The 57,671-nt window shown below is 67.1% G+C and carries 47 protein-coding genes (2 of these 47 running past the window's edge); 27 read left to right on the top strand and 20 right to left on the bottom strand.

Annotated elements, in window-relative coordinates:
* The 7 genes from BSY239_RS01245 to BSY239_RS01215 all read right to left on the bottom strand — a co-directional run.
* On the bottom strand, nt 1–591 hold the beginning of the coding sequence (locus BSY239_RS01245; RefSeq protein WP_069045234.1) for a hybrid sensor histidine kinase/response regulator. 618 nt of this gene lie to the left of the window's left edge; 591 of the gene's 1,209 nt are visible here — the first part of the coding sequence; the start codon lies at nt 589–591; its stop codon lies beyond the left edge, outside the window.
* Entirely contained in the window at nt 588–1,913 is a 1,326-nt protein-coding gene (locus tag BSY239_RS01240; RefSeq protein ID WP_069045233.1) for a sensor histidine kinase, read from the bottom strand. Before BSY239_RS01240 ends, BSY239_RS01245 begins: the two co-directional genes overlap by 4 nt.
* A gap of 14 nt (nt 1,914–1,927) precedes the next feature.
* Nucleotides 1,928–3,334: a class I SAM-dependent methyltransferase gene (locus BSY239_RS01235; protein ID WP_069045232.1), complete on the bottom strand. Its 1,407-nt coding sequence runs from the start codon at nt 3,332–3,334 to the stop codon at nt 1,928–1,930.
* A 114-nt stretch (nt 3,335–3,448) separates the two neighbouring features.
* The gene (htpG, locus tag BSY239_RS01230; protein WP_069045231.1) at nt 3,449–5,311 is read right to left on the bottom strand and encodes a molecular chaperone HtpG; all 1,863 of its coding nucleotides are present in this window, start codon (nt 5,309–5,311) and stop codon (nt 3,449–3,451) included.
* A 100-nt stretch (nt 5,312–5,411) separates the two neighbouring features.
* Nucleotides 5,412–6,683 carry an esterase/lipase family protein gene (locus tag BSY239_RS01225; RefSeq protein ID WP_069045230.1) on the bottom strand — a complete coding sequence of 424 codons (1,272 nt, stop codon included), beginning with the start codon at nt 6,681–6,683 and terminating at the stop codon, nt 5,412–5,414.
* Between the two features lie 144 nt (nt 6,684–6,827).
* Entirely contained in the window at nt 6,828–8,021 is a 1,194-nt protein-coding gene (locus tag BSY239_RS21880; protein ID WP_083239744.1) for a pseudouridine synthase, read from the bottom strand.
* A gap of 98 nt (nt 8,022–8,119) precedes the next feature.
* Nucleotides 8,120–8,854 carry a Crp/Fnr family transcriptional regulator gene (locus BSY239_RS01215; protein ID WP_069045229.1) on the bottom strand — a complete coding sequence of 245 codons (735 nt, stop codon included), beginning with the start codon at nt 8,852–8,854 and terminating at the stop codon, nt 8,120–8,122.
* Between the two features lie 171 nt (nt 8,855–9,025).
* On the opposite strand from BSY239_RS01215, the gene BSY239_RS01210 reads away from it, so the two are divergent.
* The 9 genes from BSY239_RS01210 to BSY239_RS01170 all read left to right on the top strand — a co-directional run bounded on the left by BSY239_RS01210 (nt 9,026) and on the right by BSY239_RS01170 (nt 19,905).
* The gene (locus BSY239_RS01210) at nt 9,026–10,972 is read left to right on the top strand and encodes an AMP-dependent synthetase/ligase (RefSeq protein ID WP_069045228.1); all 1,947 of its coding nucleotides are present in this window, start codon (nt 9,026–9,028) and stop codon (nt 10,970–10,972) included.
* A gap of 17 nt (nt 10,973–10,989) precedes the next feature.
* Nucleotides 10,990–11,784: an ABC transporter ATP-binding protein gene (locus tag BSY239_RS01205; RefSeq protein ID WP_069045227.1), complete on the top strand. Its 795-nt coding sequence runs from the start codon at nt 10,990–10,992 to the stop codon at nt 11,782–11,784.
* A 12-nt stretch (nt 11,785–11,796) separates the two neighbouring features.
* Complete coding sequence (locus tag BSY239_RS01200; RefSeq protein ID WP_069045226.1) at nt 11,797–12,726, top strand: branched-chain amino acid ABC transporter permease; 930 nt, start codon at nt 11,797–11,799, stop codon at nt 12,724–12,726.
* 73 nt (nt 12,727–12,799) lie between these two features.
* Nucleotides 12,800–13,876, top strand: a complete 1,077-nt coding sequence (locus BSY239_RS01195; protein WP_069045225.1) for a branched-chain amino acid ABC transporter permease — start codon at nt 12,800–12,802, stop codon at nt 13,874–13,876.
* An 88-nt stretch (nt 13,877–13,964) separates the two neighbouring features.
* Entirely contained in the window at nt 13,965–15,302 is a 1,338-nt protein-coding gene (locus BSY239_RS01190; RefSeq protein ID WP_069045224.1) for an ABC transporter substrate-binding protein, read from the top strand.
* Between the two features lie 163 nt (nt 15,303–15,465).
* Nucleotides 15,466–16,275, top strand: coding sequence for an ABC transporter ATP-binding protein (locus BSY239_RS01185; RefSeq protein ID WP_069048696.1), 810 nt, complete (start codon nt 15,466–15,468; stop codon nt 16,273–16,275).
* A 118-nt stretch (nt 16,276–16,393) separates the two neighbouring features.
* A complete protein-coding gene (locus BSY239_RS01180) occupies nt 16,394–17,653 on the top strand; it encodes a phenylacetate--CoA ligase family protein (protein WP_069045223.1) in 1,260 nt (419 codons plus the stop codon).
* A 148-nt stretch (nt 17,654–17,801) separates the two neighbouring features.
* Nucleotides 17,802–18,785, top strand: a complete 984-nt coding sequence (locus tag BSY239_RS01175) for a tripartite tricarboxylate transporter substrate-binding protein (RefSeq protein ID WP_069045222.1) — start codon at nt 17,802–17,804, stop codon at nt 18,783–18,785.
* A 127-nt stretch (nt 18,786–18,912) separates the two neighbouring features.
* Nucleotides 18,913–19,905 (top strand): Bug family tripartite tricarboxylate transporter substrate binding protein, encoded by a 993-nt coding sequence (locus BSY239_RS01170; RefSeq protein ID WP_083239743.1) that lies wholly within the window; start codon nt 18,913–18,915, stop codon nt 19,903–19,905.
* Between the two features lie 218 nt (nt 19,906–20,123).
* Here the strand turns inward: BSY239_RS01170 and BSY239_RS01165 are convergent, their stop codons facing one another.
* Nucleotides 20,124–20,450: a DUF1840 domain-containing protein gene (locus tag BSY239_RS01165; protein WP_069045220.1), complete on the bottom strand. Its 327-nt coding sequence runs from the start codon at nt 20,448–20,450 to the stop codon at nt 20,124–20,126.
* A 118-nt stretch (nt 20,451–20,568) separates the two neighbouring features.
* Here BSY239_RS01165 and BSY239_RS01160 point away from each other — a divergent pair, with 118 nt between their 5' ends.
* From BSY239_RS01160 to BSY239_RS01135, 6 genes are all read left to right on the top strand, one after another.
* Nucleotides 20,569–22,989 carry a bifunctional salicylyl-CoA 5-hydroxylase/oxidoreductase gene (locus tag BSY239_RS01160; protein WP_069045219.1) on the top strand — a complete coding sequence of 807 codons (2,421 nt, stop codon included), beginning with the start codon at nt 20,569–20,571 and terminating at the stop codon, nt 22,987–22,989.
* A 110-nt stretch (nt 22,990–23,099) separates the two neighbouring features.
* Nucleotides 23,100–23,579: a MarR family winged helix-turn-helix transcriptional regulator gene (locus tag BSY239_RS01155; protein ID WP_069048695.1), complete on the top strand. Its 480-nt coding sequence runs from the start codon at nt 23,100–23,102 to the stop codon at nt 23,577–23,579.
* On the top strand, nt 23,576–24,430 hold the full coding sequence (locus BSY239_RS01150) for an enoyl-CoA hydratase family protein (RefSeq protein ID WP_069045218.1): 855 nt from the start codon (nt 23,576–23,578) through the stop codon (nt 24,428–24,430). Before BSY239_RS01155 ends, BSY239_RS01150 begins: the two co-directional genes overlap by 4 nt.
* A gap of 88 nt (nt 24,431–24,518) precedes the next feature.
* On the top strand, nt 24,519–25,715 hold the full coding sequence (locus tag BSY239_RS01145; protein WP_156775389.1) for an acyl-CoA dehydrogenase family protein: 1,197 nt from the start codon (nt 24,519–24,521) through the stop codon (nt 25,713–25,715).
* Nucleotides 25,716–25,726: 11 nt separating this feature from the next.
* A complete protein-coding gene (locus BSY239_RS01140; RefSeq protein ID WP_083240140.1) occupies nt 25,727–27,382 on the top strand; it encodes an AMP-binding protein in 1,656 nt (551 codons plus the stop codon).
* A 158-nt stretch (nt 27,383–27,540) separates the two neighbouring features.
* The gene (locus tag BSY239_RS01135; RefSeq protein WP_069045216.1) at nt 27,541–27,933 is read left to right on the top strand and encodes a RidA family protein; all 393 of its coding nucleotides are present in this window, start codon (nt 27,541–27,543) and stop codon (nt 27,931–27,933) included.
* A gap of 78 nt (nt 27,934–28,011) precedes the next feature.
* On the opposite strand, the gene BSY239_RS01130 is transcribed toward BSY239_RS01135, so the two are convergent.
* Nucleotides 28,012–28,704, bottom strand: coding sequence for an Npun_F0296 family exosortase-dependent surface protein (locus tag BSY239_RS01130; protein ID WP_069045215.1), 693 nt, complete (start codon nt 28,702–28,704; stop codon nt 28,012–28,014).
* A 338-nt stretch (nt 28,705–29,042) separates the two neighbouring features.
* On the opposite strand from BSY239_RS01130, the gene BSY239_RS01125 reads away from it, so the two are divergent.
* The 3 genes from BSY239_RS01125 to BSY239_RS01115 all read left to right on the top strand — a co-directional run bounded on the left by BSY239_RS01125 (nt 29,043) and on the right by BSY239_RS01115 (nt 32,866).
* On the top strand, nt 29,043–30,320 hold the full coding sequence (locus BSY239_RS01125) for a PQQ-dependent sugar dehydrogenase (protein ID WP_069045214.1): 1,278 nt from the start codon (nt 29,043–29,045) through the stop codon (nt 30,318–30,320).
* A 95-nt stretch (nt 30,321–30,415) separates the two neighbouring features.
* On the top strand, nt 30,416–30,730 hold the full coding sequence (locus BSY239_RS01120; protein WP_069045213.1) for a c-type cytochrome: 315 nt from the start codon (nt 30,416–30,418) through the stop codon (nt 30,728–30,730).
* A 21-nt stretch (nt 30,731–30,751) separates the two neighbouring features.
* Nucleotides 30,752–32,866 (top strand): TonB-dependent receptor family protein, encoded by a 2,115-nt coding sequence (locus tag BSY239_RS01115; RefSeq protein ID WP_069045212.1) that lies wholly within the window; start codon nt 30,752–30,754, stop codon nt 32,864–32,866.
* A 12-nt stretch (nt 32,867–32,878) separates the two neighbouring features.
* On the opposite strand, the gene BSY239_RS01110 is transcribed toward BSY239_RS01115, so the two are convergent.
* The 4 genes from BSY239_RS01110 to BSY239_RS01095 all read right to left on the bottom strand — a co-directional run bounded on the left by BSY239_RS01110 (nt 32,879) and on the right by BSY239_RS01095 (nt 38,119).
* Nucleotides 32,879–34,084, bottom strand: coding sequence for a sensor histidine kinase (locus BSY239_RS01110; protein ID WP_069045211.1), 1,206 nt, complete (start codon nt 34,082–34,084; stop codon nt 32,879–32,881).
* 159 nt (nt 34,085–34,243) lie between these two features.
* Entirely contained in the window at nt 34,244–34,822 is a 579-nt protein-coding gene (locus tag BSY239_RS01105) for a GAF domain-containing protein (protein WP_069045210.1), read from the bottom strand.
* A gap of 67 nt (nt 34,823–34,889) precedes the next feature.
* The gene (locus tag BSY239_RS01100) at nt 34,890–35,531 is read right to left on the bottom strand and encodes a response regulator (protein WP_069045209.1); all 642 of its coding nucleotides are present in this window, start codon (nt 35,529–35,531) and stop codon (nt 34,890–34,892) included.
* Entirely contained in the window at nt 35,528–38,119 is a 2,592-nt protein-coding gene (locus tag BSY239_RS01095; RefSeq protein ID WP_069045208.1) for a sensor histidine kinase, read from the bottom strand. Before BSY239_RS01095 ends, BSY239_RS01100 begins: the two co-directional genes overlap by 4 nt.
* Nucleotides 38,120–38,300: 181 nt before the next feature.
* Here BSY239_RS01095 and BSY239_RS01090 point away from each other — a divergent pair, with 181 nt between their 5' ends.
* Genes BSY239_RS01090 through BSY239_RS01075 form a run of 4 tightly spaced genes read left to right on the top strand, consistent with a single transcriptional unit; the run spans nt 38,301 to nt 42,309 of the window.
* Nucleotides 38,301–38,834: a Csu type fimbrial protein gene (locus BSY239_RS01090; RefSeq protein WP_083239740.1), complete on the top strand. Its 534-nt coding sequence runs from the start codon at nt 38,301–38,303 to the stop codon at nt 38,832–38,834.
* Between the two features lie 7 nt (nt 38,835–38,841).
* Nucleotides 38,842–39,549, top strand: coding sequence for a fimbrial biogenesis chaperone (locus BSY239_RS01085; protein WP_083239739.1), 708 nt, complete (start codon nt 38,842–38,844; stop codon nt 39,547–39,549).
* The gene (locus BSY239_RS01080) at nt 39,503–41,827 is read left to right on the top strand and encodes a fimbria/pilus outer membrane usher protein (RefSeq protein ID WP_069045205.1); all 2,325 of its coding nucleotides are present in this window, start codon (nt 39,503–39,505) and stop codon (nt 41,825–41,827) included. The genes BSY239_RS01085 and BSY239_RS01080 overlap by 47 nt, the downstream gene beginning before the upstream one ends.
* Entirely contained in the window at nt 41,827–42,309 is a 483-nt protein-coding gene (locus BSY239_RS01075; protein WP_069045204.1) for a Csu type fimbrial protein, read from the top strand. Before BSY239_RS01080 ends, BSY239_RS01075 begins: the two co-directional genes overlap by 1 nt.
* A gap of 1 nt (nt 42,310) precedes the next feature.
* Here BSY239_RS01075 and BSY239_RS01070 read toward each other — a convergent pair whose 3' ends face one another.
* The gene (locus BSY239_RS01070) at nt 42,311–42,727 is read right to left on the bottom strand and encodes a hypothetical protein (protein WP_069045203.1); all 417 of its coding nucleotides are present in this window, start codon (nt 42,725–42,727) and stop codon (nt 42,311–42,313) included.
* 226 nt (nt 42,728–42,953) lie between these two features.
* On the opposite strand from BSY239_RS01070, the gene BSY239_RS01065 reads away from it, so the two are divergent.
* A complete protein-coding gene (locus tag BSY239_RS01065) occupies nt 42,954–43,148 on the top strand; it encodes a hypothetical protein (RefSeq protein WP_069045202.1) in 195 nt (64 codons plus the stop codon).
* 76 nt (nt 43,149–43,224) lie between these two features.
* On the opposite strand, the gene BSY239_RS01060 is transcribed toward BSY239_RS01065, so the two are convergent.
* The gene (locus tag BSY239_RS01060; RefSeq protein ID WP_069045201.1) at nt 43,225–44,376 is read right to left on the bottom strand and encodes an ABC transporter substrate-binding protein; all 1,152 of its coding nucleotides are present in this window, start codon (nt 44,374–44,376) and stop codon (nt 43,225–43,227) included.
* A 225-nt stretch (nt 44,377–44,601) separates the two neighbouring features.
* Here BSY239_RS01060 and BSY239_RS01055 point away from each other — a divergent pair, with 225 nt between their 5' ends.
* Together BSY239_RS01055 and BSY239_RS01050 are read left to right on the top strand one after the other, a co-directional pair.
* The gene (locus BSY239_RS01055; protein ID WP_069045200.1) at nt 44,602–45,519 is read left to right on the top strand and encodes a toll/interleukin-1 receptor domain-containing protein; all 918 of its coding nucleotides are present in this window, start codon (nt 44,602–44,604) and stop codon (nt 45,517–45,519) included.
* Nucleotides 45,516–46,604 carry an aspartyl protease family protein gene (locus tag BSY239_RS01050; protein ID WP_083239736.1) on the top strand — a complete coding sequence of 363 codons (1,089 nt, stop codon included), beginning with the start codon at nt 45,516–45,518 and terminating at the stop codon, nt 46,602–46,604. The genes BSY239_RS01055 and BSY239_RS01050 overlap by 4 nt, the downstream gene beginning before the upstream one ends.
* Nucleotide 46,605: 1 nt before the next feature.
* On the opposite strand, the gene BSY239_RS01045 is transcribed toward BSY239_RS01050, so the two are convergent.
* Both BSY239_RS01045 and BSY239_RS01040 read right to left on the bottom strand, forming a co-directional pair.
* Entirely contained in the window at nt 46,606–47,367 is a 762-nt protein-coding gene (locus tag BSY239_RS01045) for a hypothetical protein (protein WP_156775388.1), read from the bottom strand.
* A gap of 108 nt (nt 47,368–47,475) precedes the next feature.
* Complete coding sequence (locus BSY239_RS01040) at nt 47,476–49,194, bottom strand: AMP-binding protein (protein ID WP_069048693.1); 1,719 nt, start codon at nt 49,192–49,194, stop codon at nt 47,476–47,478.
* Nucleotides 49,195–49,353: 159 nt separating this feature from the next.
* Here BSY239_RS01040 and BSY239_RS01035 point away from each other — a divergent pair, with 159 nt between their 5' ends.
* Both BSY239_RS01035 and BSY239_RS01030 read left to right on the top strand, forming a co-directional pair.
* The gene (locus BSY239_RS01035) at nt 49,354–49,842 is read left to right on the top strand and encodes a DUF1810 domain-containing protein (RefSeq protein WP_069045197.1); all 489 of its coding nucleotides are present in this window, start codon (nt 49,354–49,356) and stop codon (nt 49,840–49,842) included.
* A gap of 91 nt (nt 49,843–49,933) precedes the next feature.
* Complete coding sequence (locus BSY239_RS01030; protein WP_069045196.1) at nt 49,934–51,478, top strand: methyl-accepting chemotaxis protein; 1,545 nt, start codon at nt 49,934–49,936, stop codon at nt 51,476–51,478.
* Here BSY239_RS01030 and BSY239_RS01025 read toward each other — a convergent pair.
* The 3 genes from BSY239_RS01025 to BSY239_RS01015 all read right to left on the bottom strand — a co-directional run.
* Nucleotides 51,462–51,878: a hypothetical protein gene (locus BSY239_RS01025; RefSeq protein ID WP_069045195.1), complete on the bottom strand. Its 417-nt coding sequence runs from the start codon at nt 51,876–51,878 to the stop codon at nt 51,462–51,464. The two genes, BSY239_RS01030 and BSY239_RS01025, sit on opposite strands and share 17 nt — an antisense overlap.
* A 228-nt stretch (nt 51,879–52,106) precedes the next feature.
* On the bottom strand, nt 52,107–53,810 hold the full coding sequence (locus BSY239_RS01020) for an AMP-binding protein (protein ID WP_069045194.1): 1,704 nt from the start codon (nt 53,808–53,810) through the stop codon (nt 52,107–52,109).
* 124 nt (nt 53,811–53,934) lie between these two features.
* Nucleotides 53,935–57,671, bottom strand: partial view of a response regulator gene (locus BSY239_RS01015; RefSeq protein WP_069045193.1) — the 3' portion only. It continues 1,927 nt past the right edge of the window; 3,737 of the gene's 5,664 nt are visible here — the last part of the coding sequence; its start codon lies off the right edge, out of view; it ends in the stop codon at nt 53,935–53,937.

The raw sequence follows: 57,671 nt of genomic DNA, 5'->3' as shown, positions 1-57,671 counted from the left end.
CTGGGCGATGTAGGCCATGCCGCCGCTGGCCTCGGGCTGGTCGCGGTGGTTCTCGCGCATCGCCGAGAGGTAACCGCGCACGGTGGCCAGGGGTGAGGTGACCTCGTGCGCCAGAAAGCCCAGCGTTTCGCGCAGGGCCGACTCGCGCCGTGCGATCAGCGACTGCTCGCGCGTGCGGCGCACGCTCGACGCCAACGCCTCGCGCAGCGCCTGGCGGGTGAGCGCGTCGTCCAGCGGCTTCTCCAGGATCTTCTCCACCTGGCCCTGGTTGACGGCCGACATGGCCACGTCCTTGTCGGCGTAGGCCGACACCAGCAGCCGCGCCACATGGGGATAGAGCCGCCGCACCTCGCCCAGCAAGGCAACGCCGTCGCGCGCCGGCATGGCGTAGTCGGTGAGCAGCACCGCCACTTCGTGACCACGCTCGCTCAGCAGGGCGAGCGCCTCGTCCACGCTGGCGGCGGTCAACACGGTGAACTCATTGCCGTAGAGGCGGGCAAACCATTTGCAGGCCTGAGGCTCGTCATCGACCATCAGGACGGCATGCGGGCCCCACAGGCCCCGCGCTGCACCGGTGTCGTCAGCGTTCATGCGGGCCTCGGCAAATCAAAGGTGAATTCGGTCCAGGCGCCCAGCTCGCTCTCCACCACCAGCGTGCCGCCGTGGCGCTGCACGATGCCGTAGCTCACGCTCAGGCCCAGCCCGAGGCCGGCACCCACATCGCGCGTGGTGAAGAAGGGCTCGAACACGCGCCCGAGGTTCTCGGGTGCGATGCCGGTGCCGTTGTCGCGCACCGACAAAAACAAACGCTGCTCACGCGCCACCACGGTCACGGCGATGCGCGGCTGTTCACGCTTGGCAGCCTGCAGGGCGTGGGCGGCGTTGCTCAGCAGGTTGATCAGCACACCGATGATGGCGGGCTCGTCGCCCAGCACGTGCGTGTCCTGCGGCAACTCCACCGGCACGTCGATGCCGTTGAGCTCGTAGCCGGCCAGCCGCAAGGCCGAGCGCAGCGCATTGCCCAGCAAAAAAGGGCGCTGCGCGTCCTGACCGGGCTTTTGATACGCGAAAGTCTTGAGGTCGGAGACGATGTTCTGGATGCGCTGCATGCCCTCGCGCGCATCACCCAGGCTCTCCTTGAGCATGGCGTCGCCCTCCACCCCCGGGCAGGTCAGGCCCATGTCGATCGCCATCAGGCTGTAGTTCACCGGGTTGTTGAGCTCGTGCAGCAGCCCGGCCGACAAGGTGCCGATGGCGGCCATCTTCTCGCGCTGGATCAGCTGGCCTTTGACCTCGGCCAGCGCGGCATTCGTCCTTACCAGCGCTTCGTTTTTTTCCGCCACCTGCCGCTGCAGCGCGAACATGTTGTAGCGACCGCGTTCGTTGAAGTAGGTGCAGAACGAACTGATGGTGGCCGAGAACAGGATGAAGAGCGATACGCCCGCGAAGCGGTTGAAATCCTGCAGCCCCAAGGGGTGGGAGTAGCAGGCAAGGGCGTACAACGCGTAGGTGAACAGGCCAAAGGCCAGGCTCTCGATGAATGCGATGGGAAGGATGATGCCGGTCGCATACAGGGCCAGGTGCAAGCCGACGAAGTAGATCGAACTCACGCCATCGGTGACCCAGATCATCCAGGCAATCATGACCTGCGGCAGTGAGAGCCACACCAGGGTGAGCGGACGCACCCAGCCCAGCCCCTTGCTGGAGTGCAGCAACGCAAGGATGGCCAGCGTCAGGACGGCAACCACGAAGCGCGCGGGCGCCAAGGTGGAGAAGGCTTCAGGATACAGCGTGTAGTCCAGCCCCAGGCCCATCAACACCAGCACGATGGAGACGATCGCACCGGCCTTGCTGTAGGACAGCCGGAACTCGCTGAGCTCCTGGTGATAGGGAGAAAGTGCGGATGGACTCATCGGCAAGTGAGCGCTCAAGCCGGCCCCGGCACGCAGAACTCCGCAAAGACATTGACGCCCGTGGCGTCCGTGAACAGCCGGGTATCCTCGCGGGGCTGCGGCAGCACAGCCTCAAGGCCAGCTTCATCGCGGTAAATGAGATGCCACTCCAGAAGGTGTTCCATCACGTTCTTTTGAGGGTTGGACGAATGCACGTTGGTGACCATCACCAGACCGCCCGGCCGGGTGCGCGCCACAAAATACTCGAGCAGCCGCGAGCAAACCTTGTCGGAGAGGTAGTCGAAGAGTCCGGCGCAATACACGAAGTCGAAGACGCCCTCATCCAGACCGTCTTCGCGCTTGGACGCTCGCTTGAGCAACTGGTGCACAGACTCCTGCACGTACTCGACCTCCACCTTTTTGCCCCCCTGCTTGGCTGCGCGTTCAATGCAGGAACGCGTGTACTCCAGCGTGGGCTCACTGAAATCCAGAAGGGTGAAGGAAAGGCTCTCCGCGTTGGGATCCGAGGCGATGAAGCGCTGGATTTCAACCGCCGGACCACACGCGACGTTGAGCACCCGCGCCTTGCGGCCCGCCTCCTTGGCCTGAGCGGCCACGCGACCGAGGTATTCCACCAAGATGTCGATGCGGTTGCGGTGCGCCTGCGCAACCGCCGCCTTCAAGAAAAAGGCGTTGATGATCTGGAAGTAGGTGCTGTTGCCCTGGCGTGGATCGGCCAGGATCTGGTTCACCATCTCGTAGTCGCCCGCGTAGCCGAGCGGTTTTGCGAAGGTGCGGTACACGAAGGGCGCGCGCAACAGCAGCGGGTGCAACGCCGTCTGAGCAAAGTTGCGGTGTGCAACTGCATCTTCCTCCGGGATTCGTGAACCCTCCTCCTCCAGCCACACGAAATACTCCGCGCCCTTCTTCATGATCGGCTCGGCAAGCTCGTCGAAGACATCAGATCTCAGTCGGCCATCGGCCTCGCGGGGCAAAACAGACGACATGTCTGCCTGATCCGCCCAGCGCGCGGTCTCGGCCAGAAAAGCACGGAACTCGCTGATGGTGACCTGGTAGCTTTGCTTGACCTTGAAGCGCGATTCCCAGTCGGCAACGAAGCGCATGGCTTCGTCGTGCACCTTGCTGACGTCACCGCGGATCGCGTTGAGGTCCGACCACTCGTCAATGAGGGCCACCGACACCACCGCCATCAGACCGGTGTTGAGCAGGCTCACCACCACCGCCTTGCCCTTGTAGAGGTTGCTGTCGCCCGAGCGGATGGTCAGCTCCCCGAGCACCTCGCTGACCTGCACGATCGAGTACGGGTTGTAGATCTCCATCACCAGAGAGCGGCGCTGCAGGCTGGTCAGGGTCCCGCGGGCGCTCTCGCCCTGGCTGTTGCGGAAGGTGACGACGTGATCGAATGGGCGCTGAAGGTACACGGTAGGACCGGTTGACTGTGTTGAGGATCGGTTGCGATGCACCGATCCATGGAAAAACCCCCCGGGGCACAGTGTAGTCACCCGCCCCAGGGCTTCAGCACCGCAGTCAGGCGATCACAACAGCAGCGAATTCACACGCTTGACATACGCCGCTGGATCGTCCGGCAATCCGCCCTCGGCCAGCAGGGCCTGGTCGAACAGGATGTGGGCCAGATCGTCGAAGTGTTCGCTGCTCTCCAGCTTCTTCACCAGCGCGTGTTCGGCGTTCACCTCCAGGATGGGTTTCACATCGGGCGCAGGCTGGCCGGCCTGCTTGAGCATGCGGGCCAGCTGGGTGGAGAGGTCGCCGTCTTCGACCACGAGGCAGGCCGGAGAATCCACCAGGCGCGAGGTCACGCGCACGTCCTTGGCCTTGTCCTTCAGGCTGTCCTTCAGGCGTTCCAGCACCGGCTTGAACACTTCGGCCGCGGCCTCAGCGGCCTTCTTTTCGTCTTCGTCCTGCAGCGCCCCCAGGTCGACCGCCCCCTTGGCCACGCTTTGCAGCGGCGTGCCGTCGAACTCGGTGAGGAAACTCAGCGCCCACTCGTCCACCCGGTCGGTCATCAAGAGCACCTCGATGCCCTTCTTGCGGAACACCTCGAGCTGCGGGCTGTTCTTTGCAGCGGCCAGGCTGTCGGCGGTGATGAAGTAGATCGTGGCCTGACCTTCCTTCATGCGGGCCTTGTAGTCGGCGAGCGAGGTCAGATCACTCCCTGCGGTGCTGGCAAAACGCAGCAGCTTGGCCAGCTTGTCGCGGTTGGCAAAGTCCTCGCCCAGGCCTTCCTTGAGCACCGCGCCGAACTCGGCGTAGAAGCCGGCGTACTTCTCCACGTCCTTGCTCATGTCGTCGAGCATGGCCAGCACGCGGCGCGTGTTGCCTTCGCGGATCGCCTTCACGTCGCGGCTTTCCTGCAGCAGTTCGCGGCTCACGTTGAGCGGCAGGTCGGCCGAATCGACCACGCCCTTGACCCAGCGCAGGTAGGCCGGCATGAGTGCTTCGGCCTCGTCCATGATGAAGACGCGCTTCACATACAGCTTGATGCCGGCCTTGCGGTCGCGGTTCCACAAGTCTTGCGGTGCCTTGGCCGGAATGAAAAGCAGCTGCGTGTACTCGGTGCTGCCCTCCACGCGGTTGTGGCTCCAGGCCAGCGGGGCCTGGGTGTCGTAGCTCAGGTTCTTGTAGAACTCGGCGTACTGCTCGTCGCTGATGTCCTTCTTGCTGCGCGCCCACAGCGCGTTGGCCGAGTTCACGGCTTCCCACTCGTCGAGCTTCACCTGCTCGCCCTTCTCGGCGTCCCACTCTTCCTTCTGCATCAGGATGGGCAGGCTGATGTGGTCGGAGTACTTGCCGATGATGGACTTGAGCTTCCAGCGGTCGAGGTAGTCGCCGGCGTCTTCGCGCAGGTGCAGGATGACGCTGGTGCCGCGCGCCGCGCGCTCGATGGTCTCGACTTCAAAGTCGCCGGTGCCGCCGCTGACCCAGCGCACGCCCTCGGCCGCCGGCAGGCCCGCGCGGCGGCTCTCCACGGTGATCTTGTCGGCCACGATGAAGCCCGAGTAGAAGCCCACGCCGAACTGGCCGATGAGCTGGGCGTCCTGCTTCTGGTCGCCACTGAGGTGGCTCATGAAATCCTTGGTGCCGCTCTTCGCGATGGTGCCCAGGTGGTCGATGGCCTCCTGCGCGCTCATGCCGATGCCGTTGTCGGTGATGGTGATGGTGCGGGCCTCGGTGTCGAAAGCCACGCGCACGTCGAGGTTGGGCGCGTCCTCGAACAAGGCGGCGTTGTTCAGGCCTTCAAACCGCAGCTTGTCGCAAGCGTCCGATGCGTTGGACACCAGCTCGCGCAAAAAGATGTCGGGGTTGGAATACAGCGAATGGGTGACCAGGTGCAGCAGCTGCGCCACTTCGGCCTGGAACGACAGGGTTTGTTTGCTCATGGGATTTCGTTGAGAAGAAAGAGGGGGACGCCCTGGAAGGGCCGGCGCGAGGCGGAATTATGGGCGGCCGCGGCGATTTCAAGCGGGCCGGGTGTGGACCTCAGTCGACTTCCACCACCGATGGCGCCAACCATTGCACCAGCTGCTGCGCCACCACCGCGCTGGACAGCAGCTCCAGGTGGCCGGTGCGGTAGACCGTGCACTGGCTGTCTTTGGCAAACACCAGCTTTCGCGCGGCCTCATCGTGCTGGCCCAGCGCGCTGCGCAGGGGCACCAGGCCGTCACCCGTGAGGCGGTCGGCCAGCAGGCCGCGCTGGGGTGCGAGCGTGGCGGCCACGGCGAAGCAGGCCACACCTTCGGGCAGTGGCAGCGGCACGCGGTGGTCATGGGGGGAATCGAACCGGCCCCGTCCCTGCCAGTCGTCGTCCAGCACATGGCCGTGGCGCAGGTCGGTGATGCCGGCACTGCGCAGCATGCCCAGGCGCGTGAACGGCAGGGTGAAGGGCGAGGCGGAGAGCAACACGTCCACCCCGTGGCCAGCACGCTCCAGTGGCGCCCCGTGGTGCGGCGTGCCGAGAAACACCAGGTGCTTGAGTTGCGCAGGCCAGTGGTGGCCCATCTGCCGGCCGTAGAACACGGCGGCGCGCGCCAGCAACCCGCCCATGCTGTGGCCGAGCACGGTGATGGATTCAAGCGCCGGCCACTGGGCGACCAGGCGCTCGAGCTGGCCGGCGAGTTCGCGGCCGTTGATGGACGTGTGCAGGCCGCTGTTGTACCGAGCGTAGACAGGTGTGCAGCCGATCGCCTGGGCCAGGAATGCACCGTGGTCGTGGCCGTTGCGATGCCACTGCGTGTCGTTCATGCACAGGCCGTGCACCAGCAGCAGCAGGTGGGGCGAGGTGCCGGCCAGCCGCTCGCGCAATTGCATCGGGCGGTCCATGGGCAAGGCCTGCCCGGCCAGGCGCAGTTCCATGCGCTGGGCCAGCGGGTTGTTCTGTGCGAGCAGGCGGTCACCCATCACGCCGTTGAGTGCGGCCAGCACAGCTTCGCGCCCGGGCGAGGGCTCGGGGTGGGTCGAGGGATCGTCCAGCAGCGGCAGCAGGGTCGCGAGTGCTCCATCCAGCCCGTGGCCGACCAGTTCGGTGACGCCGCGGATGCCGCGGTAGATCTGCCCGGTGAGGCCACCGGTGCGGTCGTTTTCCGTGCCCGCCGACAGGCCCAGCTTGCGTCGCACCGACTGGTGCACGCCCTCGGCAATGCCGATGACCCCGGTGGTGGCCTGCGTGGCGAGCCGCACCGCAGCCTGCAGGTCGCTGGGCCGCAGGTGGCGCAACACGGCCTGACGGGTGGTGGAGGGTTTGGCTCGGGTCATGGGCCATTGTGGCCCTCAGGGCTTTGCTTTTGTGTGTCGGGGATTGGCGTGCCCGGGTTTCACTCGGCTATTTGTGCGAGGCCGGACGGAGCGGGTGCGCGTTCTCCGACCCGGCTCGCGCAGGTCGCAAAGCGAATCAACGACTCAAAAAGCTTCGTCTGCCCGCAAATACCGCCATTGCCCCACCGGCAGATTGCCCAGCACCACCTGCCCGATGCGCACGCGCTTCAGACCCACCACGTGCAGGCCCACCTGCTCGCACATGCGGCGGATCTGGCGCTTCTTGCCTTCCACCAGCACGAAGCGCAGCTGCTCGGGGTTTTGCCACTCCACCTGCGCGGGTTTCAAGGGCTGGTCGTCCAGGCTCAGGCCGTGGCGCAGCCGGGCCAACTGGTGCGGCGGAAAAATGGCCTGCACGTTCTCGGCGATCACGCCCGCACCCATGGGGCCGTTGGGCGCGAACTGCACGCGCACCAGGTATTCCTTCTCCACGCCGCTGCTCTCGCCGATCAGCGTGCGCGCCACGCGGCCGTCTTGCGTGAGCACGAGCAGGCCGGTGGAGTCGATGTCGAGCCGGCCGGCCGGGGCCAGGCCGCGCGTGTGTTCGGGCGCGAAGCGGCGGCCATCCGCCGGCGTCTTGGCGTCGCCGCGCCACTGGCTCGGCGCGCCGATCAGCGTGGCCGCTGCCTCGTGGCCGTCTTCGGGCTGGCCGCTCACATAGCCCACCGGTTTGTTCAGCAGGATGGTGACCTGCCCGGCCTGCTGGTGGCGCGCCTGCGGCAACACGTCCACCTGCGCGTCGGGTGCCACCGGCATGCCCATCACGGCGGGTTCGCCGTTGACCAGCACCCAGCCGCGCGCGATCCATTCATCGGCCTCGCGGCGCGAGCACAGGCCCAGGTCGGCCATGCGTTTGTTGAGGCGAATTTCACCGCGCACGTTGCCGACGCGGGCCAGGTCGGGCCGGTGCGGCTGGGGGCGTGGTGCCGGAGCGGGACCGCGCTGGGGACGGTCGGTGGCTCCAAGACGGTCGTCGGCGCGACGCGGCGCGGGGCGTTCGCTCCAGCCTCGGTCGTCGCCACGCGGGCCAGCGCCAGGGCCCGTGCGTGGACGGTCTGCGTTGTAGCGCGGACGCTCGCCCTCTGGGCCGCCACGCGGGGCGCCGTAGGGCTTGACCGGTTCACGCGGCGGCTTGGGTGCCGAGGCCGACACGCTCTTCGCGCGGGCCGGACCGGGTGGGCGCACCGGCGCGCGGCGCGGCGCAAACGGATCGGCGGGTTTTTTCTGTGCTGCGCCCGGGGTGAGCTTGAGCGTGCGGGCGGGTTTGTCGGTGGTCATGGGTCGATCATCCCAGATGGGCCGCTGCGCCGGGCCGCCCCCAAGCAAGGCCAGCCCCCGCGGGGGGCAGCGACCCGCGCAGCGGTGGAGCGTGGGGGTCACGATTCATCGAGTTGCCCGGATCTCAGGGCGGCTAGGTCCAGCACACGCAAACCGCCGTATTCCACGCGGATCCAGCCCTTGGCCGCCAGCGTGGTGAGTGCCTCGTTGGTTCGCTGGCGCGACAGGCCGACGAGGTAGGCCAGCTCCTGCTGGGTGATGCGCAGCACGCCGGCCACGTTGGGCGAGAGCAGCGGGTGGAACAGCGCGGCCAGGTTGCGCGCCACGCGCAGGTCGGGACTGCCCAGGCGGTCGATCTCGCGCGCGGCGATGAACTGCCCCAGGCGCTCGTTGAGCTGGTGCATCACAAACCGGTTGAAACCGATCGAGTGGTCGAGCAACCAGTCAAACGTCTCCACAGGCAGGCCGGCCACGCGGCTCTTGCGCAGCGCCTGGATGTTGTAGCGGTACTGCTCGTGTTTGAGCACCGTGCCCTCGCCAAACCAGCCTCCCGGCGCCACGCCGGTGAAGGTGACCACCGGGCCTTGCGAGTCGTCGTTGCTCATCTTGAGCAGGCCGTCCACCAGACCGAACCAGTAGGTCACGGGCCGGCCAAAGCGGCAGATGGTGTCCCCCGCATCGGCCTCGCCCACCACCAGCGCGTCCACCGCGCGCTGACGCTCGATGGGCGTGAGGCGTTGCAGCCAGGGAATTTCGGCCAGTTCTGCCTCGGTGGGCGGGCGGGCGCGGGTGCGCAGGTCGTTGCCGGAGCGGTGGGGGGTGAAGAGGCTCATGGCGGTCTGAAAGGCGCAAACCCGTACGGGAAAGTCCTAGGAGGGATGACCCGCAATTGTCGTCGCACCGACAACATGACGTCAAACGAAGTCCTACGATCCGCTTCATCGGTGGGTGTCCTTGGCGGGACATCCCAACGTCGGCAGACCAGACCGGCCCAGGAGACACACATGCAAACGACATTCCCCCAGCTCTTGCTGGACCACGCCCAGCGCCGCCCCGACGCGCCGGCGATGCGCGAGAAGGAATACGGCATCTGGCAGACCACGAGCTGGAGCAGCATGGCCCGGCTGGTCGAAGCGCTGGCCTGCGGCCTGCACCAGGCCGGCCTGACGCGCGGTGAACACATGGTGGTGATCGGCGCCAACCGGCCCCGGCTCTACGCCACCATGCTGGCCGCGCAGTCGCTGGGGGCGATCCCGATCCCGCTCTACCAGGACGCGGTGGGCGGTGAGTGCGTCTTCCCGATCAACAACGCCGACGTGCGTTTCTGCGTGGTCGAAGACCAGGAGCAGGTCGACAAGATGCTGGAGATCCGCGAGCAGTGCCCGCAGCTCTCGCACATCTACTACGACGACCCGCGCGGCCTGCGCAACTACGACCAGCCCGGCCTGGGTGGTGTGGAGGAACTCATCGCCGCCGGCCAGGCGCATTCCAAGGCCCATCCACAGCTGTTCCGCGAGCAGGTGGCCGCCTGCCGCCCCGATGACGTGGCCGCGATGTTCTTCACCAGCGGCACCACCGGCAACCCCAAGGGCGTCGTTCACACCCACAACACCCTGATCAACCGGGCCGACGTGGGAGCGCGCTTCGACAAGCTCACCCCCGCCGACGAGGTGCTGGCCTACATGCCGCCGGCCTGGATCGGCCAGAACATCTTTTCTTACGCGCAATGGCTGGTGGCCGGCTACGTGGTGAACTGTCCGGAGTCCGGCGCCACCGTGACCATCGACCTGAAGGAAGTCGGCCCCACCTACTACTTCGCACCACCGCGCGTGTTCGAAGGCCTGCTCACCAGCGTGATGATCCGCATGGAAGACGCCGGCGCCATCAAGCGCGGCATGTTCCGTTACTTCATGGACGTGGCCCAGCGCGTGGGCCCCACCCGCATGGACGGCAAGTCCATCGGGCTGGTGGATTCCATCAAGTACCAGCTGGGCGACTGGCTGGTCTACGGCCCGCTGCGCAACAACTTGGGGCTGAGCCGCGTGCGCGTGGCCTACACCGCCGGTGAAGCCATCGGACCCGACCTCTTCAGCTTCTACCGCTCCATCGGCATCAACCTCAAGCAGCTCTACGGCTCCACCGAAACCGCCGTGTTCGTCTGCCTGCAGCCCGACCACGAGGCGCGGGCCGACACCGTGGGCGTGCCCTGCGAGGGCGTGGAGATCAAGCTCAGCGAGTCGGGCGAGATCCTGGTGAAGTCGCCCGGCCTCCTCAAGGGCTACTACAAGAACCCGACCGCCACCGCCGAGGTGCTCACGGCCGACGGCTGGTACCACACCAGCGACGCCGGCTTCATCGACGCATCCGGCCACCTCAAGATCATCGACCGCGTGAAAGATGTGGGCCGCCTCATGGGCGGTGTGCACGATGGCGCCATGTTCGCGCCCAAGTATGTGGAGAACAAGCTGAAGTTCTTCAGCTACATCAAGGAAGCCGTGGCCCTGGGCGACAAGCGCGACCGGGTGTGCGTGATGCTCAACATCGACTTCGAGGCCGTGGGCAACTGGGCCGAGCGGCGCAACCTCTCGTACGCCGGCTACACCGACCTCGCGCAAAAACCCGAGGTGTACGAACTCATCCGCGACTGCGTGGAAAAGGTCAATGCCGACCTGAGCCGCGACGAGCTGCTCGCGGGCAGCCAGATCAGCCGCTTCCTGGTGCTGCACAAGGAACTGGACGCCGACGACGGTGAGCTCACCCGCACGAACAAGGTGCGCCGCGGCTTCATCAGCGAGCGCTACGCCGCGCTGGTGGACGCCCTCTACAGCGGCAAGACCGAGCAGTACATCGAAACCCAGGTGAAGTTCGAAGACGGGCGCAGCGGCTCGGTCAACGCCACCTTGAAGCTGGGTGACGCCAAGACCTTTGCCCCGGTGAAAGCCGCAGCCTGAAGCACCAAGACCATCCCATGAGCAAGAAAATCGGCGACGTCATCCTCGACGTGCACAACATCAGCCTGCGCTTTGGCGGCGTCAAGGCACTCACCGACATCAGCTTCAACGTGCGCGAGCACGAGGTGCGCGCCATCATCGGCCCCAACGGCGCGGGCAAGAGCTCCATGCTCAACTGCATCAACGGCGTGTACCAGCCACAAGAGGGTTCGATCAGCTTTCGCGGCCAGACCTTCAAGCACATGAACAGCCGCCAGGTGGCCGAGATGGGCATCGCGCGCACCTTCCAGAACCTCGCGCTCTTCAAGGGCATGAGCGTGATCGACAACATCATGACCGGGCGCAACCTGCGCATCAAAAGCAACCTGCTCGCGCAGGCGTTTCGCAATCCGTTCGGCATCGGCGGCGCGCAAAAAGAAGAAGAGCAGCACCGCGAGTTCGTCGAACACATCATCGACTTCCTGGAGATCCAGGCCTTCCGCAAGACGCCCGTGGGCACCTTGCCCTACGGCCTGCAAAAGCGCGTGGACCTGGGCCGGGCTCTCGCCATGGAGCCGCAGGTGCTGCTGCTGGACGAACCCATGGCCGGCATGAACGTGGAGGAGAAGCAGGACATGAGCCGCTTCATCCTCGATGTGAACGACGAGTTCGGCACCACCATCGTGCTGATCGAGCACGACATGGGCGTGGTGATGGACATCTCCGACCGCGTGGTGGTGCTCGACTACGGCAAGAAGATCGGCGACGGCACGCCCGAAGAAGTCCGCAACAACGAGGAGGTGATCAGCGCCTACCTTGGAACCAGCCACTGAGCGAGAAACACCATGGCATTTTTCCTTGAAGCTCTTCTCGGCGGCCTGATGGCCGGCATGCTGTATTCATTGGTGGCGCTGGGCTTCGTGCTCATCTACAAGGCCTCGGGCGTCTTCAACTTCGCGCAGGGCGCCATGGTGCTGTTCGCGGCGCTGGCCATGGCGCGTTTCTCGGGCTGGGTGCCGGGCTGGCTGGGTATCGAGGACAAATTTCTGGGCAACCTGATCGCCTTCCTCATGGCCGGTGCGCTCATGTTCGTGCTGGCCTGGCTGATCGAGCGCCTGGTGCTGCGCCACCTGGTCAACCAGGAAGGCGTGACGCTACTGATGGCCACGCTGGGCATCACCTACTTCCTCGACGGACTGGGCCAGACCATCTTCGGCTCCAACATCTACCAGATCGACGTGGGCATGCCCAAGGACCCGATCTTCCTGTTCGAAGGGATCTTTGAAGGCGGCGTGCTGGTCAACCTGGAGGACGTGTACGCGGCCTGCGTGGCGGCCTTGCTGGTGGCCGTGCTCTCGCTGTTCTTCCAGAAGACCTCCACCGGGCGTGCGCTGCGCGCCGTGGCCGACGACCACCAGGCCGCGCAGTCGATCGGCATTCCGCTCAACCGCATCTGGGTCATCGTCTGGTTCGTGGCCGGCATCACCGCGCTGGTGGCCGGGATCATCTGGGGCTCCAAGCTGGGCGTGCAGTTCTCGCTCACCACCGTGGCCCTGCGCGCTCTGCCCGTGATCATCCTGGGCGGCCTCACTTCGGTGCCCGGCGCCATCATCGGCGGCCTGATCATCGGCGTGGGCGAGAAGCTCTCCGAGGTCTACCTCGGCCCTTATGTGGGCGGGGGCATCGAGATCTGGTTTGCGTATGTGCTCGCGCTGGTGTTCCTGCTGTTCCGGCCGCAAGGCTTGTTCGGCGAAAAAATCATCGACCGCGTCTGAGTCCGAATTCCTTGTGGGTCAGATCACGATTTGCGCAGCCAATGTTCTCTGACCCCAACTGAGTGAAAACACCATGTTCTATCGTGAAAACGGTCAATTCAAGACCTCCTACCGCGCCGACCAGCAGATCTTCCCGATCGCGCAGGACCGCTGGGTCATCCTCGCCTTCATCGCATTCGCCTTCATCGGCGTGCCGATGCTGGTCGATGAGTACATGTTCCGCGCCATCCTCATCCCCTTCCTGATCCTGGCGCTGGCCGCGCTGGGCGTGAACATCCTGGTGGGTTACTGCGGGCAGATCAGCCTCGGCTCGGGCGCCTTCATGGCCGTGGGCGCCTACATGGCCTACAACACCTACGTGCGCATCGAGGGCATGCCACTGATCATCGCCCTGCTCTCGGGGGGCTTCTTCGCCACGCTGGTGGGCATGTTCTTCGGCATTCCCAGCCTGCGTGTGAAGGGTCTCTATCTGGCGGTGGCCACGCTGGCTGCGCAGTTCTTCTGCGACTGGGCGTTCCTGCGCATCGGCTGGTTCACCAACAACACCGCCTCGGGCTCGGTCTCGGTGTCCAACCTCTCGGTGCTCGGCTGGACCATCAACACCCCGATGGAGAAGTACCTCTTCTGCCTGGGCTTTCTGGTGGTGTTTGCGCTGCTGGCCAAGAACCTGGTGCGCTCGGCCATCGGCCGCGAGTGGATGGCCATCCGCGACATGGACGTGGCCGCCGCCGTGATCGGCATCCGCCCCATGTACGCCAAGCTCAGCGCGTTTGCGGTCAGCAGTTTCATCATCGGTGTGGCCGGTGGCCTGTGGGGCTTTGTGCACCTCGGCTCGTGGGAGCCTGCGGCCTTCTCCATCGACCGCAGTTTCCAGCTGCTGTTCATGGTGATCATCGGCGGCATGGGTTCGATCATGGGCAGCTTCTTCGGCGCGGCCTTCATCGTCGTGCTGCCCATCTTCCTGAACCAGTTCCTGCCCGCGGTGGGCTCGCTCGTCGGTGTGGAGATCTCCACCGCCGCCGTCTCGCACACCGAGTTCATGGTTTTCGGCGCGCTCATCGTCTGGTTCCTGATCGTGGAACCCCACGGTCTGGCCAAGCTCTGGAGCATTGCCAAACAGAAGTTGCGGCTCTGGCCCTTTCCGCACTGAGTTCGGAACGGCGTGGGCCGTCCGACATCCAAGGGTCATGGTGTGTTTTGTGTTGATCGGTGTTTGATTCTTACTAGGAGACAACGAAATGAAGCTGCGAAATCTGGTTCTGTCCGTGTCCATCGCGTGCGCCGGCGTGTCCGCCGCGCTGGTGGCGCCCTCTGCCATGGCGCAAGCCAATGAACAGTTCTTCCCCGTGCTGGTCTACCGCACGGGCGCCTACGCGCCCAACGGTGTGCCGTTCGCCAACGGCTACGTGGACTACCTCAAGCTGGTCAACGAGCGTGGCGGCATCAACGGCGTGAAGGTGTCGTTTGAAGAGTGTGAAACCGGCTACGCCACCGACCGCGGCGTGGAGTGCTACGAACGCCTCAAGGGCAAGAACGGTGGTGCCACGGTGTTCCAGCCGCTGTCCACCGGCATCACCTTCGCGCTCACCGAAAAGGCCCCGGGCGACAAAATCCCGCTGATCACCGCCGGTTACGGCCGCAGCGAGTCCGCCGACGGCGGTGTGTTCAAGTGGAACTTCCCGCTCTCGGGCACCTACTGGGTGGCCGCCGATACGCTGATCCAGCACATCGCCAAAAAAGAGGGCGGTCTGGACAAGCTCAAGGGCAAGAAGATCGCGCTGGTCTACCACGACAGCCCGTTCGGCAAAGAGCCCATCCCGCTGCTGCAGGAGCGCGCCGCCATGCACGGTTTCTCGCTGAGCCTGCTGCCCGTGACGCACCCCGGCGTGGAACAGAAAGCCACCTGGCTGCAGATCCGTCGCGACCGTCCGGACTACGTGCTGAACTGGGGCTGGGGCGTGATGAACTCCACCGCACTGAAGGAAGCGCAAGCCACCGGCTACCCGCGCGAAAAGATGTACGGCGTGTGGTGGGCGGGTGCCGAGCCGGACGTGAAAGACGTCGGCGCGGGCGCCAAGGGCTACAACGCCATCATGATGCAGCACGGTGCCGAGCCCAACGCGGCCGTGGCCAAGGAAATCCTGAGCAAGGTGCACGGCAAGGGCCAGGGCACCGGACCGAAGGAAGAAGTCGGCCAGGTGCTCTACATGCGCGGTCTGCAGGCGGCCATGCTGGCGGTTGAAGGCGTGCGCGCTGCGCAGGACCGCTACGGCAAGGGCAAGGTCATGACGGGTGAACAGGCCCGCTGGGGTTACGAGAACCTGAACCTGACCCAGGCCAAGCTCGACGCGCTGGGCTTCAAGGGTGTGATGCGCCCGATCTCCACCAGCTGCCAGGACCACATGGGTGCGTCATGGGCCCGCGTGCACACCTGGAACGGCAGCAATTTCGAGTGGACCTCCGACTGGCTGCAGGGCGATGAGCAGATCATCCGCCCGATGGTCAAGGCCGCTGCGGACAAGTACGCCGCCGAGAAAAAGCTGACCCGGCGCACCGGCGCCGACTGCCAGAGTTAAGAAGCACCCCCGCCGCGCTGCGCGCGACCCCCTCAAGGGGGCGACACCTGGGGCCGGCAAAGCCGGACCCGCGGTGTCCCACGGTTGAGAGACCGTGGCGCTCGCGGCGCCATTTGAAAGACCGGCGTGCCGTGTCTTTCAAATGGCTCCCAAGGAACACACCATGACGACTCCCACCAACGTCCTCAACGTCAACGGCATCGAGGTCATCTACAACCACGTGATCCTCGTGCTCAAGGGCGTCTCGCTCAATGTGCCCGAGGGCAAGATCGCCGCCGTGCTCGGAGGCAACGGCGCGGGCAAGACCACCACCCTGCGCGCCATCTCCAACCTGTTGAAGGCGGAGCGTGGCGAAGTCACCAAGGGCAGCATCGAGCTGCGCGGCGAACGCATCGAGAACCTCAGCACCTCCGACCTCGTGCAGCGCGGCGTGGTGCAGGTCATGGAAGGGCGGCATTGCTTTGCCCACCTCACGATCGAAGAGAACCTCATGACCGGCTCCTACACCCGCAAGGACAAGGCCGAGATCGCGCGCAACCTGGAGAAGGTTTACAACTACTTTCCGCGCCTGAAAACCCGGCGCACCAGCCAGGCGGCCTACACCTCGGGCGGTGAGCAGCAGATGTGCGCCATTGGCCGCGCGCTGATGACCAACCCCAGCGTGATGCTGCTCGACGAGCCCTCCATGGGCCTGGCACCGCAGATCGTCGAAGAGGTGTTCGAGATCGTGAAGGACCTCAACCAGAAGGAGAAGGTCACCTTCCTGCTGGCCGAGCAGAACACCAACATGGCGCTCAAGTACGCCGACTACGGCTACATCATGGAGAGCGGCCGCATCGTGATGGACGGCCTGGCCAGCGAATTGCGCAACAACGAAGACGTGAAAGAGTTCTACCTCGGCATGGGTGGTGGCGAGCGCAAGAGCTTCAAGGACGTGAAGAGCTACAAGCGCAGAAAGCGTTGGCTCGCATAGTCCACCCCCGCGCCGCGCCTTCGGCGCGTCATCCCCTCAAGGGGGCGATGCCTGCGGCCCGGCAAAGCCGGTTCCGCGGCATCTCTGGTCCCAGTCACCTCAACCGCACATTGCACCCATGGCACAGACCGAATTCTTCGACAACCTCGAAACCCGATCGCCCGCCGAGCGAGAAGCGGCCCAGATGGCCGCGCTGCCCTTGCAGATCGCGCACGCGCAACGCAACAGCGCGGCGTTTGCCGACATCCTCAAAGGCGTGGACGCCGCCAGCGTCAACAGCCGCGCCGCGCTCGCCCGCCTGCCGGTCACGCGCAAGAGCGAACTGCTGGAGCGCCAGAAGGCCTCGCGTGCGCAAGGCGGTGATGCGTTTGGTGGCTTTGCCGCGCTGGTGCGTGGTCCGGGCATGTCGCGCGTGTTTGCCAGCCCGGGTCCGATCTACGAACCCGAAGGCGCGGGGCGCGACTACTGGCGTGCGGGCCGGGCATTGTTTGCCGCGGGCTTTCGCGCAGGTGAGCTGGTACACAACAGCTTCAGTTACCACATGACCCCCGGCGCGTTCATCCTGGAGTCGGGCGCCCACGCCGTGGGTTGCACGGTGTTCCCGGCCGGCACCGGCCAGACCGAGCAGCAGCTCGACGCGATGGTGGACCTCCAACCCGCCGCCTACACCGGCACACCGAGTTTCCTGCGCATCCTGCTGGATAAAGCGAAGGAGGCGGGCACCGACATCCGCAGTCTCACGAAGGCGTCGGTGGGTGGCGAAGCCTGCCCGCCCAGCCTCACGGCCTGGTTCAAAGAACAGGGTGTGGACGTGTACCAGACCTACGCCACCGCCGACCTGGGCCTCGTGGCCTACGAGACGCAGGCGCGCCAGGGCCTGGTGCTCGACGAAGGTGTGATCGTGGAAATCGTGCGCCCCGGCACGGGCGACCCGGTGCCCGAGGGCGAGGTGGGCGAACTGGTGGTGACCACGCTCAATACCGCGTACCCGCTGGTCCGTTTCGGCACCGGCGACCTGTCGGCCATCTTGCCGGGCACCTGCCCCACCGGCCGCACAGCGCCGCGCATCAAGGGCTGGATGGGCCGCGCCGACCAGACCACCAAGGTGCGGGGCATGTTTGTGCATGCCTCGCAGGTGGCCGACATCGCGCGGCGGTTTCCGCAGGTGCACAAGGCGCGCCTGGTCATCAGCGGCGAGATGGCCAACGACCAGATGTGCCTGAAGGTCGAAGCGAGCGAGGTCGACGACACGCTGCGCGGCCTGATCGAGACCGCCGTGCGCGACGTCACCAAGCTGCGCGGCGACGTGCATGTGGTGCCACCGGGCAGCCTGCCCAACGACGGCAAGGTGATCGAGGACGCACGCAGCTACCAGTAGTGGGAGTAGTACGGAAGGCGTCAACGGACGGCTGGCTGCGGTGCAGCAAAGGGTTTTCCCAGCCGGGCAGCTAAGTAATTTCCGCGATTTCCCGACGCCACCCGGGGGATACGATTCACGGGTTCACTAAACCCAGCTGGAGATCTCCATGAAAACCTTGCTCGCTGTCGCCTTGGCAGCCACCGTTTCCACCGGCGCTTTTGCGCAGGCCTTCCCCGCGAAACCCATCACGTTCGTGGTGCCTTTCGCCGCCGGCGGCCCGACCGACCTGGTGGCCCGCCGTCTGGCCGAAGCCATGCGCGCTCCGCTGGGTGGCGCCAACATCGTGGTGGAAAACGCAGCCGGCGCCGGCGGCACCATTGCAGGCACCAAGGTGGCCCGCGCCACACCCGATGGCTACACCCTGCTGGTCTGGCACATCGGCATGGCCGCCACCACCAGCCTGTACCGCAAGCAACAGTTCAAGCCGCTGGAAGACTTCGAATACCTGGGCATGATCAACGATGTGCCCATGACGCTGCTGGGCTCGCCCAAGCTGCCGGCCAACACCTACCGCGACTTTGAAGCCTACATCCGCGCCAACGGCGGCAAGCTCAACCTGGCGCACGCCGGCCTGGGTTCCGCCTCGCACATCTGCGGCCTGATGTGGCAGTCGGCCGTGAAGCTCGACAAGTCCATGACCACCATCGCCTACCGCGGCACAGGCCCGGCCATGAACGACCTCATCGGCGGCCAGGTCGACGTCATGTGCGACCAGACCACCAACACCACCGCTCAGATCGAAGCCGGTCGTGTGAAGGCCTTCGCCGTGACCACCGCCAAGCGCCTGGACGGCCACAAGTTGCTCAAGGACTACCCGTCGATGCAGGAAATGGGGCTGAAAGAATTCAACCTGACCATCTGGCACGGCCTGTACGCGCCCAAGGGCACGCCACCCGAAGTCACCAAGCGCCTGAACGACGCGCTGCAGGTGGCCCTGAAGGACCCCGCTTTCATCAAGAGCCAGGAAGACCTGGGCGCCATCGTGGTGAAAGACAACCGCGTGACCCCCGCCGGCCACAAGGCGTTTGTGGCCAACGAGATCACCAAGCTCAAGACCGCCATCGACGCCGCCGGCCAGTTCGCCGACTGAGCGTTGATCTCGCCCTGAATACAGCCCGCCAGCGCGGGCTGTATTTGTTTGGGCCGTGCGCTGTCTCCCGCGAGAACAGGCACGGCAACCGCTACATTGACCCGCACAACCACATCAGGAGACAAGCATGAAACTTTCCCGTCGCACCCTCGTCGCACTCACGGTGGCCGCCACCACCCTGCCCGGGCTGGTGGCCGCACAGTCCGCCTGGCCCGGCAAACCGATCCGCATCGTGGTGCCGTTCGCACCCGGCGGCACCACCGACATCCTGGCGCGCACCCTGGCGCCCGAGCTGACCAAGGCCCTCGGCCAGCCCGTGGTGGTGGAGAACCGCGCGGGCGCGGGCGGCAACATCGGCGCCGACCTGGTGGCCAAAGCCCCCAACGACGGCTACACGCTGCTCATGGGTACGGTGGGCACACACGGCATCAACAAGTCGCTGTACTCCAAGCTGCCCTACGACCCGCAAAAGGACTTTGCCCCCATCACGCTGGTGGCCGGTGTGCCCAACGTGATGGTGATGAACACCAAGCGCGCGCAGGAACTCGGCATCAACAGCGTGGCCGACTTCGTGAAGTACGCCAAGTCCCGCCCCGGCAAACTCAACATGGCGTCCAGCGGCAACGGCACCTCGATCCACCTGGCCGGCGAGCTGTTCAAGTCGCGCACCGGCATTTTCATGACGCACATCCCCTACCGCGGATCGGGCCCGGCCATGACCGACATGCTCGGTGGCGCCATGGACGTGATGTTCGACAACCTGCCTTCGGCCATGCCGCACATCCAGGCCGGCGGCCTGAAGGCCTTTGCCGTCACCAGCGCCGTGCGTTCCAGCGCCCTGCCCGACATTCCCACCGTGGCCGAAGCGGGGCCACTCCCGGGTTTTGAAGCCAGCTCCTGGTTCGGACTGCTCGCACCTGCCGGCACACCGCCCGAGGTGGTGAACCGCCTGCAACAGGAAACCGCCAAGGCGCTGGGCCTGCCCGCGGTGAAAGAACGGCTCGTGGCCCAAGGCGCGATTCCCAGCGGCAACACGCCACAGGAATTCGCCAAGTTGATCGAAGCCGAGATCGCGAAGTGGGCGCCGGTGGTGAAGGCGTCCGGCGCGAAGGTGGACTGACCCCCGCCGCGCTTCGCGCGACCCCCTGACAGGGGGCGATGCCCACGGCCCGGCAGAGCCGGTTCCGTGGCATCTCTTGGTGAAGGCATCGCGCTCCGGTGCGCGTGTCCCACCCCAGGGACACCGAGGGTCCGGCCCCGCCGGCCCCAGGTGTCGCCCCCTCCCGCCGCAGGCGAGAGAGGGGGGAGGCGCCACAGGCGACGCGGGGGGTGCTTCTTCTAGACCCCCCAGACGATCTCGACCCCCGCCTTTTCGCAACGCTCCAGCATCTCGATGAACGGCGCGCTGCGCATGCGCAGGCTCACCTGATCGAACACCGGTGCCACGTCGCCGCGGGCCGCGGCTTCTTCGATCTGCCTCTTCTGGTCGGCTTCTTCGAGCACGATCGCATCGCGGATGGCCTGAATGGCGGCGGGCATCTGCTGGTGCATCACCACGCCCGGGCCTGACGGATCTTTGCCGAGAATTTCCAGGAGGCGCTTGCCGTGCTGGGCCAGCATGACCAGGTCGCCGGTCTCGCGGGATTTGAATCGGTACAGGGACATGGTGTCTCCTTGTTGTGGTTTCGCTGTTTCACCAGCGTACTCCATACGGGCAGGGGTACGACACAGATGCGGGTAAACCCGATTGAAGCTGAATAATTCAAGTCTAAACTAATTAGGCATGAACACTCAAGACACGGTACTCCAGCGCATCCTGTGCATCGGCGGCGGCCCGGCCGGCCTCTACTTCGCCTTGCTGATGAAACAGCGCGACCCCTCGCTCACCGTCACGGTGGTCGAACGCAACCGGCCGTTCGACACCTTCGGCTGGGGCGTGGTGCTCTCGGACCAGACGCTGGGCAACCTGCGCTCGGCCGACGCCGAATCGGCCACGCTCATTGGTGAAGCCTTCAACCACTGGGACGACATCGAGGTGTTCTACAAGGGCGGCCGCGTGCGGTCGGGCGGTCACGGCTTCTGCGGCATCGGGCGCAAGAAGCTGCTCAACATCCTGCAGGACCGTTGTCTGGCCCTCGGTGTGAACCTGGTGTTCGAAACCGACGTGACCGACGACCAGGCGCTCGCGGCGCAGTACAACGCCGACCTGGTGATTGCCAGCGACGGCCTCAACAGCCGCATCCGCACCCGCTACGCCGAGACCTTCCAGCCCGACATCGACACGCGCGAATGCCGCTTCGTCTGGCTCGGCACCAAGAAGACCTTCGACGCCTTCACCTTCGACTTTGTGCAGACCGAGCACGGCTGGTTTCAGGCGCACGCCTACAAGTTCGACGGCGAGACCTCGACCTTCATCGTGGAAACGCCCGAAGCGGTGTGGAAGGCGCACGGCATCGACCAGATGGAACAGGCCGAGGGCGTAGCGTTCTGCGAGAAGCTCTTCGCCGACCGGCTCGAAGGCCACGCGCTCATCAGCAACGCGCAGCACCTGCGCGGCTCGGCCAACTGGATCCGCTTTCCGCGCGTGATCTGCAAGACCTGGGTACACCAGATTGAAGTTGCTGGTCGCCAGATACCCATCGTGCTCATGGGCGACGCCGCCCACACCGCCCACTTCTCCATCGGCAGCGGCACCAAGCTCGCGCTTGAGGACGCGATCGACCTGGCCAACGAGTTCACGCGCCATGCCAACACCGACGTGGCCGAGGTGCTGCAAGCTTACGAAGCGCGGCGCAGCGTGGAGGTGCTCAAGATCCAGAACGCCGCGCGCAACTCCACCGAGTGGTTCGAGAACGTGGACCGCTACACCGGCATGGAAGTCGAGCAGTTCGCCTACTCGCTGCTCACGCGCAGCCAGCGCATCAGCCATGAGAACCTGCGCCTGCGCGATCCAGGGTGGCTGGAAGGCTACGAAGCTTGGTTGCAAGCGAAGGCCGATCCGGCGTCGGGCCGCCCCAAGCCGGATCAGCCCCCTCGGGGGGCAGCGACCCGCGCAGCGGCGGAGCGTGGGGGCTCACACCCGCACCCCACGCCGCCCATGCTGCTTCCGCTCACCGTGCGCGGCCTCACGCTAAAGAACCGCATCGTCGTCTCGCCCATGGCACAGTACAGCGCGGTCGACGGCGCGGTGGGCGACTACCACCTGGTGCACCTGGGCGCGCGCGCCCTCGGTGGCGCCGCGCTGGTGATGGTGGAGATGACCAGCCCCACGCCCGAGGGCCGCATCACACCCGGCTGCCCCGGCTTGTGGAACGACGCGCAGCAAGCCGGCTTCCAACGCATCGTGGACTTCACCCACAGCAGCCACGCACACATCGGCATCCAGCTCGGCCACAGCGGGCCCAAGGGTTCCACGCAGCTCGGCTGGGAGCGCATCGACGAACCCTTGGAGAGCGGCAACTGGCCCGTCATGTCCGCCAGCGACGTGCCCTACGGCGAGCAGAACCAGGTGCCGCGTGCCATGACACGCGCCGACATGGACTCACTCACCGCGGCTTTTGTCGAATCGACGAAGCGCGCAGCCGCCGCCGGCTTCGACTGGCTCGAACTGCACGCGGCCCACGGCTACCTGCTCTCGGCCTTCATCTGCCCGCTGACCAACCAACGCACCGACGAGTACGGCGGCACGCTGGCCAACCGCTGCCGCTACCCGCTGGAGGTGTTTGCCGCCATGCGCGCCGCGTGGCCAGAGGACCGGCCCATGAGTGTGCGCATCTCCGCGCACGACTGGGCCCCCGGTGGCAACACGCCCGACGATGCGGTCGAGATGGCGCGGCTGTTCAAGGCCGCCGGATGCGACGTGATCGACGTGTCCTCGGGCCAGACCACGCGCGCGGCCAGGCCGGTGTACGGCCGCATGTACCAGACGCCGTTTGCCGACCGCGTGCGCAACGAGGCGGGCATCCTGACCATGGCGGTGGGCGCCATTCAAGAGGCCGACCACGCCAACAGCATCATCGCCGCCGGCCGCGCCGACCTCTGCGCCGTGGCACGCCCCCACCTGGCCGACCCGGCCTGGACCCTGCACGAGGCCGCGAAGCTGCAAACCCGCGCGCTGCAATGGCCGCGGCAGTACGAGAGTGGGCGCGACCAGCTCTACCGCGAAACCGCGCGTCAGCAAGCCTTGAAGGAAGCACAACCATGAGCCTCAACGGAGAAGGCAAGATCACGAGCCAGCCGCCGGGCCGCCCCAAGGCAGGCTCAGCCCCCTCGGGGGGCAGCGGACCTCGCGCAGCGGGGGAGCGTGGGGACCTGTTGGACCTGGAAGCCCGCGCCCACAGCGAACACGCGCACGAGTTGCGCCTGTGGTTGCGGTTGCTCACCTGCTCGCAGCTGATCGAAAAGCGCGTGCGCGCCGGCCTGCGCGAGCAGTTCGACACCACGCTGCCACGCTTCGACCTCATGGCCCAGCTCGAGCGCCACCCCGAGGGTTTGAAGATGAAGGAGCTCTCGCACCGGCTCATGGTCACCGGCGGCAACGTCACCGGCATCACCGACCAGCTGGTGAACGAAGGTCTCGTGGAGCGGCTGGACGTGGACGGCGACCGCCGCGCGTTCCGCGTGGCCCTCACCGAGCACGGCCGCACCACCTTCACCGAGATGGCGCGCCAGCACGAGGAATGGATCGTGGACGCCTTCCAGGGCCTGAGCCCCCGCGACCTGGAGAGCCTGCACAAGCTGCTGGGCAAGGTGAAGGCTCATCAACTCGACATCAACCAGCGCATCGAAGCATGAAACACCCCATCCCCGACCACAACCCCATGCGCGGCCAGTACACCGCCATGGCCGACGCACGCCCCAGCCACTTCGCACTCAGCGTGAACGACGGCGTGGCCACCGTCACGCTCAACCGGCCCGAGCGCAAGAACCCGCTGACTTTCGAGTCGTACGCGGAGCTGCGCGACTGGTTCCTGGCGCTGCAGAAGAGCACCGACATCAAGGCCGTGGTGCTCACCGGCGCGGGCGACAACTTCTGCTCGGGCGGTGACGTGCACGAGATCATCGGCCCGCTCACCACCATGACCATGCCCGAGCTGCTGGCCTTCACGCGCATGACCGGTGCGCTGGTGAGCGCCATGCGCGCCTGCCCGCAGCCCATCGTGGCCGCGCTGGACGGTGTGTGCGCCGGTGCCGGCGCCATGATGGCCCTGGCCTCCGACCTGCGCCTGGGCACGCCACAAGCCACGGTGGCTTTCCTGTTCACCCGCGTGGGCCTTGCCGGTGCCGACATGGGCGCCTGTGCCCTGCTGCCGCGCATGATCGGCCAGGGTCGCGCCAGCGAGCTGCTGTTCACTGGCCGCGCCATGACCGCCGCCGAAGGCCACGCCTGGGGCTTCTTCAACACGCTGCACGACACCGCCGCGCTGCTGCCCGCCGCGCACAAGCTCGCCGCGCAACTCGCGCAAGGCCCGACCTTCGCGCACGGCATGACCAAGACCATGCTGCACCAGGAATGGGCCATGACGCTGGACCAGGCGATCGAGGCCGAAGCGCAGGCGCAGGCGATCTGCATGCAGACGCAGGACTTCAGGCGTGCGTATGAGGCCTTTGCAGCCAAGCAACGCCCCGTGTTTAAAGGGGACTGACCATGAACCCCCACGCTCATCACTTCGTGTATTCACTGCCCCCCACAGGGGCGCTGGCCTCCCTTGGGGCGGCCCGGCGGGAGTCCTGATGGTCGCCTTCGAACACCCCCACGGCATGCACCCACCTCTATCGCAGTGGGAACTGCCCTTTTTCGACGCGCACCACCGCGACATGGCGCCGCGCCTGGCCGACTGGGCCGCGCTGCAGGACGTGAACGAGAGCGACGACCGCGCCGCCTGCAAGGACTGGGTGGCGCGGCTGGGCGAAGCCGGTTGGTTGCGCTACTGCGTGCCCGCCGCGCACGGCGGCGCATTGCCCGCGCTCGATTCGCGCTCGCTGGTGATCCTGCGCGAGACACTCGCTTTCCATTCCCCCCTGGCCGACTTTGCGTTTGCCATGCAGGGCCTGGGCAGTGGTGTGATCACGATCGCCGGCTCACCCGCGCAACAGGCCAAGTACCTGAGCGCCGTGGCCAGCGGCCAGAAGATCGCGGCCTTCGCACTGAGCGAGCCCGACGCAGGCTCCGACGTGGCGGCGATGGCCACACAAGCCGTGCAGACCGCCGGCGGCTGGTTGCTCAACGGCACCAAGACCTGGATCAGCAACGGCGACCTGGCCGACTTCTACGTGGTGTTCGCCAAGACCGACCCGCAGGCCGGCGCGCGTGGCATCAGCGCCTTCATCGTCGAAGCACATCAAGCCGGCCTCAACAGCAGCGAACACATCCACGTGATGGCGCCGCACCCACTGGCCACGCTGCGTTTTGCCGACTGTGCACTGGACAACGACGCCATGGTTGGCCCGCTGCACGGCGGCTTCAAGCTCGCCATGCAGACGCTGGACATCTTCCGCGCCTCGGTGGCCGCCGCCGCGCTCGGCATGGCGCGCCGCGCATTCGCGGAAGCGGTGGCGCAGGCCAAGCACCGCAAGATGTTCGGCCAGACCCTGGCCGACTTCCAGCTCACGCAGGCCCGCCTGGGCGAGATGAGCGCCCTCATCGACGCCGCCGCCCTGCTCACCTACCGCGCGGCCTGGCAGCGCGACTGCAGCACCACGCAAGGCATGGGCACGCCGGCCTACACCACGGCGGCCGCCGCCGCCAAGCTCACCGCCACCGAGAACGCGCAGCGCGTGATCGACATGGCGCTGCAGATGTTCGGCGGACGCGGCGTGCAGGTGGGCCAGAAGATCGAGAGCCTGTACCGCGACATCCGTTCGCTGCGCATCTACGAAGGTGCGAGCGAAGTGCAACTGTTGATTCTGGGAAAAGCGGCATTGAAATGAACAAAGTTGCCATGCCTTCCGCACAAGTCGACCACTTTGTGCACGACCACCTGCCGCCACCCGGGCAGTGGCCCGAGCTGCGCTTTGATCGGCCGGAGCTGCAACTGCCTGCGCAGGTCAACGCGGTGCAGGCGCTGTTCGAGCGCGCCACCGCCGCCGGCCACGCCGACCGCCCCCTGTTTCGCAGCGACGAGCGCACGCTGAGCTACGCGCAGGCGCAGACCGAGGTCAACCGCATGGCCAACGTCTTCACCGTGGAACTGGGCCTCGTGCCCGGCAACCGTGTGCTGCTGCGCGGTGGCAACTCGGTGGCCATGGCGCTGGCCTGGCTGGCCACGGTGCAGGCGGGTTTGATCGCGGTGGCCACCATGCCGCTGCTGCGCGCCAAGGAGCTCGGCGCCATCATCCACAAGGCGCAACCCGTGCTGGCGCTGTGCGACGTGAAGTTGCAGGACGAACTCAAAGCGGCGCTCGCGGCCGACACCACGTCCGCCGGCATGACGCTGCTGGTGTTCAACACGGGTGATGCCGAGGTGCCGCAATCGCTGGAGGCCCTGGCGCGTCGCCAGTGCGCCCACAGTGCGCCCTGCCCCACCGCCGCCACCGACATCGCCTTGCTGGCCTTCACCTCCGGCACCACCGGTACGCCCAAGGCCGCCGTGCACAGCCACCGCGATGTGCTGGCCGCCTGCGAGACCTGGCCGCGCCACGTGCTGCGCGCCACGCCGGACGACATCGTCATGGGCTCACCGCCATTGGCCTTCACCTTCGGCCTGGGCGGCCTGCTGGTGTTTCCCATGTGGGCCGGCGCTTCGGTGTACTTTCCGTCCGTGCCCTACACGCCCGAGGGCATGGTGCAGCTCATGGCCCGCGTGGGCGCCACCATCTGCTACACCGCGCCCACCTTCTACCGCCAGATGGCCGCGTTCGCCAAAGTGCACGGCATCGGAAAGCTGCGCATCAGCGTGAGCGCGGGTGAGGGCCTGCCCGACGCCACGCGCCAGCTCTGGAAAGAAGCCACCGGGCTGGAGATGCTGGACGGCATCGGAGCCACCGAGATGTTCCACATCTTCATTTCGTCGCCACCGGAGTCGGTGCGCCGCGGCGCCATCGGCCAGGTGGTACCGGGTTACCAGGCGCGCGTGGTGAACGACGCAGGTGAGCCACTGCCGATCGGCGAAGTGGGCAAGCTCGCCGTGATCGGCCCGACCGGTTGCCGCTACCTGGACGACGAGCGCCAGACGAGCTACGTCAAGGGCGGCTGGAACCACCCCGGCGACGCCTTCCGCATGGACGCCGACGGCTACTTTTTCTACCAGGCGCGCACCGACGACATGATCATCACCGCCGGCTACAACGTGGCCGGCCCCGAGGTGGAAGCTGCCTTGCTGGAGCACCCGGCGGTGGCCGAGTGCGGCGTGGTGGGCAAGCCCGACGAGGAGCGCGGCCAGATCGTGCTGGCCTTCGTGGTGCTCAAGCCTGGCCACCCAGTCGACGCAGCGCAGGTGAAAGCCTTGCAAGACCATGTGAAGCACAGCCTGGCCCCGTACAAATACCCGCGCGAGGTGGTTTTTGTGAGCCAACTCCCGCGCACCGAAACCGGCAAGCTGCAGCGCTTCGCGCTGCGCCAGCAAGCCAATCCGAATGACACCCCCCACGTCGCCTGACGGCGCCTCCCCCCTCTCTGGCGCCTGCGGCTTGGAGGGGGGCGACACCTGGGGCCGGCGGAGCCGGACCCTCGGTGTCCCTGGGCTGCGATGCAGCGCTCGCGGCCTGGCTGATGCACTACACCACCTTTGTTCTGTTCTTGACTAACCACTCCGATATGAAACACCTGCAACCGCCCGGCTGGGCCTCCCCCAAGGGCTACGCCAACGGCATCGCCGTGCGCGGCACCCACGTCTTCGTGGGCGGCCAGATCGGCTGGAACGCCAGCCAGACCTTCGAGAGCGACGACTTCATTGCGCAGACGCGCCAGGCGCTGCTCAACATCCGCGATGTGCTGACCTGTGCCGACGCCGGGCCGCAGCACATGGTGCGCATGACCTGGTACATCACCGATCGCGTCGAGTACAACGCCCGCCTGCGCGAACTCGGCGAGGCCTACCGCGAGGTGATGGGCAGGAACTTCCCGGCCATGACCTGTGTGGAAGTGAGTGCACTGGTGGAAGCGCGGGCCAAGGTGGAGATCGAGGTGACGGCGGTGGTGCCGGACTGACGCAAGCGGCGCCCACAAAAAAGCCCACCTCGAAGGTGGGCTTTTTGATGAGCGGGCGGACCCGCTCGGGCGCAACGCTCAGGCGGCGCGGCGGCGGCGGGCGAAGCCCAGACCGGCCAGGCCCAGACCCAGCAGGGCCAGCGAGCCTGGCTCGGGCACAGCTCGGTTGGCGCTCCAGGCGATGTTGTCGAATTCGAAGGCGTAGTTGGTGCTCTTGAAGACGACGCTGTCAAAGCCTTCGGCCAGATCGATGTTCACGTAGTAGGTGCCAGCCTGGCCCTGGTTGCCGGTGGCAGCCGGGGTGACATTGGTGCCGTTCAGTGAACCCACGGAGAGACCGTTGTTGAAGAACTCCATCGTGTTGAATGCATCCACCGAGCCCCACAGCAGACCGAAGTAAAACTGGTCAGCGCTGAAGTTGATGGTGATCTTGGCGTTGCTGTTGGCGTTGGTTGAACCGGTGGTGAGGTAGCGGGTGGTGTCCGCACCATCGGCTTGGTCGGTACCGCCGGCACCAAAACCCACGCCGTTGTCGCCCGACAGGAAGGGCGCTGCGTAGATGCCGTTGGCGCCTCCGGTCACGAAAGCTGCGTTCGGGGTCACAACGACGGAGCTCAGGTCCGTGCCCTGGGGCATGTCACCGTCCAGGTTCCACTTGTTCACACCGGTTGGTGCACCACCCACCGACGAGAACACGGTCGGGGCTGCGGAGGCAGCGCCCACGGTGGCGACCAGAGCGGCGGCGAGAGCAATCTTGGCGAAGGAGGTCATGTGATTAGGTTTAGTCAATGCACTTTTCGTGCGAGATAGACATTACCTTGCAAGACGCGGGCCAACTTGGTGCACCCATGATTCGTAACGGTTTGTCAGAAAAGCCCACTCATGGCCTGCTGCTGCTGTCAAATTTTTCGACAGTTTTTCATCGGGTTCACGCTTCACACCCTCTGCGAGCCCAGCACTTGACTAGCACGCCACCCAGGCGTTCGGAGCGGCGCAACACCACAAACCCCCACCAACGTTGTGGCTTGCAACCGTTTCTGATTTCCCTCCAGAATGTTTTTCCCGAAAAGTGGTTTTCGGGAATCTAAAAACCCTCAGAGGAGACAAGCATGAAAAGCAAGAAACTGTTGCTGGCCTTGATGGCCTGCGGCCTGGCCACCAGCGCGCTGGCCCAGGCCGGCAAGGACAACCTGTCCACACTCAAGCAGATGAAGGTCTCAGGCGTTGACCTGAACATTCCACCGGTCCCGCAGGAAGGCAGAAACGCCGATGCGATCCGCGCCAACCTCAAGGCCGTGAAGCTGCCCCCGGGCTTCAAGATCGAGCTCTACGCCGTCGTCCCCGACGCGCGCCACATGGCGGTGGCCCCCAGCACCAACATGCTCTTCGTGGGCACCCGCAAGACCCGCGTGTGGGCCGTGACCGACCGCAACGGCGACGGTGCGGCCGACGAGGTCAAACCTTTCGCACCGTCGCTCAACTTCAAGGTGCCCAACGGCGTGTGCTGGACCAAGGATGGTTTCCTGGTCGTGGTCGAACACAACCGCGTGCTCAACTTCCCCGCCGCCGAGTTTTTCTACGAGGGCCCGGACGTGGCGGTGATCGAGGTGGTGCCGCAGGGCGGCCTGATCCCGGTGGAAGAGGAGTCGTTCAACCACGGCGCGCGCACCTGCCGCGTGGCCGACGACGGCATGCTGTATGTGACCCTGGGCCAGCCGCACAACGTGCAGCCCGCGGGCAAGGTCGACCTGTACGACAAGCTGGGCATCGGCGGCATCGTGCGCATGAACGCGTTCGACGGCTCCAAGCGCGAGGTGTTCTCGCGCGGCATGCGCAACTCGGTCGGCATGGACATCAACCCCAAGGACAAGACGGTGTGGTGGACGGACAACCAGACCGATGGCCTGGGCGATGACGTGCCGCCGGGTGAGCTCAACCGTTCCACCAAGGTCGGGGAACACTTCGGCTACCCCTACTGGAACGGCAAGTACAAGGTGGCCGGTTCACCCGCCGCGCCCGACCTCAAGGACATGAAGGAGCCTGCCAACGCCGTGTTCCCGCAGGTGGAGTTCCCTGCCCACCAGGCGCAGTTGGGCATGACCTTCTACAACGGCAAGCAGTTCCCGGCCAAGTACCAGGGCGGCATCTTCGTGGCCTCGCACGGCTCGTGGAACCGCAGCCAGGCCACCGGCGCGCTGATCAACTTCATTCCGCTCAACGCCAACGGCACGGCCGGCAAGTCCGAGGTGTTTGCCGAGGGCTGGCTGGACGGCAACGGCGTCTACAAAGGCCGCCCGGTGGACGTGGCGCCCATGAAGGACGGCTCGCTGCTGATCTCCGACGACTACGTCGGCGCGATCTACCGCGTCACCTACTCGGCGAACTGATCGGGCCAACCAGCAGGACCTGGCCCGGTCCCTGGCGCCAGGCGACCCGCGCGGGTCGTCTGGCGCCCTTTCACGTTTGAACGGACTCCCTTCCCATGCGAATTTCCCTCCTGATCGCCGCCGTGCTGAGCGTGGGCGCCGCGCACGCCGCCGACCCCGTGGCCGGCCGCACCAAGGCCAACGCGGCCTGCGCGGTTTGCCACGGCCCGACCGGCATGTCCATGATGCCCAACGCGCCTCACCTCGCGGGCCAGCCCGCCATCTACCTGGTCGAACAGCTCAAAAACTACCGCAGTGGCAAACGCCCACACGAAGTGATGGGCGTGATCGCCAAACCCCTGACCGACGCCGAGATCGAAGACCTCGCCGCCTGGTATTCGTCACTGCAGATCAGCGTGCAAGCGCCCTGACACCCCGGACCCCGCCCCACCATGCACATCCGTACCCTGGCACTTTTTCCGTTGGCCGCGTTGCCCGCGCTGCTGCACGCCCAGACCAACCCCGCACCGCCCGAGTCCGACGGCGGATCGCTCGCACCGGTGGTCATCACCGGCAGCGGCTCGGCCGAGCAACGCTGGCGCGGCGCCGCCACGGTGGACGTGGTCGACGGCACCGAATTGCGCGCCGGCCAGCTTCAGATCAACCTCTCCGAAGGTCTTGCGCGCGTGCCGGGTCTGGTGATCCGCAACCGCGAAAACTACGCGCAGGACCTGCAGGTCTCCATCCGCGGCTTCGGCGCGCGCTCCACCTTCGGTGTGCGCGGCGTGCGCCTGTTTGTCGACGGCATCCCGGCGAGTGCGCCCGACGGGTCGGGCCAGGCGGCCAACTTCCCGCTGGGCAGCGCCGACCGCATCGAGGTCGTGCGGGGACCGTTCGCCGCGCTGTACGGTGCCTCCAGCGGTGGGGCCATCCTGGCCTACACGCAGAACGGCACCCGCCCCGGTGAACTGCGCGTGGGCGCGGCACTCGGTGCCAACGGTCTGTGGCGCCTGTCGACACAAGCCACTGGCCAGACGGGTACCGCAGAAGCCCCCGGCTGGTCGTACACGCTGGACGTGGGCAAGTTCGCCACCGACGGTGCACGTCCACAGTCGGCGGCGCACCGCAGCACAGCCAACGCCAAGCTCTCGCGCGCCCATGACGGCGGGCGGACCACGCTCGTGTTCAACCGGCAGAGCGCATTTGCACTCGACCCGCAGGGCCTCAGCCGAACCCAGTTGGACGCTGGTACTCCGCTGACAACGCCACAGGCGATCCAGTTCAACTCCCGCAAATCGGTCTCTCAAACGCAAGCCGGACTGGCCTGGGATCAAGCACTGGGCAACGGTCACAAGGTCGAGCTGATGGGTTATGCCGGGCAACGTCGGGTGATCCAGTTCCAGTCGATCCCGCCCGGCGTCCAGGGCGCCGCCGGCAGTTCGGGCGGCGTGATCGATCTGGACCGGGACTACTGGGGTTTCAACGCGCGCTGGCGCCTGCAACGCGAATGGCAGGGCGGGCAACTCGACCTGAGCGCCGGACTGGCTGGCGAGAGGCAGACCGACCTGCGCCGCGGCTATGAAAACTTTGTGGGCGGCACCGTCGGCGTGCTCGGCGCGCTGCGGCGCGAAGAAACCAACCGCGCCACAACGCTCGATCCTTATGTGCGCGCTGCGTGGCAAAAAGCGGACTGGACGCTCGAAGGTGGCTTGCGCCGTGTCAACGCCCGTTATGTTTCATCCGACGCATTCCTGTCCAATGGTGACCAGAGCGGAGGATCGAACTTCAGCGGCTACTTGCCGGTGGTGGGCGTGCGCTGGCAACTCTCGCCGCAAGTGCAAGCCTTTGCATCGGTGGGTCGCGGTCTGGAAACCCCCACGCTGAACGAAGCGGCCTACAGCGTCGGGGGAGCCGCCGGGTTCAACACCGGCCTCAACGCGAGCAGGAGCACACAGGCCGAAGCCGGTCTGCGCGGACGCAACGCCTCAGGTCTTTGGAACGCCACGCTGTTCGACATTCGCACCGAGGACGAGATCGTCTCCGCCGGAACCATCGACGGACGAGCCAGCTTCACCAACGGTGGCAGCACGAAACGCCAGGGTCTGGAACTCTCGGCCGAGTACGGCATGGGCAGCGTCACGCTGAGCAGCGCATACACCTACCTGCGTGCGCGCTATGGCAGTGGCACCGCCAGCATTCCCGCTGGCAACCGCATGCCGGGCCTGCCCGAACACCAGTTGTTTGCCCAGGTGGCGTGGGCGCCTGCCACGGCCGCTGCCATCGGAGGCGTCTTCACGCTGGAGGCTCGGCACACCGGCAGTGTGTTTGCCAATGACGCCAACAACACCAGCACGGCGCTGGCCGAGGGTCACACGCTGTTCAGCATCGGCGCCCGCTTCGAACAAACCACCGGCGCCTGGACCTGGCGCGAGTTCGTTCGCATCGACAACCTCACCGACAGGAAGCATGTGGGCTCGGTGATCGTCAACGATGGCAACGGCCGGTTTTTTGAACCCGGTCTGGGCCGCTCGGTCTCGGCCGGCATCGAACTCACGCGGCGCTTCTGAGCGCGGGCCCGCTCAGGCGGGCAGCCGGCCGAATTCGCTCTCGGGGTCGATCACCTGCGCCGGCAGGCTGATGGCGAAGGTGCAGCCGGCGCTGGACGCGGCCTCGCACCAGATGCGACCGCCGTGCCGCTCCACGATGCGTTGCGCCAGCGCCAGCCCGGTGCCGATGCCTTCGTAATCCATGGAGTGGTGCTGGCGCTGGAACAGCGCAAACAGGTTGGGCGCGTGCTCCAGGTCAAAGCCCACGCCGTTGTCGCGCACAAAGACCACACGCTCACCGGAGCTGTCGGTCCACTGACCCACCTCGATGCGGGCGAGTGGGCGGGTGCGGGTGAAGTTCACCGCGTTCTGCAGCAGGTTGCGCAGCATCTCGGCGAGCAGAATCGCGTCGCCCCGCACCTGGGGCAGGTCGTCGTCGATCACCCACTCGATCGAGCGCGTCGGGTGCTCGGCCTGCAGGTGCCGCACCACGCCCTGCACCAGCGGACTCAAGGGCACTTGCTGGCGCGCCAGCGACACGCGCCCCATGCGCGCATATTCCAGCAAGCCTTCGATCATCAAGCTCATGCGCTTGGTGGACTTGGCAATCGACGCCTGGTACTGCAGCAGCTGGCTGTCGCCGTCGGACCCGAGCCGCTCCTGCGCGAGCGACACAAAGCTGGAGATGTGGCGCAGAGGCGCGCGCAGGTCGTGCGACACGCTGTGCGAGAACACGTCGATGTCCCGGTTGGCGGCCACCAGCTGGTTGGTGCGCCGGGTCACCCGCTGCTCCAGTTCCTGCTTGAGCTCGGCCAGCTGGTGCTCGGTGCGGCTGCGCTCGGTGGCGTCAAGCACCACGGCGCTGGCGCACAGGAACCGGCCCCCCTCACCCAGCACAGGCTCCATGCCGAACTCGGCTCGGAACACCCTGCCTTGTGGTCCCTGGATGTCCAGCACCAGCGTTGCGCCCACGTCACCGCGCGTGAGCAGGGCGAGGTGCGATCCCAGCATCGCGCGCGAGTGCGCGTCGGTCTGGCCCACGAGGCCGAGGAAATCGACGCTGCTGGTCGGGCGCCCCTGCACGAACTGGACGGGATCCAGCCCGAGCCACTGGATCAGCGTGCGGTTGATGTGGACCACGCGCTGCTCTGCGTCGATGCAGACCAGGCCGCAGGGCGCCTGGTCGTAGAGCGCGCCGGGGCTCGTGTAGGGGTCAGGGGAAGCCGGCTTGTTGTCCATGGCGTCTCGCTCGGGTGGAGTGCGGAAAAGGCGGTCGGCGCCCCGTCTGGCCAACCGTGCGCGGTCAGCAGGCGGGGAGTTGCGTTTCAGTATCGGCCAAAAGGCGGCGCGCTGGGTCCACATTTTGGCCATCAGCGGCCACAGGCGCCGGGCAGACGCTCACTTGGGTTTGAGGTCCCAGTTGGGCACATCGCGGGGCGCCGGCATCACGTTGCGGCCTTCCAGCCGCAAGGCGGCGAGCTTGGCGGTCATCTCCAGCGTCCTGAGGTCGTCGGGGTTCGGGTTGTCGTGCGGGCTGAAGGAGAAGCTGCACAAGGTGCCGTAGATCTCACCGCTCTTGAGCACGATCGGCGTGCTGATGTGGGTGCCGATGGGAAACGGCAACTGGTCCAGCAAGGCACTGGCCACCGGATCGGCCCGTGCGTCCGCCATGTAGCGCGGCAGGCGCCCGTCGACCACGCGCTGGCACCAGCTTTGTTCCAGTTCGTCGGATCCGCCCACCGCGATGGTCGGGCGCGTGCCGCTGGTGGCCACTTGGCGAAACACGCGCCGGCCATCCACAAACTCGGAACAGAAGACCACGTCCATGTTCAAGCGGTCGCGCAAGGTCTTGAGCACGTCGGTGATGGTGCGGTCCAGCATCTCGTCGGACTGGTCGGCGGTGGCCACCATCAATTCGGAGACGGTCACGTGCAGGTCGGAGGGCTCGTAGCCCATCTCGTGTAGGGACGGTTTCATGCCTTCAATTCTCTTCGTGATCGGCACCCGGGCACACCGGCGAGGGTGTTTCAAGATGTTTGAAGGGTCAAATGTCGTCGGCGCTGATGAGGCCTTCGCGGATCGCCAGGCGCACCAGCGCCGGCACGTCGTGCACATCGAGCTTGGCCATGATCCGGCTGCGGTACGACTCGACCGTCTTGCGCGAGAGATGCAACTGCTCGCTGATGGCCACGCTGGTCAAACCACGCACCACCAGCTGGATCACCTGGCGCTCGCGTCCCGAGAGCGCCTCGATCGGCGTCGGCGCGGCGTCGCTCGTCATCACCTCGATGGCCAGTTGCGCCACCTCGGGGCCCAGGTACTTGCGACCCGACGCCACCGCCTCCACCGCCTTGAGCACCTCGCTGGCGGGTGAGCCCTTGAGCACATAGCCAGAGGCCCCCAGGCGCAGGGCCTCGGCCACGTGGCGCGGCTGGGCCGACATGGTCAACACGATGGTGCGTGCGGTGCACTTGCGCTTGTGCAGCTGCTCCAGCACCTCGAAGCCGGAGCGCTGGCCCAGGCTCAGGTCCAGCAGCACCACGCCGGGCGAGAGGCGCAGCACCTCGGAGAGTGCGTGGGTGGGCTGGTCGGACTCGCCCACCACGTGATGGCCGGCGTCTTCGAGCACGGCGCGCAGCCCATCACGCACCATGGCGTGGTCGTCGATGAGGTAGATGTCGCTCATGGGTCTCCCGCGGTCGAAAGGTTGGCAGGGGGCTGGAAGCTGTCGGATCCGACCGTCCAGCCCAGCGCGATGACGGTGCCGCCCGAGGGCGAACCCTGGACAGCGAGTTGCCCGCCGATGGCGAGTGCCCGCTCGCGCATGCCCACCATGCCCAGGTGGCCGGGGCGGCCATACATCAGGCTGCCGTGCAGGCCGATGCCGTCATCGCTCACGGACAGCGACAGCCTGCCCGCGTCGCCGTCCAGGCGCAGTTCGATCGAACCGGCCGAGGCGTGCAGCAGCGCGTTGCCGGTGGCTTCGCGCGCGATCATGAACGCGGCGTACTCCACCTCCGGCGGCCAGCGCACGCCCTCGGCGTCCGGGCTCACTTCCAGCGTGATGACCACCAACTCGGCCTCGATCGAACGCGCCCGCACTTCGTTGTCCAGCGCGGCCTGCAAGCCCAGCGACTCCAGCAAGGGCGGGCGCAGTTCGACCAGCGCCTGGCGCACCTCCTGCACACTTTGTTCGACCAGCTGACCGATCGAGCGCATGCGATCCTGCTCACGGGCGTCCAGCTGGTCGATCGCGCGGCGGCTGAACACATCGAACGACAAGCGCGTGGCGCTCAGCGTCTGGCCCAGCTTGTCGTGCAGCGTCTGGGCCAGCCGGTGGGTGGTGTCCTTTTCCTGGTCGAGCAGGCGCTGCGCCAGGTCGGACAGCTCCCTGCGGTACTGCGCGAGCGCCTGCTCGCTGCGCACGCGCTCGCTCACATCGCGCAGGATCGCGGTGAGCAACTTGCGGCCACGCACCGTGACCTGCGAGATCGAAGCCTCCAGCTCCAGCAACTCGCCATTGGCGTGCAGGCCCCGTACCTGACCCGCTGCCATGGGCCGGGTGGTGGCGCGGGAGTCGGCGAACCGGTGCATGTAGCCGCGGTGGTGATCGCGGTCGTCCACGGGCAGCAGGATGTCGAGGTTCTGGCCGAGCATGGTGTCGGCCGCGCGGCCGAAGATGCGCTCGGCCGCCGGGTTGAACAGGCTGATACAACCCTGCACATCGACACTGATGACCGCGTCGCTGGCCGAGTTGATGACCGCCGCGAACACCTCTCCCTGCTCGCGCTCGTGGCGCTCGGCCGTCAGGTCGTGCACCTGGGCCAGCACGCCGAACGAACGGCCGTCGACGCCCGCCACCTTGATCAGACGCCAGTCGCCCCACATCTCGCTGCCGTCGCGCCGCAGCATGTGGCCCACGAACTCCCAGGGCCCGCGGCCCGCGACCACTTCGGCACGTATCGCATCACGCTCCTGCCCGCCCGAGGCGCTGGGCAGCACTTCGGAGACGTAGCGGCCATGCGCCTCGGCCGCTGTCCAGCCAAACACCTTCTCGCACGCCAGGTTCCAGAACACCACGCGGAAATCGTCGTCCACCAGGTACACCGGCGCCGGCAGGTGTTGCAACACGGCCTGCAGCCGGCTGGTGTCGTAGAGCACCTGCGCCAGCAGGTGCTCGCCGGGCGAGTTGCCCGACCCGGGTTTGGGCAGGCGGCGCAACTGCTCGGAAATCACCCGCAGGTAGGTGTCGGGCGCGTCCGTGGTCTGGGGACCGAGCTGGTCGGCCACCGCGTCCAGCATCTGGCTGTAGGGGCGCGCCAGGCGGCGCGACAACCAGAAACCGGCCGCGCCCATGATCAGCACGGTGGCACTGCCCAGCGGCAGCACCGTGCGTTGCAGCTCCCTCACCGGCAGCAGCACCGCATCCAGCGGCTGGCTGGCCACCACCTGCCAGCCGGGGCGCAGGCTGGAGTCCGCGGGGTTCACCGCGCTGCGCGTCAGCACGTACCAGCGCCCATCGGCGCCCCGGTGGCGCAGCTGCTTGCCGGGCGCGGCCTTGAGCAAATCGCTCCAGTTCTCTCCCATGTCGGGCTGCAGCGCGCCGAGCAACAGCTTGCCCGCGTCATCGACCAAGGCCAGTTGCAGCGAACGTTGCGCCGATGCCGGCCCCAGGACCTCCTGGATCAAACGGTCGAAGAAGGCGGCATCCAGGTGCGCGGCCACCACGCCTTGCAGCTGACCGTTCGCCCCCACCACCGGCAAAGCCAGATCCGCGAGCTCGGCGGGCACCGGCAGGCTGGCACGCTTCAAGGGCTCGATGAGGGCTTTGGGTGGATGGAAACTGCCAAACCACAGGCCCTGGCTGCCATTGATGAACACCGGCCGCGTGGCGATCGACACACCTTCCAGCAAGGCGTTGGTCCCCAGGCGAACGACCCCGTCCAGATCGGTGATGCCGATCCACACATAGCCGCTGGTCCTGGACTTCAAGCGGCTCAGCTCCGAGCCCAGCAGGTCCTGCGGCACGTCGGTTCCCGCGAGCACCGCCACCAGTTCCAGTTCGACGGCCCGGCGCGCCAGCACGCGTTCGATGCGGTCTGCGTACAGCTCCGCCGTCTGATTCACGCGGGCTTCGGCCCGGCGCGTGAGCTCGCTGCCCACGATCCGGTCGGTGGCCGCCACCAGCAGTGCGAGAAGCACCAAAGCCAGCAACGCCGGGAGCAGCGGCAGCAGCCAATGAACGGAGCGTTGGCGTTGGCGGATGGCGGCCATGTGGTGAGCAACTCTCCCTGCGGGCTGGGCCTGATGGCCTCGAAAACCCGTCAACAAACATCATGCCCCAAAAACCGTGGAGGGTATTTCTCGCGCGCGAAGTCCAGCATTCCCTACACAAGCCACCGCAGCGACGGCCGATCTCATGAGGACAAAGCAACCGTTACCGGAGGACTCCACCATGAAAGCCCAGCCTGCGTTCCTGCCCCGACCGACCCTCAAGTGTTCAGGCCGGGCCTTGTCCCTGCTGGTCTTGCTCAGCCTGATCGGCCTTGCCAACACCGCCCGGGCACAAACCAGCACCTCGACCTTCTCGGTCACCGCCACCGTCCTGGCCAGTTGCTCGGTGGTGGGCGGCGTGCCGCTGGCCTTTGGCGTGGTGACGCCGGGGGTGCAGCGCGACGGCAGCGTGTTGATCTCGGCGGTGTGCACCGTGGGCACCCCCTACACGCTCGCGCTGGACGCGGGCACCGGCACCGGCGCCACCGTGGCCAGCCGGCGCATGACCAGCGGCGGTGACACGCTGGACTACACCTTGTTCCAGGACGCCTCGCGCACCACGCTCTGGGGCGACGGCACGGGCGGAACCAGCACACGCAGCAGCACCGGCACCGGTCTGGCGCAATCCTTCACGGTTTATGGCCGGGTACCGTCCAGCGCCGCCGCAGCGGTGGGTTCGTACGCCGACACCATCACCGTGACGGCCACCTACTGAGACGGCCATGCGCCCCCTTGCGATGGACCGTGTCTGGTCGTCTCTGCTCCTCGGTGCGGCGCTGCTTTGCGGCAACGCGGAGGCGTTTCAGGTGCGGCCGGTGCGCCTGGACCTCGGCAGCCGCCAGCCCACTGGTCAGCTGGTGGTCTCCAACCCCACGGCGCGTCCCCTGTTGATCCAGGCTGAGGCCTTCGATTGGTCACAAACGCAAGACCGCGACCAACTCCAGCCCAGCAGCGACCTCATCGTCAACCCGCCCATCTTCGAGCTGGCCCCCGGCGCCCAGCAGGTGGTGCGCGTGGGCCTGCGGCGCGCCGCGCAAGACGGCGTGGAGCGCCCGCACCGCATCTGGCTCACGCAGGTGGCCACCACACCGGACGAGGGCGACACCGGTGTGCAGATGCTGCTGCGCCTGAGCCTGCCCGTGTTCGTGGTCGGCACCGGTGCCGGCACGTCACAGGCGCAATGGCAGCGCGGCGCGGCCGATGGCGTGGTGGAACTCAACAACGCCGGCACGCGCCATGTGCACGTGCGCGAACTGCGGCTGGCCAGCGACGACGGCGCGCCCACCACCCTGGGCCCGTGCTACGCGCTGCCCGGCGGGCGCTGCCGCTGGCCGCTGCCGCCGGCCCTGCGTCACAAGACCTTGCGCATCGAAGCCGACAGCAATGCCGGCACGCTGCGCGGCCAGCTCGATGCCGTGGCCGCGCAATGAGCGACGGGTCGTCCTGACCACCGCATTGCTGATCGGGACGGGCCAGGCGTTCGCCGCCCACCAGGTGCGCCTGCTCGATGTCTGGATCAACGGGCAGTCGGCCGACGCCAACGCCTTCATCGTGGAGGAAGAGGGCCGGTTCTTCGCCTCGGCCCAGGCCATGGCGGCCTGGCGCCTCAAACCCGCCGATCTGGCGCGCACCATCGATGGCGAGCCCCACCACAGCCTGCACCCCTGGCAGCCGCAGATGCGCCCGAGCACCCAGCGGCTGGAGCTCACCGCAGCCGCTGCCGCGTTCACCGGCCAGGTGGTGAACCTGGGCGATACCGCCAGCCAGGCGGTGGCCCTGAGCCCTTCTCACCTGGGCCTGGCGCTGGACTACACCCTCAACCTGGACCGCGACCGCAGCGGCAGCCAGAGCAGCGCCTTTCTGGACCTGCGCGCCTTCGGCCTATCGCCCCAGGGCGGGCTGCGCCACAGCGGCCTGCTGCAACTGGGTGACCAGCCCGCCAACGGGCCCCGGTTTCGCCGGCTCGACACCGCGTGGCAACACGCCGACCCCGACACCCTGTGGCGCACCACCGTGGGCGACGCGTTCAGCTGCGGCGGCGAGATCGCGCCCACGCTTCGTTTTGCCGGCGTGCAGGCGCGATCCGACTTCGGCCTGCAGCCCGACCAAGTGCACCACCCGCTGCCTTCTGTGCAGGGCAGCGCACAGGTGCCCAGCGGCATCGACCTGCTCATCAACGACCGCCCCGCCGGCAGCCTGGCCGTGGGTTCCGGCCCGTTCTCGCTGGAGACCCTGCCCACCCTGACCGGGGCAGGTGAAATCCGCATCGTGCAGCGCGACCTGCAAGGCATCGAGCAGGTGCGCACCGTGCCCTACTACACCAGCCCCCGCCTGCTTCGCTCGGGCCTGACCGACAGCTGCTTCGAAGCCGGCGTGCTGCGCCTGAACTACGGCCTGCCGAGCGACCGCTACGCCGGGCACTTTGCCGCCGCCTCGGTGCGCCACGGCTGGAGCAACACCCTGACCACCCAGGCGAGGGTGGAGAGCAGCGACCTGGTGCGCAGCCTGCGCCTGGGCGGGCACTGGATCCCGTCGCAATGGGGTGTGCTCAGCGTGCAGGCCGCGCTCAGCCAGACCGAGGGCATGGGCAGTGGCCACAGCATGCGGCTGGCACTGGAGCGCACCACGCGGCAGGTCCACCTGAGCGCCAGCCTGGACCAGGCCGACGACGGCTTTCGCCAGCTCGACGGCAGCCGCGCCCCGCTGCGGCGCGCCGCCCTCTTCGGCGGCTGGACCCTGGGCCAGACCAGCTGGTCGGCCGGCGCCATCTGGCAGACCGGCGCCACCGGCCTGAAAACCCGGGTGCTCACGGCCTCGGTGCAGCGGCGCATGGGCAACGACTGGCAGATGGGCCTGAGCGCCTTGCAGCGCGAACACCGCTGGAGCATGGCGCTCATGCTCACCCGCCAGCTCGACCGCGACACCACCACCGCGGTGCGGGCCCAGACCGACAGAGACAGCCGCCTCGCGCTGCAGGCGCAGCGCCACGAGCCGGTGGCCGGCGGTCAGGGCTGGCGCCTGCAGGCCAGCACCGGCCAGCAGCGCGCCATGGGCGCCTGGAGCTGGCTGGGAGAAGCCGGGCGGGTGGAAGTGCAGGCGGCCCAGCTCGCCCAGTCCGGCTCCACCGCCCTGCGCGCCACCGCCAGCGGCGGCCTCATCTGGCTTGGTGGCATGCCCGTGGCCGGGCGCGCGCTCGGCGAAGGTGTGGCCGCGCAGATCGAGGTCGAGGGCATGGTCGGTGTGGGCGTGCGGCTCAACCACCGCGAGGTGGCCGTGACCGACGCGCAAGGCCGCGCCTGGGTTCACGGCCTGCATGCCTGGGAAGACAACGTCATCGGCATTTCGGCCGACGCCCTGCCCATGGACACGCTGCTGTCGTTTCCCGAAATGCGCCTGCGCCCGCGCGCCCAGTCGGTGGTGCAGGCGAAGTTTCCTGCGCGGCGCAGCCGCTCGGTGCTGCTGGAGGTGATACGCCCGACCGGTGAGCCCGTGGCCGCCGGTTCGCGCGCACGCCGCAGCGACGATGCCCCGGGCAGCGGCGCACCGTTTGCACAGGGCGGCAAGGTGTTCCTGAACGACATCGAGGAAGTCAACCGCATCCGCATCGACGGCCCGCAAGGCGTCTGTCACCTGCTGTTCAAAGCTCCCGACGCTTCGCTCATCCAGCCCGCGATCGGCCCGCTCACCTGCCAGGCGCACCCGCTGTGATGAAACACCTCGCGCTCACCTCTCTGCTGTTGCTGGGCGCGATGGACGCCCACGCCAGCAGCTGCAGCGTGTCGGCCACACCGCTGGCCTTTGGTGCCTACACCTCGCCCGGCGGGGCACGCGTGGACAGCTCGGCCAGCGTGGTGGTCACCTGCACCCCCACCTACCTGCTGCTGGCCTGCACCACCCCGTACACGCTCTCGCTGTCCAACGGCGTGGTGGGCGGGCCCGGCTCACGGCAGATGGCCGCCGGCGCCGGGCGCCTGCAGTACGGCCTCTTCAGCGATGCGGCCCGCAGCACACCCTGGGGCGATGGCGGCGCCAGCGGTGGCACGGTGGGCGGCAGCATCACCACCGGCCTGCTCGGCCTGCTGTGTTTGCCGGGCGTGCGCAACCACACGGTGTATGGCCGCCTGCCGGCCAACCAGAGCGTGCCGGCGGGCAGCTACGTGGATCAGGTCGTGCTGACCATCACCTACTGACTCACTGGATCTGCAGCGGCGGTCGGACGCCGAAGTGGCGCTGCACCCACCAGGCGGTGGCACGCGGCAGCTCCGACCAGTGCCAGTGGCTGCTTCGGCCATGCGTTGCGGGCCGACCCTCTTCGTCGAAGTTCATCACCACCAGGTCGGGGCGGTCGCGCCGCAGACCTTCGCTCAGCCAGCGGTCACAGGCGCGGTCCAGCCGCGCGTCGACGATGACCAGGTGCGGTGGGCAGCTTCTGGCCCGGCGCATCGCCTCCTCGGGGTCGGGGGTCCAGTGGATGTGGGCCGCTTGCGGCCATCGGCTGGCCAGGGAACGGACCCGCTGCAGATGTTCGCCGCGCGAGCACACCAGCAACACCTGCAGCGGGGGAGCATCGGAGAGCGGGGCAAGGTGCGTGGCAACAGTGGCGTTCACGAGGACTCCTGGCGACGGCCGGTGTGCAACAACGCACCTCGGGCATGGCTTCACTGTCGCGGACAAGCGGTCGCACGACTGCCGGGAATGCTGGATCGGCCGCGCAGGGATGACCCGCCCGGACAGGGTGGGGATGCCCGCCTGATGCTTCATTAGTGATTCTGATGAACAACACGTTTCATGGCTCGAACGTTTAAAATTAGGGTTAACCCTAGTGAGCCCTCCCATGTTGAAGTTTTTCCAAAGTTATTTCCAGACGCCCCGTTTCCCGGTGGGCGTTCGTGTCAACCGCCTGCACCAAGGCAGCCTGGACCGCACCGACGGCCGGGTCGTGGCCCAGACCGCCGAAGGCGTGCTGGTCGAGTGGCCGCGCAACGGCAGCGGCTGGGAGCGCCCCCAGGCGCTGTGCCAGCAGGGCTGAACGCCCCACCGGCTGTGCCGGCTCCCAACGAAAAACGCCAGCTCGTCGCTGGCGTTTTTCATGGAGCGGGCGACCTTCAGGTGCGCACGCGACCGTCGCCCGTGAGCATGGACAGCTCGGCGTAGCGCGAGGCCACGTGGTTGGTCGGGCTCAGCGACACCGAGTAACCGCCGATCGACGTGGTGCCGATCGACTCCAGCCCGCTGATCAGGTTGTCGCGCGTGATGCGCGAGCCGGCGCGGCGCAAGCCCTCGGTGAACAGCTTCGCAGCGAGGAAACCTTCCATGCTGGAGAAGTTGGCCTGCACCTTGTTGCCGCCCTTGCTGATGGCTTCCTGAAGCTCACGCGAGATCGGCTTGGAGGCGGCGTACGGCGTGGGCATCACCTGCGACACCACCACACCGGCGCCGTCTTTGCCCAGCTCGTCGGCCAGCGCCTGCGTACCCACGAAGGACACGTTGTAGAAGGTGCCGCCGTAGCCGGCCGCCTTGGCCGCGCGGATGTACGCCGCGCACGATTTGTAGGCGCTGATCTGCACCACGGCGTCGGGTTTGGCTGCAGTGATCGTGGCCACCGCTTGCGCCACGTCTACCGAATTGCGCTCCACCGTGGCGGTGGCCACCGGCTCGAGGTTGCGCGATTTGAGCGCGAGCACCGTGCCGTCCAGTCCGGCCTTGCCGTAGGCGTCGTTCTGGTGAAACACCGCGATCTTCTTCAGCCCCAGGTTGGTGAGCTGGCGCACGATGAGTTCGGTCTCGTCGTTGTAGGACGCGCGCAGGTGGAAGGCAAGCCGGTTGAACGGCTGGCGCAGACCCATGGCGCCGGTGAACGGTGCGAAGAAGGGCATGTCGGCCTTGAAGGCCAGCGGCAGCGCGGCCACGCTGGTGGGCGTGCCGATGTAGCCGAAGAGCGCGAACACGTCGGCCGAGATGAGCTTGTTGGTGTTCTCGGCGCAGCGGTCGGGCTCGTAGCCATCGTCGAGCTGCAGGATCTCGATGCGCTGGTTGTTCACGCCACCCTGGCCGTTGAGCTGGTCAAAGAACAGCTTGGCGCCCGCGTGGAACTGGATGCCCAGCTGCGCCGCGGCACCTGTGAACGCGGCCGACTGGCCCAGCACGATGCGGTTGCCCGACTGCGCGCGCAAGCTGGGGGCACCGAGCGCGGCCACGCCAGCAACGAGGCCACTGAAACGGCGGCGCGAGATGCCGGAAGCGGTGGTGGATTTCATGGGTGGTCGGCTCCAGAAGGGGCGTTGGGGTGAATGCACTGGAGGCGCAGCGACCCCGAGGCATTGCAAGAATTTGTATCTCGTGATGCTACCCACCCGGGTACCCTGAGCCGACGCAGTTGGTCCACCCAGTCAACCGCTCATCGGGACAAGTCGCGCCGATCCCGAGTTGACACCGCCCGCGGGTGCGCCGACAGTGGCGCGAAGAGCCGAGGGGGCACGACGATGCGCGTTTTCATCAGCCACGCATGGGAAGACAAGCCGCTGGCCCTGGCGCTGGCCCAGCTGCCCGACTTCATCGACGCCTGGGTCGACGTGCGCGAACTGCTCGGCGGCGAGAAGCTGGACCCGACCATCATCACGGCCATCGAGGACAGCCACGTGTTCATCGTGCTGATCAGCCGCATCTCGCTGGCCAAGGCCTGGGTCGCACAGGAGGTGAGTTGGGCGATGGCGCGAGAGGCGCAGAAGGACCGGGTGTTTGTGCTGCCGGTGATCATCGAAGCGGGCATCGATCTGGCGGCCAGTGCACCGCCCTTCCAGCAGTTTGCGCAGCGTCTGTTCATCGACGCCAGCGACCGCAGCGACAGCGGTATCGAGAAGGCCCGTGCCTTGATCGCGCAGACGCTGTTTCACTGGGCCAGCGACTGGCTGGACCGCATGGAACCCCGGGGCGACAGCAACCGCCGCTTTGCCGACACGCTGGAGCGCGATCTCGTGGCGTTCCAGACACGCCTGTTTGCGGTGAAGGCGGCCCTGGCGTGGCCCCTGTCCACGCTGGTGCAGGACGACGCGGTGGCCCACCTGGTTCAGGTCAAGGACGCCTACAACGAATTCACCGAGCGTTTCATCCCCCAACTGGGCGAGCTTGACGCCGACATCCGCTGGCGCTTCGGCGTTGCGGCCCAGCGTGGCTTTGCGCGGCTCACCACCTTCATCCGCAACGAGGTCTACCACGGTGCGGCGTATGCACTCAATGACGCGATCGAGTCGATCAACGCGTTCGACACCGTGCTGAGCCAGGACGCCGCCGCCCTGGCCGAGGCCGACGCGCGACGGCACGCGCGCGTGACGGCGCTGGAGCCCGTGATGGCCGAACTGGTCGAGCGCACCGCCGACTACGTGGACACCTTGCGGCCATGAAGCGGTGGCTGCTCGCGACGATGGTGCTGGTGTGCGCCCTGCAGGCGCACGCCCAGGCAGTTGCCTTGCGGCGTCTGAGCCTGGGCGACGTGGGCGGGTGGATCGAAGTGGAGGTGCAGGCGGAGGGCCGTTCGGGGCGCTGGATCATCGACACCGGCAGCACGCGCCACATCGTCTCGCGTGCTTTCGCAGAGCGTCACAGCCTGACCCCCGGCGCCCGCGTGCAGGTCGAAACCACCGTGGGTCCGGTGGGCGGCAACGAGGTCGTGCTGCCCGCGCTCCAGCTGGGCGCCTGGGTGCACACCGGCCAGACCGCGCTGCGCATCGACCAGCTGGCCGCGGTGCTCGGCCCGGCTGGCGAGGGCATCGACGGCATCCTGGGCTTGCCGCTGCTGAGGGGCCAACGGCTCGATCTGAACCTGCGCGACTGGACACTCGGCATCGCGCCACGCGGCGCACCCGACTGCCCCGACGGCACCACGGCTGTGCAACTCGGCGAGCACCGCGGCCTGCCCGTGATCGGCGTGACGATCAACGGAGGCGCCACCGAATCCCTGCTGCTGGACACCGGCAACCCGGCAGCGGTGGTGCGCATCGCAGCCAGGTCGACCCCCAGCGCTGCGCCGCGGCTGGCCCTGGCCCACAGCGTGACCGTCGGCGCCCTGCAACGCACCCAGGTACCCGTGGTGCAGCTGACCGCACCCGCGTTGCACCGCGCGCTGGCCCCGCACGTTCAGGGTCTCGCGGGCACCGCCCTGCTCGATGGCACGCGCTGGCTGATCGACCTGGACCAGCGGCTCGCCTGCGCGGAGACGCAGCGCCTGGCGATGCCCGGCGGCTTCGGCCTCACGCTGGTGGAGCGCGATGGCGGCGTGTGGGTCGGATCGGTCCTGCCAGCCAGCCCGGCCGCCCTGGAGGGCGTGCGTGAAGGCGACGCCGTGACGCATTGGGTCGACGGGCCACCCACGGGTTCGCTGCGTGTGCTGTGGGCGCGTGTGCAAGGGCGCGACGCCATCGAGGTGCAGACCGGATCGCAGGCGCGGGTGGTCTTGCGCCGCGCGCACTTCTTGCCGACCCTGCCCTGACTCAGCACGCCACGTTGTTCGGGTTGGGCTGGCGTTTGAGCGTCACCAGCTGGCCACCCGCATTGAGCAGCCGCAAGGTGGCACCGTCGACGAATTCGACCTGTGTGAAATACCGCTCGAGGTTGTTCAACGGGTTCACCAGCTCGGGGATCAGCGGGCGGCTCATCGTGGCCACGACAAAACCCCGCATCTCGCCGGCGAAGTTGACCTTGGCGGCGGGAACGCTCACATTGCAGCCGGTCACGGGCTCGGTGTTGGCGCCGGTGAAGTTGTCGACCGACGACGGCTCATTGAACTTGAGGGTGAGCGCTCCGTTCTCGCTGACCCACAAGCCCTGCTGCATCTGCACATCGACGCGGCTGTTGGTGTAGCTGCGCGCTGGCTGCGCACCGAGTGCCACGGTGTCCAGCTTGCGCAGGTCGGAGAAGCTGCCCTGGACGCAGTTGGGCGCGTTCGCCGGAGCCACAGGTCGCAGCACCACGGAGCCGTTGTCCAGCGTGCCCAACACATCCACCGGGTTGCCCGGGGTCGCACCACACACCCCGTCGTCGGAGTCGATGGTGGCCGTGACATCGAACCGGGACAGGAACACCTGGGTGGCTGGCTGCAGGTTGGTGAACTGGATGGTGGTGGTGAACCCGGCATTGCTCCAGGCGCCCCCCAGGGGCGTGACGATCTGCAGCACCGCCAGCAACTCGCCACCTCCGCAGGCCGCCAGACCGACCGCCACCGACAGACCCAAGGCAGGGATGTTTGCTTTCATGGCCAACCTCCTTTTTCACCACGAGGGGCTGGGATTCTGATCCTCTGCTTCGCCTTTGAAAAGTGGTTCCGGAGGCACGGCTCACCCGTTTGAGGCAGCCCGCACAGGTCAGTCGTCCAGCCTCAGGTTCGGGAAATCACTTTCCAGAAATTCGCCCGCACCACGCGCACCCGCGACCTGCCGCTCCACCTCCTGCGCGCGCAGCTGAACGCGGCGGATCTTGCCCGAGATGGTCTTGGGCAGTTCGCTCACGAACTCGATGCGGCGCACACGTTTGTAGGGCGCGAGTTGCTGGCGCGCGAACGCGAAGATGGCCTCGGCCAGCGCCGGACCGGGCGTGAAGCCGGGCGCGAGCAGCAAATAGGCCTTGGGCACGGCCGTGCGCACCGGGTCCGGGCACGGCACCACGGCCACCTCCACCACCGCTTCGTGTTCAATCAGTGCGCTCTCCAGTTCAAACGGGCTGATGCGGTAACCCGAGGCTTTGAACACGTCGTCGGCGCGGCCGACGAAGGTGAGGTAACCATCGGCGTCGCGCGCGGCGGTGTCGCCCGTGTGGTAGTGGCCACCGCGCATCACTTCCGCGTTCTTCTCGGGCGCATCGAGGTAGCCCACCATCAGGCCCAGCGGGCGATCGCGCAGGTCGATGCAGACCTCGCCCTCGTCGGCTTCATGGCCGTCGCCATCCAGCAGCGTGATCTTGTAGCCGGGCAGCGGCAGGCCCATGGAGCCGGGCTTCAAGGGCAGGCCTGGCGCGTTGCCCACCTGCGCAGTGGTTTCGGTCTGGCCGTAGCCGTCGCGCAGCGTGAGGCCCCAGGCCTTGCGGATCTGCTCGATGATTTCCGGGTTCAGCGGTTCGCCCGCGCCGATCACCTCGCGCAGCGCCAGGCGGCCCTGCCACGCGGCCAGGTCTTCCTGGATCAACATGCGCCACACCGTGGGCGGCGCACACAGGCTGGTCACACGGCAGCGCTCCAGCACGGCCAGCAGGCCTTGCGCGCTGAAGCGCGGGGTGTTGTAAATGAAGACGCAGGCGCCCGCGTTCCAGGGGGCGAAGAAACAGCTCCAGGCGTGCTTGGCCCAACCGGGCGAGGAGATGTTGAGGTGCACGTCGCCCGGGCGCAGGCCGAGCCAGTACATGGTGGAGAGGTGGCCCACCGGGTAACTCTGGTGCGTGTGCAGCACCAGCTTGGGCTGCGAGGTGGTGCCCGAGGTGAAGTACAGCAGCATCGGGTCGGTGGCGAGCGTGCTGCCTTGTGGATCGAAGTCGACCGGGTGCGCGCGTGAGTCGTCGAAGTTCACCCAGCCCGGCTGCGGCGCGCCCACACAGATGCGCGAGAACGCACCGGTGATGGCCTCGAACTTGGGCACCTGCACGGCGCCCACCACCACGTGTTTCACCGCGCCGCGTTCGATGCGATCGCGCAGGTCCTCCGGCGTGAGCAGCGACGTGGCGGGGATCAGCACCGCGCCCAGTTTGATGGCCGCGAGCATCGTGTCCCACAGCGCCGGCTCGTTGCCCAGCACCATGAGCACCCGGTCTCCGCGCCGCACGCCCTGCGCACGCAGAAAGTTGGCCACCTGGCTGGAACGCGCCGAGAGCTGCGCAAACGAAAAACGCTCCTCCGTGCCGTTGGCATCCACGATCCACAGCGCCGTGGCGTCGTTGCCACGCGCCAGGGCGTCGAAGTGGTCCAGCGCCCAGTTGAACTCGGTGAGGCGGGGCCAACGAAACTGCGCGCTGGCGGCGGCCGGGTCGCCACGCAGGCTGAGCAACTGGTCGCGCGCGGCGAGAAAGGCCTGGGTGGAGGATGTGGGGTGGGTCATGTTGTCTCGGTTGTCTTTGTGGGTGGGCTGTCGGCAGGCAAACGCCATCCTAGTGCCTTGGTGCCGGTCCTCACCTTGCACCGCAGCATCCCCCACATGTGGTGCCCACAGCGCGCTCTGCGTGATAGTTTTCACACTTCTCCGCAGCCAAGTTCCGCCATGAACCTCCAACGATTTCTCGATGCCCAGGAACCCGTCTACGAACAGGCGCTGGAAGAGCTCAAGGCCGGGCGCAAACAAAGCCACTGGATCTGGTTCGTCTTTCCGCAACACCGCGGCCTGGGCTGCAGCCAGAAGGCGCAGTTCTACGGCATCGAGTGCCTGGACGAAGCGCGCGCCTACCAGCGGCACCCCGTGCTCGGCCGCCGCCTGCACGAGTGCACCACCGCCGTGCTGCGCCACACCCAGCAATCGGCCAGCCAGATTCTCGGCGTGCCCGACGACCTGAAGTTCTTCTCGTGCATGACGCTGTTCAGCGAGGCCGCACCGCAGGAACTGGTGTTTCGCCTGGCACTGCAGGCCTTCTTCAACGGCTCCAAGGATCCGGAGACCCTGCGTCTGTGCAGCCTGACTTCCCGCAGCACCGCCCGGCCCGCAGGCAGGCCACAACAGAGCCTGTCCGCGACCGCGCTCTGGCCGATGCGCTGACCTGGCGCCCCGCAGGTATCCAGCTTTCCCTACACAAGCACGCGTGTGGGAGGTCGATAAGGAGTCATACCCCCAACGACCTGGAACCACCGTGCGACTCAACACCCCCGTCACCCAGCGCGAATACGAATTCCCAGACAACGCGACGCTGATGTCGACCACCGACACGCAGAGCCGCATCACCTACGCCAACGCGGCGTTTTTGGACGTGAGCGGATTCACCCTGGAGGAGATCCAGCACCAGCCGCACAACCTGGTGCGCCACCCCGACATGCCCAAGGAGGCGTTTGCCGACATGTGGGCCACGCTCAAAGGTGGTGAGCCCTGGACGGCGCTGGTGAAAAACCGCCGCAAGAACGGCGACCACTACTGGGTGCGCGCCAACGCCACGCCGGTGATCCGCAACGGGCAGCACCAGGGCTACATGTCGGTGCGCACCAAAGCCAGCAAGGCAGAAATCGCCGGCGCCGAGCGGCTCTACGCCGACATGCGCGAAGGCCGCGCCGGGCACCTCAAGCTGCACAAGGGCCTGCTGCTGCGCACGGGTCTCATGGGCTTCACGTCCATGTTCAAGACGATGCGTGTGCGCAGCCGCATCCGCCTGGCCTTTGCCTTGTTGTTGGGCAGCCTGCTGGGCAGCGCTTGGGCGCTGGGTCTGGGGGGTGCACAGTGGCTGCCATTGGCGGGTCTGTCCACGTTTGCCGTGGTGCTGGCCAGCGGGTTCCTCGAGAGCCAGATCGCCGGCCCGCTGGAAGAACTGCTCACGCAGGCCCTGCGCGTGGCCAGCGGCGAGAGCCAGAAGGCGGCACACATGGACCGTGTGGACGAGATCGGCATGACGCTGCGCACCATCAGCCAGCTCGGTCTGATGTTCCGCTGGTTGATCGACGACGTGAGCGCGCAGGTGATGACGGTGCAGACGGCGGTGAGCGAGATCGCCCAGGGCAACAACGACCTGAGCCAGCGCACCGAACAGGCCGCCTCCAGCCTGCAGGAAACCGCAGCCTCGATGGAACAGATGACGGCCACGGTGCGGCAGAACGCCGACACCTCGCGCCAGGCCAACCAGCTCTCGGGCACGGCCAGCGAAGCGGCCTCGCGCGGCGGTCAGGCGGTGGCGCAGGTGGTCAACACCATGAGCGACATCACCGCGAGCTCACGCAAGATCGCCGACATCATCGGCGTCATCGACGGCATCGCGTTCCAGACCAACATCCTGGCGCTCAACGCCGCGGTGGAAGCGGCACGCGCTGGCGAACAGGGCCGGGGTTTTGCGGTGGTGGCCGGTGAGGTGCGCAACCTCGCGCAGCGCAGCGCAGCCGCCGCCAAGGAAATCAAGGGCCTGATCGGCGCCAGCGTGGACAAGGTGGAAGCCGGCTCGCGCCTGGTGGACGACGCCGGCAAGACCATGGACGACATCGTGCGCCAGGTCACCCAGGTCACCGAACTCATTGGCGAGATCAGCGCGGCGACCATCGAACAGAGCGGCGGCATCCAGCAGGTGAGCCAGGCGGTGGGCCACCTCGATCAGGTGACGCAGCAGAACTCGGCCCTGGTGGAGCAAGGTGCCGCGGCTTCGGCCAGCCTGCAGCAGCAGACCCAGCGCCTGGTCGAAGCGGTCAGCGTATTCCGCTAGGCAAGACCTGCAGCAGGATGGCGGACCAGATCAGGCGCTGGTCGGTCTCGCTCAGCGGCTCACCGCCCTGGCTGTTGAGAAACCGCCCGATGTGCTCGTCGAAGCGCCGGTGGTTTTTCTCATGGGGGCTGTAGATGTAGAGCGGCCATTCGCGCTCCACCTCGCAGCCGGTGACGAGGGTGAGGTTGCGGTGCGGCAGGAGGTCCAGCGGCGCCAGGTGAACCAGAAACAACTCCCGGACCCGGTCGTCGTGTTCGATGAGCACCCGGGTGCAGCTCAGTTCCGGCCTGTCGTCTGTCTGCGTCTGCGCGGGTGCGGGATGCGGAGACACCGACAGGATGCGCCCCACCACCACGCGGACCGGAAAATCGCCGTGTGCCGTATGGGCCAGCCGGATCATCGGCGCGGTGCCGGACGGATCAACACAGAACGAGAACGGAGGGCCTGAGGCCGTGGGCGTTTCAAGGACATGGGGTGCTCGTGGGCTTCGTGTTGTTGTTCGGATCTGTTACCCAAGGTAACCCACATCGCCAGAAACACCCCCGTTTGAGGGACGCTTTGGGTAATGGATCACACAACTCGCCGCAGCAGAATCCGCAACGCACGTCGAAAGTCGTACCCGCTGTCCTCAAGCGGTGGCAATTTCACTCAGTCCCAGTCTCTCCACCATGGCCTTGCGCAACACGAATTTCTGGATCTTGCCGGTGATGGTCATGGGGAATGCGTCGACAAACTCGATGTAGCGCGGCACCTTGTAGTGCGCGATCTGCCCCTGCGCAAACGCCTGCAGTTCTTCGGCCGTGCCGCTCTGGCCGGCCTTGAGCACGACACAGGCGCACAGCACCTCCCCATAACGCGCGTCGGGCACACCGACCACCTGCACGTCCTGCACCTTCGGGTGGCGGTAATAGAACTCCTCGATCTCGCGGGGGTACACGTTTTCGCCACCGCGGATCACCATGTCCTTCAAGCGCCCGACGATGTTCACATAGCCCTCGTCGTCCATGGTGGCGAGGTCGCCGGTGTGCATCCAGCCCTCGGTGTCGATGGCTTCCTGCGTCTTGTCGCGGTCGGCCCAGTAGCCCTGCATCACCGAATAGCCACGCGTGCAGAGTTCACCCACCACGCCGCGCGCCACACGCCGGCCGTCGGTGTCCACGATCTGCACCTCCAGGTGCGGCTGCACCCGGCCCACGGTGGACACGCGCCGCTCCAGCGGGTCGTCCACCGCGCTTTGCGTGGACACGGGTGAGGTCTCGGTCATGCCGTAGGCGATGGTCACCTCGCGCATGTTCATGGAGGTCGCCACCCGTTTCATCACCTCGATGGGGCACGGCGAGCCGGCCATGATGCCGGTGCGCAGGCTGCCCAGATCGGTGCTGGCGAACCGGGGGTGGTCGAGCACCGCGATGAACATGGTGGGCACGCCGTAGAGCGAGGTGCAGCGCTCGGCCTGCACGGTCTGCAACACGGCCGCCGGATCAAACGCTTCCGATGGATAGACCATGGTGCAGCCGTGGGTGAGGCAGGCCAGGTTGCCCATGACCATGCCGAAGCAGTGGTACAGCGGCACGGGAATGCACAGCCGGTCTTCGGGCGTGAGGCGGATCGCCTCGCCCACGAAGTAGCCGTTGTTGAGGATGTTGCGGTGGGTGAGCGTGGCGCCCTTGGGAAAGCCGGTGGTGCCCGAGGTGAACTGGATGTTGATCGGGTCGGTGTTCGAGAGCGTGGGGCCGATGCTGGCCAGCTGGCTCAGGTGTTCGGGGCCGGCCCACACCGGCACGTCGTTGAAGTTGAGCATGCCGGGCGTGTGCCCGTCGCCCAGGCGCAGCACCCAGCGCAGGTGCGGCAGCTGTTCGGCCACCAGTTCGCCGGGCGCGCAGCTGTCGAGTTCGGGCGCCAGGCTGTGCAGGATGTCGATGTAGTTGCTGGTCTTGAGCGCGGGCGCCATCACCAGCGCGGTGCAGGCCACCTTGTTGATTGCGTAGGCCAGTTCGCTGGCGCGGTAGGCCGGGTTGATGTTCACCAGAATCAGCCCGGCACGCGCGGTGGCGAACTGCATCAGCGTCCACTCGGCGCAGTTGGGCGCCCAGATGCCCACGCGCTCACCGGGCTGCAGGCCGAGCGCCAGCAGGCCTGCGGCCAGGGCATCGGTGCGTTGCAGCAGCTCGCTCCAGGTCCAGCGCACGCCCTGGTGCGGCACCACCAGGGCCTCGCGTTCGGCAAAGCGCGCGGCGGTCTGCGCCAGCGCCTGGCCGATGGTGAGTTCCAGCAGGGCTGGCGTGTCGGCACCTTGGGCGTATGCCGGTCCGGGCGCGGCTTCTGTGGGCATGTGGGGTCTCCTCGTTGCTGGCGGGTGCGGCGGCCCGCGCCGCCACCCTCATCGCTGCATCATGGACCGGCGCAGCAGCGCCCACACGCCCGGACTTTCCCTGAGCGTCCGTTGTTCCGTTTCGTCACACCGCGCTGGTCTGCGGGAACAGCCCGGCGGCGTCCTCAAATTCCAGCGCGTCGAGCAGGTCCGACAGGCGCTGCACCTGCGCCGGGCCCAGCCGCACGGCCAGAGCGTCCCGGTGTGCGGCAAAGAACGACAGCGCCTCCAGGTTCTGGTCGAGCAGCATCTGCCGCAGCACCATCAGCGCGTCATCGCTGATCGATTCGCTGCCTTGAACACCCGGTGCCGGCACCGACTCCGCGGCGCAGAGCTCGCTGGTGGCGTCTTCGAGTTCGGCCAGGGCCGCGCACAGCGGTGGCCACAGCAGCACCACCGAACCCCAGGGCGCCTGCGCACGCAAAAGGTCTTCCAGCCCGCGCGCCACGGTGTAGACCCGGCGCGCTTCCACCAGGCCGGCCCCACCCTTGAGCTTGTGCAAGCGCGAGGCCAGCGCAGCGCGTGCCGCCGGGTCGGGGTCGACCGGCGCGGGCGCGTGCCGCAAGGGGCCGAACTCGTCGAGCAGGCGGCGCAGCGACCGGCGCAACAAGGCCTCGTCGCCACCCATGCGCTCCAGCGCCGCGCTGTGGTCCATGCACTGCACCGTGCTCCACGGACCGGTCGCAGATGCAACGGCCACGCTCGGGGCACCCACACGTGCGCGCTCGATGTGCTCACACAGCACCTGCTGCAAATGCTGGAGGTCAAGCTCCTTGCTCAGAAAGTCGTCCATGCCGGCGTCCAGCGCTTCCTGGCGATCGCTCGGCTGAGTGCCCGCGCTCAGTGCGATCACGGGCAAGGTGCTCAGCGACAGCTCGCTGCGGATGCGGCGCGTGGTCTCCAGGCCATCCATGTCGGGCATCTGCACATCCATCAGCACCGCGTCAAAGCGCTTCGGCCATGTGCGCAGCTGCGTCAAGGCTTCCGCACCCGACGAGGCACAGGTGGCCACCGCCCCCAGGCGCTGCAACTGGTGCCGGGTGACATCGAGGTTGATGTCGCTGTCGTCCACCAGCAGGATCTGCAGGCCCTGCAGGAGCGACGTGGTCGTTGCCGCGGTCCGCGCCGGCACCGCATCGGGCGAGTCGTCGGTCGGGGCCGACAGTGCGCCCAGCAGGGCGCGCAGCGGGCCCGTGTCAAAACTCTCCAGCAGCCGCACGGGTTCTTCGCCCTGGAACGCGTGACGCGCGGCCGCCAGCGCTTTTTCGGCCCGGAAGCCCAGGTCCGCCAGGGCCGTGATGCCCAGTGTGCCCGCCAGGCCCTTGAGCGTGTGCGCCACCCGCGCGCCGGCCTTGAAGTCGCCCGCGGCCACGCTGGTCTTCAGCTCGGCCAGCTGCCGGGCATGGTCGTCGATGTAGCGCTCCAGGAAGCGGGCATAGGCGCGGCTGCTGCCGCCCAGGCGATGCAGTGCCGCCTGCAGGTCGATCTCGTGCACGCTGGCCAGCGCGAGCGCGGCAACCGGCACATCGCGGGGCACGCCGACGGGAGTGCCGACGCCGCTGCCCACCGCCTGCCTTCGCGCCTGCACGGCATGGCGCTGGATGGTGCGCACCAGCTGGACCAGGTCGAACGGTTTGCCCACGTGGTCGGTCATGCCCGCCTGCAGGCTGGATTCGCGGTCGCCGGCCATGGCATTGGCGGTCATGGCGATCACGGGCAGCGCCGTGAGTCCGAGGTCGTCGCGAATGCAGCGTGTGGCGGTGTACCCGTCCATCACCGGCATCTGCACGTCCATGAGCACCAGCTCGAACGCGGCGCTGTCGGCCGCCAGCAGGTCCACCGCAATCTGGCCGTTGCCCGCCACGGTGACGCGCGCGCCCTCGCCCGCCAGCAGTTCGCAGGCCACCTGCTGGTTGGTCTCGTTGTCTTCCACCAGCAGGATGCGCAGGCCCTGCAGCCCAGCCGGGTGCGGCACCGGAGCCACGGTCGCCGGTCCACCGGCGCGGTCCTCGCGCGCCAGCGTCAGGGCATCGACCAGCATGGAACCGGTCACCGGTTTGATCAGGTACCCGTCGAGCAGGTTCTTTTCCGTGAGGTTCTTGTTTTCCAGCAGTTCGCGTCCGTGCGCCGTGACCATGATCAGCAGGTCCAGCGCCTCGCACAGCGGCGGCGACTTGAGCCGGCGCGCCGACTCCCAGCCATCCAGGCCTGGCATGTGCCAGTCCATGAACACGGCGTCAAAGCGGCGTCCGATCTGGCGGGCCTGCGTGAGTCGCTCGATGGCCTCTTCCCCGCCGGCCACCACCTCCACCCGCCAGCCGTTGGCCAGGGCCATGGCGGCCAGCGTGTCGCGGGCGATGTCGTTGTCGTCCACGATCAGCACGTCCAGGGCTTGCCCCAGGGGCGCTGGCTCACGGTGGTTCGACGTCCCCACCGGCAAGCCCAGCGACGCGGAAAAGCTGAACAGCGTGCCGCGGCCGACTTCGCTGTGCATCACCAGCTCTCCGCCCATCAAGGCGATCAGGCGGCGGCAGATCACCAGCCCCAGGCCGGTGCCACCGAAGCGGCGTGTGGTGCTGGACTCGGCCTGCGTGAAACCTTCAAAGATGCGGGCCTGGTTTTCGGGCGCGATGCCGATGCCGGTGTCGCGCACAGCCACATCAAGCACCACCTGGTCGGCGCCACTGCGTCGCGCGCGCAGCGAGACCACCACCTCGCCGAAGTCCGTGAACTTGATCGCGTTGCCGGCCAGGTTCATCAGGATCTGGCGCAGGCGCAGGGCGTCGCCCACCAGCACCTGCGGCACGTCGGGGCCGATGTCGAACAAGACCTCGATTTCCTTGTCGCCCACACTGGCCGAGAGCACCACCGCGAGCTCGCGAAACAGCTGATCGACGTGGAACGGGTGGGGGTCCAGCGAGAGTTTGCCGGCCTCGACCTTGGAGAAATCCAGGATGTCGTTGAGCAGCCCGAGCAGCGAGCGCGCGGCGTTCTCGGTCTTGCCGGCGTAGTCGAGCTGGCGTGGCGACAAGCCGGTGCGTTGCAGCAGCGACAGCATGCCCAGAATCGCGTTCATGGGTGTGCGGATCTCATGGCTCATGTTGGCCAGGAACTGGCTCTTGGCCTGCGACGCCGCCTGGGCCGCCTCGGCCGCCTGAACGACCTCGGTGATGTCGAAGCGAAAGCTCACCACATGCCCGTCGGGCATGGCGCGCTCCACCACCCGCAGGGTGCGACCACCCGGAATGCTGCGCTGCCAGTCACCGCCTTCGCGGTGGTCGCGCACCCGCTGCGCGATCCAGGCTTCGGTGCGTCCACGCGCCGCCGGCGGCTCGTGAAATGCGATGTTGGCGCGCACGAGGGTTTCAAACCTCGCGCCCGGCTGCAGCACATCGTTGATCTCGCGGTAGAGCTCGCGATAACGGTCGTTGACGAACACCAGCTCGTCGTCCGCATTGAAGATCACCACGCCGGCGCCGGTGACTTCCAGTGCGCTGGACATCAGCTCCTGGGAACGGCGCGCCTGCGCCTCGGCCTGACGGCGCGCGGAGATGTCGGTGTAGGTGCTGACGAAGCCGCCCTTGTCGAGCCGGCCACGGCGCAGCTCGATCACCTCGCCGCCCATCAGCGTGCGCTCGAACTGCTGCTTCGGCGCAGCGTGGTTGGCGGTGTAGATGATTTCGTGGACCAGCTCGTCGATGTCCCCCGGGCCGAAGTCGCCACGCACGGCGCTGAAGCGCACCATATCGGCAAAACGCGTCACGCCCGGCTGGCGCAGGTGCGGCGGCAGCGAGAACAGCCGACCGAATTCGGTGTTGGCCA

Source organism: Hydrogenophaga sp. RAC07 (assembly GCF_001713375.1).
Classification (GTDB): domain Bacteria; phylum Pseudomonadota; class Gammaproteobacteria; order Burkholderiales; family Burkholderiaceae_C; genus Hydrogenophaga.
This window is presented reverse-complemented; position numbering and strand designations above follow the sequence as displayed.

Bases quoted from the DNA above. Each gene is read 5' to 3' on its own strand.
- BSY239_RS01110 (WP_069045211.1), bottom strand. From the start codon at position 34,084: ATGGACAACAAGCCGGCTTCCCCTGACCCCTACACGAGCCCCGGCGCG.
- BSY239_RS01105 (WP_069045210.1), bottom strand. From the start codon at position 34,822: ATGAAACCGTCCCTACACGAGATGGGCTACGAGCCCTCCGACCTGCAC.
- BSY239_RS01200 (WP_069045226.1), top strand. From the start codon at position 11,797: ATGGCATTTTTCCTTGAAGCTCTTCTCGGCGGCCTGATGGCCGGCATG.
- BSY239_RS01045 (WP_156775388.1), bottom strand. From the start codon at position 47,367: ATGAAAGCAAACATCCCTGCCTTGGGTCTGTCGGTGGCGGTCGGTCTG.
- htpG (WP_069045231.1), bottom strand. From the start codon at position 5,311: ATGAGCAAACAAACCCTGTCGTTCCAGGCCGAAGTGGCGCAGCTGCTG.
- BSY239_RS01210 (WP_069045228.1), top strand. From the start codon at position 9,026: ATGCAAACGACATTCCCCCAGCTCTTGCTGGACCACGCCCAGCGCCGC.
- BSY239_RS01170 (WP_083239743.1), top strand. From the start codon at position 18,913: ATGAAACTTTCCCGTCGCACCCTCGTCGCACTCACGGTGGCCGCCACC.
- BSY239_RS01065 (WP_069045202.1), top strand. From the start codon at position 42,954: ATGTTGAAGTTTTTCCAAAGTTATTTCCAGACGCCCCGTTTCCCGGTG.
- BSY239_RS01205 (WP_069045227.1), top strand. From the start codon at position 10,990: ATGAGCAAGAAAATCGGCGACGTCATCCTCGACGTGCACAACATCAGC.
- BSY239_RS01050 (WP_083239736.1), top strand. From the start codon at position 45,516: ATGAAGCGGTGGCTGCTCGCGACGATGGTGCTGGTGTGCGCCCTGCAG.
- BSY239_RS01075 (WP_069045204.1), top strand. From the start codon at position 41,827: ATGAAACACCTCGCGCTCACCTCTCTGCTGTTGCTGGGCGCGATGGAC.
- BSY239_RS01120 (WP_069045213.1), top strand. From the start codon at position 30,416: ATGCGAATTTCCCTCCTGATCGCCGCCGTGCTGAGCGTGGGCGCCGCG.
- BSY239_RS01165 (WP_069045220.1), bottom strand. From the start codon at position 20,450: ATGTCCCTGTACCGATTCAAATCCCGCGAGACCGGCGACCTGGTCATG.
- BSY239_RS01185 (WP_069048696.1), top strand. From the start codon at position 15,466: ATGACGACTCCCACCAACGTCCTCAACGTCAACGGCATCGAGGTCATC.
- BSY239_RS01095 (WP_069045208.1), bottom strand. From the start codon at position 38,119: ATGGCCGCCATCCGCCAACGCCAACGCTCCGTTCATTGGCTGCTGCCG.
- BSY239_RS01175 (WP_069045222.1), top strand. From the start codon at position 17,802: ATGAAAACCTTGCTCGCTGTCGCCTTGGCAGCCACCGTTTCCACCGGC.
- BSY239_RS01160 (WP_069045219.1), top strand. From the start codon at position 20,569: ATGAACACTCAAGACACGGTACTCCAGCGCATCCTGTGCATCGGCGGC.
- BSY239_RS01145 (WP_156775389.1), top strand. From the start codon at position 24,519: ATGGTCGCCTTCGAACACCCCCACGGCATGCACCCACCTCTATCGCAG.
- BSY239_RS01085 (WP_083239739.1), top strand. From the start codon at position 38,842: ATGCGCCCCCTTGCGATGGACCGTGTCTGGTCGTCTCTGCTCCTCGGT.
- BSY239_RS01080 (WP_069045205.1), top strand. From the start codon at position 39,503: ATGCCGGCACGCTGCGCGGCCAGCTCGATGCCGTGGCCGCGCAATGAG.
- BSY239_RS01225 (WP_069045230.1), bottom strand. From the start codon at position 6,683: ATGACCCGAGCCAAACCCTCCACCACCCGTCAGGCCGTGTTGCGCCAC.
- BSY239_RS01025 (WP_069045195.1), bottom strand. From the start codon at position 51,878: ATGATCCGGCTGGCCCATACGGCACACGGCGATTTTCCGGTCCGCGTG.
- BSY239_RS01195 (WP_069045225.1), top strand. From the start codon at position 12,800: ATGTTCTATCGTGAAAACGGTCAATTCAAGACCTCCTACCGCGCCGAC.
- BSY239_RS01020 (WP_069045194.1), bottom strand. From the start codon at position 53,810: ATGCCCACAGAAGCCGCGCCCGGACCGGCATACGCCCAAGGTGCCGAC.
- BSY239_RS01130 (WP_069045215.1), bottom strand. From the start codon at position 28,704: ATGACCTCCTTCGCCAAGATTGCTCTCGCCGCCGCTCTGGTCGCCACC.
- BSY239_RS01125 (WP_069045214.1), top strand. From the start codon at position 29,043: ATGAAAAGCAAGAAACTGTTGCTGGCCTTGATGGCCTGCGGCCTGGCC.
- BSY239_RS01035 (WP_069045197.1), top strand. From the start codon at position 49,354: ATGAACCTCCAACGATTTCTCGATGCCCAGGAACCCGTCTACGAACAG.
- BSY239_RS01100 (WP_069045209.1), bottom strand. From the start codon at position 35,531: ATGAGCGACATCTACCTCATCGACGACCACGCCATGGTGCGTGATGGG.
- BSY239_RS01115 (WP_069045212.1), top strand. From the start codon at position 30,752: ATGCACATCCGTACCCTGGCACTTTTTCCGTTGGCCGCGTTGCCCGCG.
- BSY239_RS01180 (WP_069045223.1), top strand. From the start codon at position 16,394: ATGGCACAGACCGAATTCTTCGACAACCTCGAAACCCGATCGCCCGCC.
- BSY239_RS01240 (WP_069045233.1), bottom strand. From the start codon at position 1,913: ATGAGTCCATCCGCACTTTCTCCCTATCACCAGGAGCTCAGCGAGTTC.
- BSY239_RS01090 (WP_083239740.1), top strand. From the start codon at position 38,301: ATGAAAGCCCAGCCTGCGTTCCTGCCCCGACCGACCCTCAAGTGTTCA.
- BSY239_RS01140 (WP_083240140.1), top strand. From the start codon at position 25,727: ATGCCTTCCGCACAAGTCGACCACTTTGTGCACGACCACCTGCCGCCA.
- BSY239_RS21880 (WP_083239744.1), bottom strand. From the start codon at position 8,021: ATGACCACCGACAAACCCGCCCGCACGCTCAAGCTCACCCCGGGCGCA.
- BSY239_RS01055 (WP_069045200.1), top strand. From the start codon at position 44,602: ATGCGCGTTTTCATCAGCCACGCATGGGAAGACAAGCCGCTGGCCCTG.
- BSY239_RS01135 (WP_069045216.1), top strand. From the start codon at position 27,541: ATGAAACACCTGCAACCGCCCGGCTGGGCCTCCCCCAAGGGCTACGCC.
- BSY239_RS01190 (WP_069045224.1), top strand. From the start codon at position 13,965: ATGAAGCTGCGAAATCTGGTTCTGTCCGTGTCCATCGCGTGCGCCGGC.
- BSY239_RS01150 (WP_069045218.1), top strand. From the start codon at position 23,576: ATGAAACACCCCATCCCCGACCACAACCCCATGCGCGGCCAGTACACC.
- BSY239_RS01040 (WP_069048693.1), bottom strand. From the start codon at position 49,194: ATGACCCACCCCACATCCTCCACCCAGGCCTTTCTCGCCGCGCGCGAC.
- BSY239_RS01060 (WP_069045201.1), bottom strand. From the start codon at position 44,376: ATGAAATCCACCACCGCTTCCGGCATCTCGCGCCGCCGTTTCAGTGGC.
- BSY239_RS01215 (WP_069045229.1), bottom strand. From the start codon at position 8,854: ATGAGCCTCTTCACCCCCCACCGCTCCGGCAACGACCTGCGCACCCGC.